The following is a 57,671-nucleotide window of genomic DNA, read 5'->3' as shown; positions in this document are numbered from 1 at the left end:
TAGTTTAGTTAGTTTAAGACCGCTTGAAGTTAATTTTAAGCGGTTTTTTTAATTTTTTTGTAGCTAATTTCCTCATAATCATAAAATTAAACGCTTTTAGTCGAATAAATTATGTTTTTTGTCGAATTAAAAATACATTCGTCAATCAATAACCTACTTAATTTATTTTTTATGAAAAAAATTCCCCTAATCACCTTAGCTTTAATAGCTGTGTTATTTACAACAAGTTGTGAAAATGAAGAGACTTTTGTGGATAACAACACTGTAACAAATGTAGACCCAAATTTTAGAGTAACAACAGCAAATGGAAACACAGCTAACCAACGTATGTCTTATGATGAACCATGTATGACAACTAATCTAATAGCTGGTCAAAATCATATTGCAGGAACTGTTTCTGTAGATTTTGATGGTGTAGATTTAATTATCACTTATACTACAAATGCAGATTGGTCAATTCAAGCTACGCATTTAAGTATTGGTAATTGTGCAGATCAAACAATACCAACAACAGGATCTGGAAATCCAAAAATTGGTCATTTTGAGCATTCTACAAATCATAACCCAGATGTAGATGTAGTAACGTACTACATAGATTCAGCTGCGTTAACTGAAAATTATTGTTTTGCAGCACATGCAGAAGTTAATGGGCCAACAGGCGGAGAAACTGCTTGGGCAGAAGGTACAGACTTTGACGGTAATAATTGGGCAATGTATGTTGAAGCATTATTGTCAGACTGTAATGTAGATAATCCTGAAACAGAAAGATAATTGTATATTTTAAATACTAAAAAAGCCAACCCTAAAAGGTTGGCTTTTTTTATGTGATAAACATTTAATCTTAACTTTCAAAAGTGATATTTAGGCTAATATCTACACTGCTTAAAGCTTTACTTACTGGGCAACCTTTTTTAGCGCCTTCTGCAAGTTCTTTAAATTTAGCTTCGTCCATTCCATCTACTTTACCTGTTAGGTCCAATTGTATATGTGTAAAGGCAAAACCGCCATCTTGCTGCTCTACAGTAATTGTAGCATCTACGTCTAATTTGTTAGCTTCAAAACCAGCGTCTTGTATGGCAAAACTAAGTGCCATAGCAAAACAACCAGCATGTGCAGCTGCAATTAGCTCTTCTGGATTTGTACCAGCTTTACCGTCTTCGTTTTCAAAACGAGCTTTAAAATTATAAGGTGTATTGTCTAAAACGCCACTTGGTCCATTTAAAATACCTTTACCGTCTTTACCTGTACCTTGCCAAATGGCTGTTGCTTTTCTCTTCATAAAATAATTTAATTTTTGGTTTACTCTAAAATTAAAGCTTTTACTAAAAAAATAGGGTTAAGGAAATTGTAAATGTTTTGGGAAGTTTCGTTTAACGGTTTGTGTATGAGTAGTAGCGAAATATTTGCAATCACTTTCGGAAAGTAATTTACAAAATAAAAAAGAATAGCGACTTGAATTAAAAAACTAAGTCGCTATTACTTTTACACGTTGTTGTGAGTAGTTTTTACTTTAACTTTTCTAGTAACAGTTCGGCAACTAGTTCCGAAGATGCAGGATTTTGTCCAGTTATTAACAAACCATCTTCGACCGCATAAGGACTCCAGTCTGCTTTTTTAGTGTAAATTCCACCATTACTCTTTAACATTTCTTCAACCAAAAATGGAACAACAGAAGTTAGTTGAACAGCTTCTTCTTCTCCGTTTGTAAATCCAGTTACTTTTTTTCCATTAACCAACGATGTCCCATCCGTATTTTTTGTGTTTTTAAAAATTGCAGGAGCGTGACATACAGCAGCAACAGGTTTATTGTTGTTATAAAAATCTTCTATTAAAGCAATTGAGTTTTCATCTTCAGCTAAATCCCATACAACACCGTGTCCACCAGGATAAAATACTGCGTCAAAATCTGCTTGATTTACAGTTTCCAATTTTATTGTTTTAGATAAGATCTCTTGAGTTTCTTTATCATCATTAAATCTTATGGTTGCTGGAGTTTGGAAATCTGGTTCATTACTTTTTGGGTCAATTGGAGGTTGTCCACCTTTTGGAGATGCCAAAGTAATTTCAATTCCTTTATCTTTTAATAAGTAATAAGGTGCTGCAAATTCTTCAATCCAAAAACCAGTTTTCATTCCAGTATCTCCTAAATCTTCGTGATTAGTTAATACAAATAATACTTTTTTCATTGTTTTGCTTTTTTTTTGTGTTAATACTTAATTTTTTTTTCATTAGAATTAATTTCTTTTGGGTTTTTACCACAAAAGGAAAATAAAGCTAAAGCGATTATAATTGTTGTTATTCTTTTGATTAGAGACAAAATTACTGTCAAATTAAGTACTGAAAATTGATGTATGGTAATAAAATCAATTATCAGATATTTCTTTTCTAATTCTACTTAAGCTTTCGGTAGTAATTCCTAGATAAGAAGCTATATGGTAATTTTTTACAGTCTGTTCAATTTTTGGGTAAGTGCTAATAAAAGAAACGTATCTTTCTTTAGCTGATTGGGCTAAACTTGCTAATATTCTTTTTTGAAAGCTAGCAAAAGCTCTTTCCATTTTTTTTCTGAAAAAAGTTTCTAATTGTGGAATATCTACAAATAATTCTTCCATACTTTTTTTGGAAATTTCATATAAAGTTGCTTCCTGAATAGTTTCAATATACATAATCGCTTTGGATGTCGTGAAGAAAGCCGTGTAATCGCTTATCCACCAATCATTAATGGCAAATTGCAAAGTATGTTCTTTACCAGATTTGTCAATAAAGTAAGTTCTTAAACATCCATTGTAAACATAATATTGATTGTTCACTTTGTCATCTGCTTTTAATATTGTAGTCCCTTTATTTAACTTGAGTTTTTTAAGTTTACTTTCAATAAGATTCATTTCTTTTTTTGAAAAAGAAATGCCTTTAAAAATTTCTAATATTATTGAATTTTCGATGTTCATTTAAATTACTCGCAACAGTCTCGTTTATATCCATTTGGCGGCGTAAGAGACGCGGATTTGTCGGCTTAGTACTAGTTTGTTGGTAAAGTTAATTATTTTCTTACTAACGGAGCCGTCTACTCGATTATGAGCTTTTTTACATTCTTCATTGTCACTGGAAAATTGTCCATGCTTAAGTCTCTTATCTCCATTCCAAGACCCCTTATTTAGTTTTACATTTGTAGTGTAACAAAAATAAGTCATAATGAAATTTAAAAGTTTAATCAAATTAAGTAGCCTAGTTCTCATTCTAGGGATAACAATTCAAACATTTTCTCAATCTAAAAAAAGTAATATTATGGACAACACAAAAAATGAAAACATCGGATTATTAGTAATCATGAAAGCGAAAGAAGGTAAGGAGCAAGAAGTGAAAGAGTTTCTACTAGGTGGTTTATCATTGGTAAATGCAGAACCAAAAACTGAATCTTGGTTTGCATTTCAAATAGATGAACAAACTTTCGGAATTTATGACACATTTGAAACTGAAGAAGGCAGACAGGCACACTTAAAAGGAGAAGTGGCAAAAGCCTTATTGGCCAATGCTGGAGATCTTTTAGAAGGTTTTGATCCTAGTAGAGACATTAAGACTGTTGATGTTCAAGCAAGTAATCATAAAGTGGGTGATCAGAATAAGGGATTGTTGGTGATTATGAAAGCCAAAGAAGGAAAGACATCTGAAGTGGAGGATTTCTTACAAGCAGGCAAGTCATTGGTAAGTTCTGAGCCTGCAACTTTATCATGGTATGCTTTTAAAATCAATGAAGAAACCTATGCCATTTTCGATACGTTTGCAGATGACGCTGGCAGAGATGCTCATTTGACAGGGAAAGTAGCAGCAGCGTTGATGGAGAATGCACCTGTAATTTTAGAAGACTTTGATGCTTCAGCAATTCAAAAAATTAACATTCTAGCTTCAAAATAAATATTTGATTTAAGAAAGGAGTGCCAAAAGCACTCCTTTTTTTAAATTTGAATGAGCTAAAAAATAAATTTAGTATGGCAAAAATAATTATAGACAAACAAAACGGAGAACTTGCGTTTAGATTAGAAGAGTTGAACGACCTAAGCCAGTTTGATCATTTACAAAGAAGAAATTATTATTCTATCGTTTTGTTATATGGAACTAGCTATGAACTAAGCGTTGATTTTCAAAGTTTTGAATTGCAAGGAGATCAAATGATTTGTTTGGCTCCGTATCAACCTTTCATGATACGTTCTGAAGAAAAGTGTCAGGGTTATTTATTGAATTTTCATCCCGATTTTTTTTGTACATATAGACATCAAAACGAAATAGAGACCGAGGGATTCCTTTTTAATAATTTCCATGGTTTACCCTATTTTACTGTAAACGAGCAAAGCCTATTTCTTAATTTGATTGATCAAATTTCGAAAGAGATGGACAAAGACTCAATCGCTCAGCATGAAGTTCTTGTGGCATTTTTAAAAGTGTTTTTAATAGAAGCGGTCAGACAAAAGAAACAATTTGATCAACAATTTACTCCCAGAACTTCAGATTCAAAAACAGAAATTTTACAAAATTTAGTCGATGCAATAGAGAGTAATTATTGCAAACTCCATTCTCCCCAAGAATACGCAGATGAACTAAGTGTAAGTCCTAAAACTTTAGCCGGTATCGTCAAGAAATATCTCAATCAAACGACTTCATCCTTAATTTCAAATAGGATTATTATTGAGGCGAAACGAGAACTTTATCTAACTTCTAAACCAGTGAAACAAATTGCTGCTTTTTTAGGTTACGACGATGAATTCTATTTCAGTCGTTTTTTTAAAAAGAAGGTAGGAGTATCACCTGATATTTATCGTAAGACAGTTGGTTTTGCTAAACTAGAGTCAAATTAATTACCCACAATGTAAAGATAAAGCGAGTTTCCAATTTTGCATTATCGGTAGTTAAACGAAGTTAGCAGAAAAATTTAATAAAGCCAAGCGATGCTTCATTCTACTTATAAAAATTCATTTCATCTAAATAAGCCCAAACGTTTTCTGGTAGTAAAGGTTTAACGTTTTTGCCTTCTTTTATTGCTTTTCTAACCATAGTAGAAGATATTTCTATAATTGGTGCATCTACACGTGTTATTTTTGGGTGATTATTAAACTGTGTGTCTATTTTACCTTCGCTAATACGTGGGTACACATAAATGGAGTGATACTCTAAAATGGTTTGATAGTTTTTCCACTTATGGAAGCTTTTTAAATTATCCTCGCCCATGATTAAGGCAAAATCGTGTTTAGGATATTTTTCGGTTAAATGGACTAAAGTATTAACAGTGTAATTGGGTTGCGGTAAGTTAAACTCGATATCACTTTCTTTTAACGTATCATAGTCTTTCGTTGCTAGATAAACCATTTCTAAACGCTGGTAATTGTCCAATAGCGTGCTTTTCTTTTTAAATGGATTGTGTGGTGTTACTACAAACCAGATTTGGTCTAAATCGCTGTTTTCTACCAATTGGTTGGCTATAATTAAATGCCCAATGTGTATTGGGTTAAAGGATCCAAAGTATAAACCTATTTTCATAGTTTAGTTAAAAAAGAGACAATTTACTACGCTCAGTTTTATAAATTATTTTTTATGATTTTACAAAAGTACCAACTAAATTTTCTGCTTCTGCTAATGCTTTATCTAGGTTGTCGTTTTCTATTATAATGTCAAAAAGTGGTGCTGTTGCAAGCTCTGCGCTGGCTTTAGCAATACGCATATTTATCTTGTCTTCGCTTTCTGTTTTACGTTTTTTAAGTCGTATTTTAAGCTCGTCTATACTTGGTGGTTTTACAAAAACAGCAAGTGTTTGTTCTGGGAATTTTCTTTTAATACGCAATCCGCCAGATACGTCTATATCAAAAATAACGTTTTTGCCTAATGCCCAAAGTCGCTCGACTTCACTTTTTAAAGTTCCATAAAAATTATCGCGATAAACTTCTTCCCATTCTAAAAAATTGTCGTCTTTTATATGTTGTTTAAAGTCTTTTAAAGATAAAAAGTAGTAGTCTTTACCATGCTCTTCTGTTCCACGTTTTTCTCTTGATGTAGCAGAAATTGAGAAGGCTAAATTTAAATTATCGTCTTTAAGTAAATGTCTTACAATGGTTGTTTTACCTGAGCCAGATGGTGCAGAAAAAACAATTAATTTACCTTGTTTTGTGTTGTCTTTGTCCAATAGATTATGCTTTTATTTTAAAGAACGTTAAGTAATTGTTCTTTAATTTTTTCAAGTTCGTCTTTCATTTGTACGACCAATTGTTGCATTGGTGCGTAGTTGCTTTTAGAACCAATAGTGTTTATTTCTCTACCAATTTCTTGGCTTATAAATCCTAATTTTTTACCGTTGCTATCTGAGCTATTAATACTTTCTGTAAAGTAGTTTAAGTGATTGTTTAAGCGTACTTTTTCTTCAGTAATATCAAACTTTTCTATGTAGTAAACTAATTCTTGTTCAAAACGATTTTCGTCGTACTTTTCTTTAAGTTCTTCAACGCCTTTTTTTAATCGTTCTCTAACACCTTCAATACGTTCTGGATCTATAGCTATTACATGATCTAACAAGTCTGCAATATTTTTTATACGTGCATTAAAATCTGCTTCTAACACTTTTCCTTCGTCTAAACGGTGTTGGTTTAAAGCGTTAATAGCATGGGTTATTTCGGTTTGTATTTGCGTCCATTCGTTTTCGTCAATTTCTTCTCTAACCGTATTTAAGGCATCAGGAAAACGAACCGCCATTTTTAGTAATTCGGTATCATCACCATCAACAACATCTTTTAATTGTTGCATGTATTGTTTAACAACTGGCGTGTTAATTTGCGTAGATGTATCGTCTGCAGTAGTTTCTACATAAATAGAAAAATCTACCTTACCACGCACTAATTGATTAGCAATTTGCTTTCTAATTTCAAGCTCTTTTTCTCTGTAAATAGAAGGCATGCGCGCATTCAAATCTAGGTTTTTGCTGTTAAGAGATTTTAGCTCGATTGTAATTTTTTTTGTTGGCAACTGTAGTACAGATTTACCGTAACCTGTCATTGAATATATCATAAACAAAATGAATTTATTAAGCGCAAAGGTAAGTAAAATGTTAACGCCTAAGAAATACAATTTTAACAGCTTATTTAGATTATTTATTATGCACGCACAGTAAATAATTGTAGTTTTGAAGTTTTAAATTTTTAAAGATGTACAAAAAACAGTTTGAAATTAGGTGGAGTGATATTGATGCTAACAGACATTTAGCTAACTCTGCATATATAAATTTTATGAGTCATACACGTACAGCGTTTTTACATGAACACGGTTTTTCTTTATCAGAATTGGTAAAAGAAGGTCTTGGTCCTGTGGTTTTTCATGAGCATGTACATTATTTTAAAGAAACCTTTTTAGGTTATCCAGTAACAGTAACTCTTGAAGTTTCTGGTCTAAGCGAAGACGGAATGTTCTTTAAATTTGATCATAATTTTTACAATCATAAAGGTGAAAATCTTGCTTTTTGTGAAATTTTTGGAGCTTGGATAGACTTAAACTCTAGAAAATTAACTAATCTACCGGACGATTTATTAGAGTTAACAAAAAGTTTCCCTAAAACTGTAGATTTTAAAATCTTAACAAAAGAAGACTCCAGAAAACATAACAGAACACCAAAAAACCTAAGCTTGTAGTTTAGGTTTTTTGGTAACTAAATACACACCTAAAAAGATTAAAGCAGATGCTAAAATCTTAACGACTGTAACTGCATCGCTTCCCATAATAATTGCAAAAATACCAGCAATTAAAGGTTGCAAGTAAATAAATACGGTTACTGTAGATGCGCGCAAATGTCTTAACGCTAATGGATTTAATAGGTATGTTCCAAATGTAGCACCTACAACTACAAAAATTACCGAAAACCAAATGTAAGGTGTAAACGTAGAGGTATCTACCAAAGTTAAATCTGAATATCCAAACGGTAATACCATAAAAAAACCAAACAAAAACAACCATTTAATAAATGTAAACGGATGGTATTTTTCTGTTAAACGCTTTATTATTATAATATATATACTGTAAGATAACGCATTAATTAGCACCATAATATTTCCTAATAACACATTGTCTCCTGGATTTGGTGATTTACCATAAACTGTTAATATCGCAGCACCAGTAAATCCAAAAATAACACCTAAAACTTTAAGTTTTGTTATCTTTTCATTTAGGTAAAAAGAAGATAGTATTAATACGATAATAGGACTGGTAATCATTATTACCGATGCGTGTATGGGTGTTGTAAGTTCTAGCCCTTTAAAGAAAAATAGCATATTAACAACAACTCCAAATATGGATGCAAGAAAAAAAGTTTTAAAATCTTTAGGTTCTATTTTTTCTTTTGGAGCAAAAAGGCTGACAACCCAAAATAGAATAGCTGCTCCACCAACGCGTAATGCAATAAAACCAAACGGCTTTATGTAACCGTTAGCCATTACGTCTTTTGCAAAAGTAAAGGTTAATCCATACAATAATTGTACTATAAACGCAGCAATTAAAGCAAATATTCTTAGTTTATTCATTTAGTGCTTCTTTGGCTGCTTCTATAGTTTTTTTACTACTACCAACAAAAATTTTGTCGTTAATTACAATAACTGGTCGGCTTAAAAAAGTATAGTGTTCAAGTAAATAATGTTTAAAATCTTTTTCGGTTAGATTTTGGTCCTTTAAACCCATGTCTTTGTATAACTTAGCACGCTTACTAAACAAAGCTTCGTAACTTCCTGCTAATTTTGCTAACTCATCAACTTGTTTTGCTGTTAATGGTTCACTTTTTATTTCCTGAAATTTAAAGTCGTCACTTAAATTCAACTCGTTAATAATTCTTGTGCATGTGTTACAAGTTTTAAGGAAGTAAACGTTTTTCATGATGTTACATTTTTGGCAAATTTCGATTTTTTTTGCAAAAGTTTAATGCTTTTTCTGGCAAAAATTCTGCGAAAGCACAATACACAACATTTTTTTTAAAAATTGAAGTGAAATTAGTTTTAAATAGCATAAATATTTAATTTTATTGAAAATTGAAATACTATGGATTTTGCATTTGATACCACTTTAAAAAGTAGAAAATTTTTAAAAGATTTACTTGAAAATTTAACTTTAGAACAACTTAATAAAGTTCCTGAAGGCTTTAATAATAATATTATTTGGAATGTAGCTCATACTATTGTAACCCAACAATTATTAGTCTACAATTTATCTGCAATACCTATGATTATAAGTGATGAGTTGGTTGAAACGTATCGAAAAGGAACAAAGGTAGAACGTGATGTAACCCAAGCAGAAGTAGATTTAATTAAAGGTTTATTGTTTAGTACTATCGAAAAAACAAAGGAAGATTATGAAAACAGAATTTTTCAAACCTATCATGAATATACAGTAACTACTAAAAGTACTTTAACCAATGTAGATGAGGCTATTGCATTTAACAATTTTCATGAAGGAATCCATTTAGGTTATGTTTTGGCTTTAAAGCGCTGTATTTAAAATTTTAAATAAGAATTTGCTACAACGTATGGTATTGTAAACTCAACAGGCTCTTTACTTAGTGCGCCAAATTCAAAATTGTTGTAAAAGATAATAATACCTTCTTCATTAAACCCGATAGTTTTAGGTAGCTTAAAATCTAAATTTTGAGATTGTAAACCGTTGTGAACGGTCATTAACTCTTTATCATAATATTTTTTAACTAATGCTTTAAACCCATTTAAATCGTTAATTAAATCTTTGGTTTTTAATTCTTTTCCAGTTGCTGGATCAAAATTAAAAAACTTAAAAATCAAGTTGCTGTTAGCTTCTCCGGTTTGTACATTTCCATTCATGGCAATGCAGATAATAAATTCGTTTTGAAAAGAAATTTCTCCATCAATAAACGCTTCCCATTTAGGGAAGTCTTTAGCTACATCTTCAGTAAAAAGTGTTGTAAAGCCTATGTAAGAGGCATTAAAAGCTGTAATGCTTTGGTCTATAGTTAATTTTTTTTCTTTAGCACTATCTACATTTAAAATATCACAAGCAAAATTATTAAGTGATGTATTTATGTTTTTAGCAACATTAGAGTTTCCTTTTGCTTTAGGCATAACAATGTCTACAAAAGTTTCTTTTTCTTTAGAAATATGAATTTCTGAAAACGATAATATCTTTTCTTCTTCACAAGAAAAAAAGCCTATAAAACACAAAAAAAGTAGATAAAAAGTCTTGAAATTATTTATACTGTTAAACATAAACTAAAGCTAATAATGAAGTTTGAATACAACGAATTAAACGTTATTTTTGTTGCAATAATTACAAATTAAGTTGAAAAACATCTGCTTTGCATTCAAAAATAAGAATTATAAATTTTTAGATGATTATTTCAACTTTAAAAACTAAATAAACATGAAATTTAACACAAAAACGATACATGGTGGACAAAAACATGACCCAGCTTATGGTGCTGTAATGCCTCCAATTTATCAGACTTCAACATACGCACAATCTACACCTGGTGGACATAAAGGGTTTGAGTACTCAAGGACACACAACCCAACACGCCAAGCTTTAGAAAACGCTTTTGCTAGTATAGAGAATGGTGAGTACGGATTAGCTTTTGGATCTGGTCTTGCTGCTATAGACGCGGTAATGAAACTTTTAAAGCCAGGTGATGAAGTAATAAGTACAAACGATTTATACGGCGGAACGTATAGATTATTTACCAGTATATTTAAGAATTTTGGAATTAAATTCAATTTTATTGGTATGCAAAACGCAAGTAATATAGAGCATTATATTACAGAAAACACAAAAATTATTTGGGTAGAAACGCCAACTAACCCAATGATGAATATTATAGATATTAAAGCAACTGCAGAGATTGCAAAAAAACACAATATACTTTTAGCAGTAGATAATACATTTGCTACGCCATATTTACAACAACCTTTAGATCTTGGGGCTGATTTGGTAATGCACTCTGCAACAAAATATATAGGTGGACATAGCGATTTAGTTATGGGAGCACTTATTGTAAAAGATAAAGAGTTAGCAGATAAATTATTTTTTATACAAAATGCAAGTGGAGCCGTTTGTGGACCACAAGATTCCTTTTTAGCGCTTCGCGGAATTAAAACGTTACACGTAAGAATGCAACGTCACTGTGAAAACGGAAGAGCTGTTGCAGAATATTTAGCATCTCATCCAAAAATTGAAAAGGTATATTGGCCAGGTTTTGAAAGTCATCCAAACCATGAAATTGCAAAAGCGCAAATGAAAGATTTTGGAGGTATGATAAGTTTTGTTACTAAAGGAAACGACTACAATGAAGCTATTAAAATTGTTGAGAATCTTAAAGTATTTACGTTAGCAGAATCCTTAGGTGGTGTAGAATCTTTATGTGGTCATCCAGCAAGTATGACACATGCAAGTATACCAAAAGAAGAGCGCGAAAAAACAGGAGTAGTAGACTCTTTAATCAGGTTAAGCGTAGGTATTGAAGATGAAGAAGACTTAATAAACGATTTAAAACAAGCTATAGGATAAGAGTAATTATCGTTATAAAAAAAGCCAACTTAATTAGTTGGCTTTTTTTATGATATATTTTGTTTGTTTTTTAATCTAAATAGTAGATATAACCAAAGTTTAACCATACTAACCAATCGTTATACTTGTTAGAGTTTAGGTCGTGATTTAAACCATCAATCCAATCGTTAAAATAGTATTGACCACGAAGGTCTAACATTAAATCAGAAACCATAGTTAGTTTATATCTTACACCAATACTAGATACAACAGACCACGTGCTACCAGAAGAAGGATCTACTGGTTTAGGGAAATCTGCGTCTAAATTAGGGTTAGTAGCGTACCAAGGGGAATAAAAGTTATTCATATTGGTTACACTTTGGTCCCCGTAATTTGTATATACTTTAGGGTTATAAGATACGTAATGAGCGCCAAGACTTACAAAAGGAGCAAACTTATAACCAAAAGCTTGAAAAGAACGAATACTTAAAGGAAAGTATTCTAATTGCATACCAATATCTAAGTTATTTGCCTCACCAGTATGAGCTCTAAGTTTTTGAGCTTCAACACTATTTCTGTAAGGTTGTACCCATTCACCTAAATGATTTAATTTAGTTTTATTCCAAGAAATTTCTGTTCTAAGTTTAAAGTGATCATTAAAAAAATTGTCTGTAGTGTAACAGTTACAATCTGCACGATAAGCAAAGTTTATATAGTGTACTAATCCAATTCCAATACCAGAGTTGCCAGTGTTAGTTTCGGGATCTAAACGTTCTCCAAAATCAGATTTAAAGGCAACAGGACCAGTAATGACACCAATTTCGTGTGAGAAGCCTAACTGAGAAAATGCGGTAGTACTAGTTAAGATAACTAATAAAAACAGTGTTAATTGTTTATGGTTAAGCATAATAAGGCTTTTATTTTAGAGGCTAAATATCCAACAAATATATGAAATCACGATTAACATACAAATAATAAGGATAAAATGAACTAAATATAATTATTTCTTAAAATAAGAAACTTACTAAAACGTTTGCGAAATTTTAAAAATGTGACGTAAATACTTAAAGATAATGTATATTTGCAGTGCAATTTGGCACTTAAAATAAAAGAGTCATAATTTTATTGTAACAATGAAACAAAAAATAGAAGCATTTTTAGATCAAGTAAAAGCAAATAATGGTCATGAACCAGAATTTTTACAAGCTGTACACGAAGTTGCAGAGACTGTAATTCCGTTTATAGAAGACAACCCAAAGTATCAAGATAAGTTATTGTTAGAGCGTATGGTAGAGCCAGAGCGTACAATAATCTTTAGAGTTCCATGGGTTGATGATAAAGGACAGCCACAAGTAAATAGAGGTTACCGTGTAGAGTTTAACTCGGCAATAGGTCCATATAAAGGTGGTTTACGTTTTCACCCTTCTGTAAACTTAAGTATTTTAAAGTTTTTAGGTTTTGAACAAGTTTTTAAAAACTCTTTAACTACTTTACCAATGGGCGGAGGAAAAGGAGGAAGCGACTTTAATCCAAAAGGTAAAAGTGATAACGAAGTAATGCGTTTTTGCCAGTCTTTTATGACTGAATTATATAGACATATTGGACCAAATACAGATGTTCCTGCAGGTGATATTGGTGTTGGAGGAAGAGAAATAGGTTATATGTTTGGTCAATATAAAAGATTAAAAAACGAATTTACAGGAGTATTAACTGGTAAAGGATTATCATACGGAGGATCATTAATTAGACCAGAAGCAACAGGTTATGGTTGTGTATATTTTGCAAAAAATATGCTAGCAACTAAAAACGATTCTTTTGAAGCTAAAACAGTTGTTATTTCTGGATCTGGTAACGTTGCTCAATATGCTTGCGAAAAAGCAACGCAATTAGGAGGTAAAGTAGTAACAATGTCTGATTCTTCTGGATATATCCATGATAAAGATGGTATAAATGAAGAAAAATTAGCATTTATTATGGAGCTTAAAAATGTTAAACGTGGACGTATCCACGAGTATACAGAAAAGTATCCATCTGCTACCTTCCATGAAGGAGAAAGACCATGGTCTGTAAACTGTGATGTGGCTATGCCATGTGCTACACAAAACGAGTTAAATAAAGAAGAAGCTGAAGCTTTAGTAAATAACAATGTAATAGCAGTTGCAGAAGGTGCAAATATGCCTACTACTCCAGAAGCTATAGAGGTATTACAAAAAGCTAAAGTATTATTCTCTCCTGGTAAAGCGTCTAACGCTGGTGGAGTAGCAACTTCAGGTTTAGAAATGAGTCAAAACTCTTTAAGATACAATTGGACTAGAGAAGAGGTAGATGCTAAATTAAACCAAATTATGGATGATATTCATGCATCTTGTGTAGAATATGGTAAAAATGATGATGGTACCGTAGACTACGTTAAAGGAGCTAATATTGCTGGATTTGTTAAGGTAGCAGATGCCATGTTAGCACAAGGATTGGTGTAAATTAAATACTACATAACTAATAAATAAAAACCGCCTATAAGGCGGTTTTTTTATTTTAAGTCAGCTTTACTAAGGTAATTTATATTTCTTTCAACCAATTCTAAAATAACAATATCAGGGTTATTATTTTCAATGTCTTTTTTATTGATTTTAAAGTTTCTTATGTATATAGCATCTTCAAAGGTTTCGTTAAAAAAAGGTATTAGAGCATTAGAAAAAGAATCTCTATAAAGTATTAACTTATAATCTTTACTTTCATTTTTAAAATGAAGAAATTTCTGGTCATCTGATAAAACTTCTATTTTGGAAGGTGTCTTTTTTTCGAAATTTATAACTTCTGTTTTTTCTTTAATGTTTACCATTTGAGTATTGTCTCCTAAAACTTTGAAATCTGTAGAAACTTTATAATCCTTAAGTTCTAGTTTTTGAATGGATATATCTTTTTTGATATAATCTATAATGTGTTGATAAGCTATAAAAGCCCCTAAATCATTCCAATGAGAATCTGTTTTGTAATATAATTGGTTTTCTTTTTTTTCTTTTAGTAAAACAGAATGTAAATCTATTAATTGAGCTGTTGAGTTTTTTTCTAACTCTCTTTTTAAGTGATTATAAAGAGTTTCTTTTTTCTCTAATTGAAATGGTAAATACTCAGAATAAATACTATGTTTATTAGGCGGAAATATAACATAGAATTTTATGTTTTTTGAATTTAGATATTGATTGATTCTGTTTAAGTAATTAATAATTTCTTTTGTTTTATTGTCACCAGTCATCCCAAAGGAATCATAAAAAACATTATTATAATGATTGCCCAAAAAATACCAACCATCTTTTCCTGTTAAATTATAATTTGGTAAAGGTTCTTCTTTTAAAACAGTTTCTTTAAAATTGATGTATTGATTAACAGTTGTTTTTTTAAGACCAAAATTGCCCAAATAATAACTTTTAAAACTTGATAGGCTTTGTGTAGGTTTTTTTATATCAATTTTAGGAAATTTTTTAAATTTTAAATTTTCGTTATCACCAATTTTAGATTCCACTCCAAAAATTAAAACTAAATTAGGTACAATTAATAACAGTAAAAACACTGCTATAAAAAGTTTGTTTTTTATGTTATAGATATTATTCATTTTAAAATCTAAAATAGATAAATGGGTTGTAAGCTTCTGTAGCTATATAATAAAAACAGAGAACAAATAAGAAAATTAACCCTGCATTATAGCATAAAACACTTAGATTGTAAATGCTGTTGTTGTCTTTTAAATTATTAAAATATAATTTTACTTTTTGATAAACAGGTGTAGATAATATTATCCCTATTATTAATGCTGTAATAACTTCTTTGGTTAAGTAAAAGTTTAAAAAGCCAGTATTTAAAGGTGCTTTAAAATCAAATAAGGTATATGTGTAATTAATTGCTTGATTTAGATTTTCACTTCTAAAAATTACCCATCCAACAATAACTATAAGTAGTGTGTAAAAATGAGCAATCCAAGTACTTTGTTTTTTTAAAAAAGATTCAAAACCAATTCTCTCAATAATTAAAAATAAACCATGAAACAATCCCCAAACTATAAATGTCCAATTGGCACCATGCCATAAGCCTGTTAAGAAAAAAACTATGATTAAATTTATATATGTTCTATGGTTTCCTTTTCTATTTCCGCCTAAAGGGATGTATAAATAATCTCTAAACCATTGTGATAAAGTTATGTGCCAACGTCGCCAAAATTCTTTTATAGATTTAGAGATGTATGGATAATTAAAATTTTCAGGAAAATTAAAGCCAAACATTTTACCTAAACCTATAGCCATATCAGAATATCCTGAAAAATCAAAAAATATTTGTAAAGTATAAGCTACAATACCTATCCAAGCAATTAATGCAGAAGATTGATTTTGGGATAGACTAAATGCTGCGTCTGCAAAAAAAGCACAATTATTAGCAATTAGCATTTTTTTTGCTAAACCAATAATAAACCTCTCTATACCAGTAGTAAACTGTTTTATGTTTGTTATTCTGTCTTTTAATTGTTTTTGAACTTGAGAGTATCTAACAATTGGTCCTGCAATTAATTGAGGAAACAAAGTAACATACATCGTAAAGTCAATAAAGTTTTTATTAGCTTTTATGTTACCTCTGTAAACATCTATAGTATAAGACATTGTTTGGAATGTATAAAAACTGATTCCTATAGGTAAAACAACATTTGTAATTAAGTTATTATTAATATTAGAAATAATAAAGTTAGAGTATTTAAAGTAGATTAAAATGCTTAGATTAAATACTATAGATAATATTAAGCCTATCTTTTTTTTCCCTGAATTAATGATTAATCCAGAACTATAATCAACTAATGAAGATAATAGTATCAAAATAACCATCTGTTTTTCTCCCCAAGTATAAAACCCTAAACTTAAAACCAAAAGAATGATGTTTTTCATTTTCTTTGGTGCTAAATAATATAGAGCTAAAGAAAAAGGAAGAAATAGAAATAAAAATATAGGGCTACTAAATAACACAAGACTAAAATTATTGAGGTCTAAAATACAATAAAATATAGTACTTTTGGGTTTTATTCTAGCAACCCAAACTTTGTTTTAATGCGGTACATTAAACCACTGATATTTATTTTTTTATTTTTTTTTATAAAAATAAGTTACTGTCAAAACTTTGAAGATGCTTGGTCAGAACATTATTCTTATCTGGAAATTAAAGATGTGTCACCAGGTTTAGACAAATTATATGTAGCTGCAGAAAACACTATTTTTACATATGATATTAATACCTATCAAATAGAAAAACTTTCTACTATTAATGGTTTGTCAGGAGAGACTATAAGTGCTATCTTATATATAGAAGACCAAGATTTACTGTTATTAGGGTTTGAAAATGGCCTAATGCAAATTTATGATCAAGTAAATAGAACGTTTTTAACGGTAGTTGATATTTTAGATAAACCAACAATTCCGCCAAATAATAAAGGTATAAATCAATTTTTTAGAAATCAAGATTTGGTTTATATCTCAACAGATTATGGTATATCAGTATATAACATTAATGCTTTAGAATTTGGAGATACATATTACATAGGTCCAAATGGTTCACAATTAAAAGTTAGACAGACAACAATGTTTAACAATTATATATATGCAGCAACAGAGCAAAGATTGTATAGAGCAAGTTTAGATAATCCTAATTTAATTGATTATCAAGAATGGGAAAGTTTAAATAACGGAAATTGGTTAGGTGTTCAAAATGTTGAAGATAGACTATACGTAGCTAATTCTAATAGAAGAGTTTATGAAGTTGTTAATGGTAACTTAATCCAAAAAGTTGCTTACCCACAAGATATAGTTGGTTTTAAAAGTAACGACAACCGTTTGTCAGTTACAATAACTAAGCAATCTTATGTATATAGTAGTAATTTTGATCAGTTAGTCAATGCAGCAACAACAACAGATTTTAATCCAAATTTTAGTACAAGTATATCTGTATCAGAAGAATTGTTTGTTGGAACAAATAGAATTGAAAATACAGGACAACCAGCTTTTGGAATTTTAAAAACCAGTTTTTCTGATCCAGAAAATTTTGAAGAAATTCATCCAGAAAGTCCATTACGAAATAGATTTTTTAAATTAAAATATCAAGAAGGACAAATCTGGGGAATACATGGAGGTTATTCAATATCTTATAATTTTAATGGAGGAGTAAGAAGAGAAGGGATTAGTCATTTTATAAATGATGAATGGCGAAATATAACGTATGATTCTTTAGCTCAAAACGTAACAAATCCATGGTACTTATCCTATCTTACAATAGACCCATTTAATAGTAGCAATGTGTATGTAAGTTCATACTATTCAGGGATTATAAATATACAAAATGAAGAAGTAGTTAATGTGTTTAACCAAAGTAATAGTAGTTTGGTGCCTTTATTTGGTTCGGTTTATTTGATTTTAAATTCAGCTTTTGATGATCAAGGTAATTTTTATGTTTATAATGGACGTGTTAACGAAACTCTTAATAAACTATCAGAAAATGGTCAATGGACATCTTATAACTACCAAGCTCTAATAGATCCCGCAACAAGTAATTTAGGATTTTCTTCAATGGTTTTTGATAATAACGGAACAATATTTTCTGGTAGTTCTCACTATGGTGTAATAGCATGTGTACCTAATAGCAGTAATAATCCAACAATAGTTAATATAAGTGAGGAAGAAGAAGGAATGCCTTCTCCAAACATAAGAACATTAGCATTAGACAGAAATGGACAATTATGGATTGGTATGGATAAAGGGATAAGAGTTGTTTACAACACACAAAGCTTTTTAGAAAATCCAGAAGTAGATAATATAGTGGTTTTAGATAATGGAGAAGCTAGTGAGCTGCTTTTTCAGCAATTTGTAACAGATATTGAAGTGGATGGTTCTAACAATAAATGGATAGCAACATTAGACACAGGTTTGTATTATTTTTCATCAGATGGTCAACAAACCATATATCACTTTACAAAAGACAACTCACCACTACCAAGTAATGATGTTTTAGATGTAGCATTGGATGAAGAAAATGGTATTGTTTACATAGCTACAGAAAAAGGTCTATTATCTTTTAAGTCAGAAGCGTCAAAACCAAAAACTACTTTAGAGGATGCTTTTGTGTTTCCAAACCCAGTTAGACCTACATTTGATATGGTTTCAGAAAAAATTAAAATAAGAGACATTTCAGAAAACGTTAATATTAAGATTACAGATATTGAAGGTAATCTTGTAGCAGAAGCAGAGTCTAATACAAACGGCAGGTTTAAAGGTTATAATCTTGAAATTGATGGCGGTACAGCATTATGGAATGGTAAAAATCTAGCTGGAGATGTTGTGGCTTCTGGCGTGTATCTAGTCATGTTAAACGATCTCGATACTTTAGAAACCAAGGTGCTTAAATTAATGGTGGTTAGGTAATGCAAACCAAAACAAAAGCCATAGTTCTTTCTAAAATAAGATTTAAAGACAACGATTTAATAGTAAAATGTTATACCTATAATCATGGTATAGTCAGTTATATTTTAAAAGGTGTTTTAAAGTCTAAAAAGAATAATAAGAAAATAGCCTATTTTCAACCATTATCTTTATTAGAATTAGAAACAGACCATAAAGATAATAGGTCTTTACAGTATATAAAAGATTTAAAAACAAGCTTTCTATATAGTAGTTTGCATACCAATATTGTTAAAAGTGCTATTGCAATGTTTTTAGCCGAAATCTTATCTCAAGCACTTAAAGAAGAAGAGCAAAATATACCATTGTTTAATTATTTAGAGACCTCTTTTATGTGGTTAGATGAAAGTAGTCAAATATCTAACGCTCATTTACTATTTCTTTTAGAATTAACGAAGTATCTAGGTTTTTATCCTGATGATTCTGAAATTGATGCAGATTTTTTTAATCTTTTAGAAGGTCAATTTCAATACATAAACAATTCAAAGCACTGTGTTTCCGGAGAAAATTTAACACTCTTAAAACAGCTTCTAGGCACAGATTTTGATGCATTAAATCAAATAAAAATCAACTCAAAACAAAGACAGCAGTTTTTAAAAATGTTGTTGCAGTATTTTGATTTGCACTTAACCAATTTTAATCAACCTAAATCTTTACAAATCTTAAATGATGTATTTAATTAAAAAGATAACGTACATTTTTATATTCTGTTTTTTTGCAAATGCCTATGCGCAGTCAGTAAAAGTTATAGATAAAACAACCAAAACACCAATACCAGGCGTTGCTGTTTTTAATAAAAATCAAACTACAACAGAAGTTACAGACGAAGATGGCTTAGTTAATCTAGATAAGTTTTTAGATACAGAATTGATCTTTTTTCAACATATTTCTTTCAATTTAAAATCTTTAAAAAAAGAAAATATTAAGACCGATTATATTTATCTAGAGAGTAATCAATTAGGTTTGGATGAGGTTATAATATCTGCATCAAATTTTAAGCAAAATAAACGAGAAATCCCTAAAAGTATAGCTATAGTAAACGCCGATCAAATAAAGTTTAATAATCCACAAACTAGTGCAGACTTATTAGAAAATACAGGTAAAGTTTATATCCAGAAAAGTCAGTTAGGTGGTGGTAGCCCAATGATACGTGGTTTTTCTACAAATAGATTATTAATTAGTATTGATGGAGTAAGGATGAACAACGCAATTTTTAGAGGTGGTAATCTTCAAAATGTAATTTCTATAGATCCACTTTCCATAGAAAAAACTGAAGTTATTCTTGGTGCAGGTTCAACTATTTATGGTAGCGATGCTATTGGTGGCGTAATGAGTTTTTATACTAAAAGACCTAAGCTTTCTTACACAGATAGTTTAATTGTAGATAGTAATGTAATGCTTAGATATGCTACAGCAAATCAAGAAAAAACTGCACATGTAGATGTAAATTTAGGTCTAAAAAAATGGGGATTCTTAACTAATGTTACGTATACAGATTTTAACGATTTGCGTATGGGTAGTCATGGACCAGCAGAGTATTTAAGACCCGAATACGTCGTGACTGAAAATAATCAAGATGTAATTATTGAAAACAATAATCCAAAAATTCAAAAATTTACTGGTTACAACCAAATCAATTTAATGCAAAAAGTAGCATACAAACCAAAAGATAACTTAGATTTTGATTTAGGATTATTTTACACGACAACTTCCGATTATCCAAGATATGACAGATTAATTAGATATAGAGGTGATAATTTGCGTTCAGCAGAATGGAATTATGGGCCACAACGTTGGTTTATGTCTAATTTAAAAGTAACAAAGACAAGTAGTAAGGCTACATTTTATGATAATATAAAAGCAACATTTGCATATCAAAATTTTGAAGAAAGTAGAATAGATAGAGATTTTGAAGATATAATTAGGAATATACATGAAGAGTCTGTTAATGCTTTGTCTTTTAACTTAGATTTAGAAAAAGATCTAAGCAAAAAATCTAGTCTTTTTTATGGTTTTGAATATGTTTTCAATAAAGTTAATTCTATTGGATATACAGAGAATATTGAAGATAACACAACAGGAAACACTGTGTCAAGATATCCAGATGGTGCTACTTGGAAAAGTACAGCTATTTATGCTAATTATAAGTATAAACCAAACCAAAAGTTTGTATTACAATCAGGTTTAAGATATAATAACGTAACACAAAGTGCAAATTTTACTGCTAATAATCAATACTTAAATTTACCATTTGATCAATCTAAGATCAATGCAGATGCTTTAACAGCATCAACAGGAATCACATGGTTACCCAATGATATTTTACAATGGAAACTTAATCTCTCTACAGCATTTAGAGCACCAAATATTGATGATGTTGGTAAGGTTTTTGACTCAGAACCAGGATCTGTAGTTGTACCAAATAATAATTTAAAACCAGAGTATGCATACAATGGAGAACTAGGTTTAAAACTTAATTTTAATAAAAAGGTAGTATTTGATTTAGCAACATACTATACCTATTTAGATAATGCTTTAGTTAGAAGAGATGGAGATCTTAATGGAGAAACCGAAATTATTTATAATAACGAATTAAGTAATGTGCAGTCTATACAAAATGCATCAAAATCTTGGATATATGGTTTTGAATTTGCTGCTCTATGGAATATTAGTGACCAACTTAAGCTAACATCAAGATATAATTTTATAGGTGGTACAGAAGAAACAGACGGTATAGAAGTACCAGTAAGACACGTAGCACCAAACTTTGGCGATACACATCTAATGTGGCAATCTGATAAGTTTAAATTAGATGGCTTTGTAAATTATAATAACAAATTATCTTTTACTCAATTGGCTCCTTCAGAAACAGAGAAAGATTACATTTATGCTTTAGATGAAAATGGTAACCCTTATTCTCCATCTTGGTATACCTTAAATCTTAGGACTCAATATCAATTAGCAGAAGATACAATAGTTACAGCAACTTTAGAAAATATAACAGACCAACGCTATAAAACATACTCGTCCGGTATTGCTGCACCAGGAAGAAATTTAATTGTTTCATTAACATATAGTCTATAAAAAAACCAGCATTAACAAAATTAGTTAATACTGGTTTTAAGGATTAGCATTTACACATTGCCTTTATTTTTTTATAGTTTTTTTAGTAATGGTTTGCCCATTGTTTAATGTAACTTTAGCTATGTAAAGATTTTCATTTAAATTTTTCAAGTTGTAAGTTTCAGAGTAATTATTACCTTTAAAAGAGTATATTAACTTCCCTAAAGTGTCAAATATTTCAATTGTTTTAATCTTAAGATTCTGACCGACTTTAAACATTACATTATCATTTTCTAGCTCAATAATAGAAAGGTTGTTTAAAGTTGTTTCTTTATTATCAATACTCAAACTAGCATTGTTGAAAACAATCTCAAAGCGATTGTTAAACTCGCCAACATTAGAAGTAAAGTTGTAATCACTTACAGTTAAATCGTGAATTGTAGAGGTTAAATTGTCTTTAAGATAAATAGGGTTGCTAGATAAAAAGTTTCCTTGTGTATCAACAATAGAAATAGTATAAAGTGTAGCTACATTTATAGAAGTTTTAAAGGCTACAGGTATAATCTCATCTTCATTTAAATCACTAATGTTTCTTGCTTGTATGGCAAATAGATTTGGATTGTTTTCTATTATAGAACCAAATTTAACTGCAGTATTAGAAGATAAATTTTTGGCAGCATCATAATATGAGCCATCAAAATTGTTTGTAGCTAAAGTATTGTAGACGATTAAAATTTGATTAAATACACCATTGTCTGATGTTAAGTTTAAACGAAGCTTTTCTACATGAAAGTTGTCACTTTCGTTATTAATGTTTGTAGTAGTTGTATTTGAATATCTAAAAAATTGATTGTTATTAGATTTAACACGCATACCATTATTAAATATTACTGTTCCAGGTGTTGTCGCATTATCATCATAGTTTACAAAAAAGCCTTGTCCAGAAGCAATATGTCTGGTAGGAGTAACACCATCTCCTCCTGCAGTTTCACCTACACCATTTATGATTGCATAATCTGACCCAGAAAAATTTAGGATTTGATTACCATTGTTATTATCTGAAGGCGGTGTGTTTTGTGACCATAAATAGATGCTACCATCTAATGTGCCTTCTGTATTAGATGTTGAGTATTTATTTGCAGCCATAAATAAGTCTACATCAATAGCAGAAGGGTAAGGATTGCCTATAAAATTCCAATTATTATCTGGTATTGCACTAGTACTACTATCATCATTTCTAACTACAGCAACGTTTATTAATCCATTATTAAAAGGTCCCGAAAAGATATGTGCAAAGTTATTACCACTGCCTCCACCAATACTAAAAGATGTAGGGGACAGTGTCGCAGCGTAGCCAACACCAGGTGTCATTATTCCAGAAGCATATTGCCAATCGTCACCATTGTCATCAATATCATCTAATGTATCTGTTGCTGTATAAGCTGTTAATGTATTGTTGTTGCCGACTTCATAGAACAAATCAGAAAAATTAGCTGCGTTAAAGTAAAAACGTCTATCTGGATTTGTTGTAAAAAATGTGTTTTCTATTGTTTCACCAGTAACAGGACTACTCCAATAAGTATATTCATACCAATTATTGATTATTGCTGTTCGTTTAGTTACAGTAGATGTTCCTGCTGCATTATTAGTAAAACTTTGAGTATTATCATTCTGTAAAAAGCTACCCGCAGTTTGTAAATTAATTATTCCGTTATTATCTACATTTCTTTGTACTTCAACAAAAGTATTGTCTGCTATAAATAAAGTGTTTCCAGCAGATACTGTTAAGCTACAAGCACTAAAACTTCCATTTATAGAGGTGTCATAATAATCATTGATAATAACACTCTTTGTTAAGTCAGGTAAAATTCCTCCTTGCCATGTACCACTTGTCCAAGTTGCTATTGTTGTGCCACAAGGATTAGCTATATCGCAAGTGTAACCACATCCACCTAAATTACTAAAACGTGTTGAAGATGTTAGCCAGTTACTTGCCGTTCCTGCATCTGCTAAAATATTAGCAGTCGTCGTTGTAGTTGTACAATTATATTTTGCATTAGAAATATTTCCTCCTAAATTTAAAGCAGAAGTACCAAGCGTTAGAGACGCTGGTAAATCTGAAGTTGTGCTATTGTTTACAGGATCATAAGTCCAACCAGTACTATCAAAACTAATACCATATAAAAAAAATGGTGTAGCAGTGGTATCTCTAAAAACTAGAATTTGTTCTCCACCACCATTTAATGAAAAACCACCAGTCGGATTGTTAGTTACCACGCCAATTGAAGGTGTAAAGTTATTTCCTGATGTTTCAGTAATTGTGATCTCTGTACCACATGGTAAGTCTTGATCAGATTGCCATTCAATGATACCTTCTGAAGTAGAGAAAGATGAGGTTGTATTATTCCACGAATTATCTGTGAATTTAACTACTGTACCTGTTGATGTTTCAGTTAATAATACAAATGTAAATTGATCAGCATCATTTGCATTATAACCTGTAATTATAATTTCTCCAGGTTGTAAAAGTGTTTGGCCAAATGATAAAATAGTAAATAAAAAAAATATTAATAGCGTAAATTTTTTCATCTTAATGATATATAATTAATAGCATGCTAAAAATATTTCATAAATTATTTTAAAACAAAAAGCTTCAACTTTATTAGTTGAAGCTTAAGTTTTTAGCGATAAAAAACATTTTTTTTAGTTTTTGATAAACTTTTTAATGATTTTTTGCTTGTTGGAAAGTTCTATCTCAGCTAAGTAAACAGATTGACTTAATGTATTTAAGTGATAGGTTTCTGTTTGTTCACTTCCTTTTAAATTAATTATTTTTCTTCCTAAATTATCATAAATAGTAACCGAGCTAATGCTTAGGTTTTTAGGAGCAATAAACTTAACATCATCATTAGTTAATGAAATGATTGTTGTATTAATTTCATTTAAAGTAAATTGGTCAATACTTAACGTTGGGTTTGTAAATACAATTTCAAAACGGTCGTTAAATTCACCAACTTCTGAAGTAAACGAATAAGCACTAGCGAATAAATCATGATACGTGTTTAATAAATTATCTTTTATGTAAGCAGTATTGTTTGCTAAAAAGTCTCCTTCAAAATTATCAATGCTTATAGTGTAAACTGTTGGCATATCTATCTTGTTTAGAAAACCAATATATATAGTTTCGTTAATATTTAAATCGGAAATGGCTTTACCTTGTACACTTAATTTTTCTGTGTCACCAGGAATTAATGAGTAAAAAGTCATTGTTTTTGTATATGCTCCGTTTGTTTTAGCATCGTAAGCAGCACCATCGTTAACAGTTGTTGCTCCATTAACGTAACCAATCATAATATTATCTTTTAAGCCAAAATCATTAGTTAATTTTAACCATAATCTATTTTCAGAAATATTAGTGCTTGCGTTAACATTACTAGTTCTAAAAAACTGATTGTTATTTCCGTCAACACGCATACTATTATTAAACGTTACCGTTCCGGTTGTTGATGGAGCAGCATCAGAATATGTGACAAAAAAACCTTGTCCAGACGCTATGTAGTTTGTCACTCCGCTTACTGAAGAACCAGTATAGTTAAGTGTAATATAATCGTTAAGGTCAAAATTAATTTGTTGATTACCGTTATTAGTTACCGATGGAGGCGTAGAATGTGACCATAAATATATAGCGCCATCTAAAGTACCTGTTGATGGGTTTGCACTGTAATTATTTTCATTAAAAAATAATGTTGCATCAATAGCAGATGGGTAAGGATTACCAATTAAATTCCAATTTGTATCTCCAAGTTCTGTGTCATTTCTTTCTACAGAAACAGAAATAATACCAGTATTTAACGGACCTCTAAAAGAATAGTTATAATTAGTTGCTGTAGTGTATGCAGCTGGCGAGTGTGTTGCAGCATAACCAACACCAGGTGTCATTAAATCTCCAGCAGATCTTAGTTGCCAATCATTAGCATCGTCATCAATATCATCTACTCCTGCACCAACAACTGTAGCATTGTTATTGTTAGTCTCGTAAGTAGAGTCTACAAAATTACCTGCGTTAAAACTAAATCTTCTATACGGACTTGATGGGAATAATGCACTTCCTATAGTTTCATTAGTCACTGGACTACTCCAGTAGGTGTACTCGTACCATGCGTCTAATACTGCGGTTAATTTTTCTACGGTTGTTGGGATAGTAGCAACACTACCTGAGTCATCATAAATACCAGAATTGTCTATTTGAATTACAGACCCTTCGTTTTGAACTAATAATTCACCATTGTTATAAATACTAGTCTGAACTTTTACGTAACTATTTGCACCAACAGTCAATACATATGATGGATTGATATAAAGGCTACACGCTTCTATATTTCCGTTTAAAGTTGTATTGTATGTGTCGTTGATAATTGCTGTAGTGGTCAGATCAGGAATACCATTATCCCATGTTCCAGCAGACCAAGTGGTAGTAATCATACTAACCTGAGCTGCATTTGTTGCTTGAGAACATGTACCATCTTCAATAACTTCTGCATAAAATTGATAACCATTTAAATCAAAACCGTCAATTGTTAATGTGTTTGAATTTTCTCCAGTTACAGTACCAGGTAAAAAGCTAGTGTTTGTTACGGTAGACCATGTTGGAGAAACGCCATCATTGTAATACCATGCATAAGTTAAAGTTCCAGAATTTCCAGCAGTTGCTGTAAAGCTAAAAGTAACACCAGTACAACCAGAAACGTCACTTATTGGTGACGCTGTAGGTAGGCTAGTAGGTAAAGTAAATACGCCTAAATCTGCACAACTTTCAGTTAAATTTGTTGTCCAATCACCAGCTGTAAAAGTTGTTGATGGACCTGTTGCAACAGAGTTTCTTAAAATAGAATATCCAGTTTCATTAGGACAATGTACCACATCATGTTGTAATCCATTTTTAGTTAATCTAATTTCATCATTAGCATTAATACCTGCATTTAATTCTGTAAAATCATAAGTGATAGCAGAACATGGATTAGGCGTAGCACTTCCTATTCTTAAAGTAAACACAGAATTTGCAGCAACTGTACCTGTTAAATCTATAGTTCTTGATGGTAAAGCATCTCCAATATCTCCATAACGTTCAATTGCAAAATCAGTTCCTACAGCATCTAAGTCTATTGCTGTTGCAGTAGGATTGTATAATTCCATGTACCATCCGTTTCCAGAGTCAGAATCGTATACTTCTGTAATTATTAAATCGGTAAAACTAGTTCCTCCAGAACAAGCTCCAGTAGAGTCAATAACTGTAAAGTTTGACGAAGAATTTACAAGACAACCACTTTCGGTTACAGTAATAACACCAGTTGTAGCACCGCTTGGTACTTCTACAACTAATTCGGTAGCAGTTTGGCTTAAGATTGTTGCGCTAGTACCATTAAAATCTACAGTTGAAGATCCTGTAAAGCCAGTTCCTGTAATAGTTACTATACTTTCTGTTGGTCCAGAAGTAGGCGTAAAGCTAACAATGGTTTGTGTAGGTATACAAGCATTAATCACTTCTATGGTGTAATCTTCTGTAGATCCGTAAGTAAATGTACCGCAAGGTGAAACAGTTCCAGCAGAACCGCCTTCTTCTTGTACAATACGCATTCTATAATTACCTACAGGTTGTAAAGCAGGAACATTAATGGTTATATTTTCTATTACATTTCCGCCACTTACTGCAACATCTAAAGTTGTAATAGTTTCATTTAAATCGTCAAAATCGCCATCGCCATTCCAATCAATCCAAACTCCACCAGCACCATTATATTGTGTACCATTACTACAATCTCCAAATTCTACAATTACAGTATATGATCCACCAACATTTAAATCGGCACTCATCGCAGTATAATCATTAACACCAGTTGTACATACATCTGTAGTGTTATTTGATATTGTATTATTTTCTCCAACTAGCGTTACATTTTCTATTTCAGAATCTAAAGCACTTGTAGCACCTGATGTACAATAGGCAAATACAGGTGTACAAGAGACTTCTACGCCATTAGACCATTCTAAATCGTTTCTTGTAAAAACTTTATAGGTGTAAGTGGTACCATTGGTTAAGCCTATTATAGTTTCAGTAGTTCCTGTTCCTTTGTAAACACAAAATCCACCATCAAAAGCAGTACCAGCTCCAAAAGTTGTACTAGCTGTATAAGTACCGCCATTTCCAGTTGGTGTAGCTGTAGAAAAAGATGTATCTGTTGCAAACACTAAAATATTATCATAACAATCTGTTGGTAAAGTCCAATCTACAGTAGTAGTATTATTTTCACATAAAGAAGTTGTTAATCCTGTAACGTTACTTGGTGTTGCAGTTTGTATAGTATGTGTATCACTATCGTAAGCTGTTCCTGTTACACTTCCAGCAGAAACAAAGGTTAAATCTGTAGTTAATAAAGCGCTTACTTGTATTGTGTTACCATTAGTAGAAGTACATGGTATATCTGTAGTAATAAATAAATAACCAGTACTTCCATTAGAAATTAATTGGCTAAATCCAGTAAATGTATGTGTGCCTGGTCCTAATGTTGCTGTTATATTATCAAGTAAAGTATCTGTACCTGCATTAAAAGTTGCATCTGCAGAGTAGTATAATTTAAAATTTGTAATGTTTGAAGCTGCATATGTACCTGTTGTTGTAAAAGACACATCTGTTAAAGTCGCATTGGCTGTAGATACTGATAAATCAAATGCGTAGATTGGAGTATCGTCTGCAGCTTGAATAATATTTGTAGCAGCAGTTGCAGGATTAGCAGAGTTTAATATTATGTCTGGTGGAGTTCCTCCTCCTGTAGATCCATTAACTATTATATCATTTCCAGCTCCTTCAAAACCACCAGATCCGCCAGTAGATTCAGCCCAACCATAAATTCTATAAGTAACCGCTGAGGCATTACCAAATTGATTTACATTAAATGTTATTATCTGAGTAGAAGTGTTATCTAAAATTGATTTTTCACCATCTATATCTGTTACGTAGCCATCTAAAAAACTTCTTAGAGCTATACCTCTTAGTCCAGTCCCAGATCTTTGAACATTAAAAATTATAGTTGTTACATCAAATGTTCCCGAATTTGGCGTAATTGTAAATTCCATATAATCGTTACCAGAAACTGCATTTGCTATATTAGTTGCAGCCCAATTTGTTGCATTAAATCTATTACCATTGTTTGATGCAGTTAATCCAGATCCTCTTGTTATTGTTGATGCATTTAAAGTTGCAGCATTAAAATTTGAATTTGCTGATACTTCATTTCCAGCAAGTCCATCAAAATCAAAAGTTAATATTTGCCCAAAGGAAAAATTAAGGCATAGCAATGCCATTAAAGAGAGGAGAAATTTATTCATGTTGTATTTTTTGACTATTAATTTGTCTTAAATATAGGAAAATTCTTAAGGGGTTAATTTCTATTTCGATGAATTGCAATGATTTATAGTTATATTTAATCATTACATAATATTGTGTGCTCTTTTTTTAATATTTATTTAATTTAGTGAACTATAAACGATAGATGAATAACTCTTACACTTTAGAAGAAGCCATAAAAAAACTAGAGCATTATTGTGCATATCAAGAACGTTGCCATAAAGAAGTGACTCAAAAATTGATACAAATGCAAATGATACCTGAGGTTAGAGACCATATTGTAGTCCATTTATTAGAACATAATTTTTTAAATGAAGAGCGCTATGCAAAAGCTTTTGTAAGTGGAAAATTCAATATAAAAAAGTGGGGAAAACAACGCTTAAAATTAGAGTTGAAACGAAAAGATATTTCTAGTTATAATATTAGTGCAGCTTTAAAAATAATAGATGAAAGTGATTACTATAAAACCTTTAATCAGTTAGCAGAAAAGAAACTAGAATCTATTAAAGAATCTGATAAATTTAAAAAGAAGAAAAAACTAATAGATTACTTGCTTTATCGTGGTTGGGAAACACATTTAGTGTATGATAAAGTAAACGAGTTAATTCCATAAAAAAAGCCTTTCAACTTAAATAGAGAAAGGCTTTTCTTTTTATAATTTTATTGGTCTATAAATTAAATACAGCTCCAATATTAGCATTAAATTGATTGTTTATTTTTTCTGCAGGTGTTAAGGCATCCGAGTTATATTTGGCAAACGTAGTACCAAATTCTGTGAATAATCCAAAACCGTCTGAGAAGAAATAACGCATACCAAGGTGTCCGCCAAAATTCTTTAAACTTAAGCTAATCCCAGGATATACATCAAAGTTGTCACTAATGTTAATTACATTGCCTAAGTTAGCATTAAAACGTGCTTTTAAGTCTATTCTATCTTCAAAATCTGCTTCTAAACCATTGTTTAGATTAAGCGCATAACCACCAACAATTCCTACAGAGATGTTTTCGCCTAAACCATAATCGTATGTAATTACAATTCCGTTTACATTATCTTGAAAGTTTGCACCTATCTGTAATTTTTGGTCGCCTTTTCCTTCAAAAGTTTGAGCAGTTACTAGACTTGTAATTAAACAAGCAAGTATTAATAATCCTTTTTTCATTTTTAAGATTTAGTTAAATATTTATTTGTGTTTGTAATGGCTTGTTGGTTTTTCCAATCTATCCATTTTTGACCTTTAATTCTGCGCATAACATTATCTATGCTTCGCATAATAAATACGTTATATATAGCCTTTCCTAAGTTTTTTGGGTTTCGTGCAATAGCGCGTAAACTCATAGAAAAACCTGGTGTTAAATAGCGCATGTAGTGCCAATAACCTTCTGGCATGTATAAGACTTCTCCATGATTTAAATTACAAACCCAACCTTTTGCATTTTTTAAGGCTGGCCATTTGTTAAAATCTGGATTAGCAAAATCTATATCTTCTCTTGTAATTAAAGAATGTGGTATTTTGTATAAGTGTTTATTCTGTTTCTGGTCAAACAAAATACATTGTTTTTTTCCTTCAAAATGAAAGTGAAAAATGTTAGCTAAATCTATGTCATAGTGCATAAACGTATAGCTATCGCGACCACCAAAAAATAGCATTGGTAAGCCTTTCATTAAACGTAATCCAAAATCAGGAAACTTAAAATCCTTTTGCAATTGCGGGACTTCTTTTAAAACATTCCACAGAAAAATACGATATTTTGTAGGTTCGCGTTTAAGCAAATCTACATATTCGCTCATTTTCATTTTTGCATGAGGCTCATTAAACCCATCTTTATAATCTACTGGTCTATCATCATAAAGAGGTACAGTTTTATCTCCAGCAATCTCTTTAATGTAATCTAAACTCCATTTAGAATAAGCAGGCCAATCTGTAATAAACTCTTCTATAACCACTGGTTTTTGAGGTTTGAAGTAGTTTTTTATAAAGTCTTCTTTGGTTATCGTTTTAACCCTTGGTATGTCTTGAAGATTTAATTTCAAAAATTAAAAATTTAGAGAGCAAAGTTAATAAAACGTTACCAAATAATAACTAGGCTATAGTTATAGCTTAGTTAAAATTATATCTAAGACCAAATAAAACGTTGCTTGGAGGCATTGGTACAAAGCCAGCTTCTATATATTCTGCATTAAAAATATTACTTGCAGTTGCGGTAAGCGTAAATTGTTTTAATCTAGCTTCTAAAGACGCGTCCCAAACGTTGTAACTGTCTCCTGTAGTACGCTCAGCGTGTTTATAAACAATATTTTGAGTGATGTTTTTAAATAATTGTGTGCTTAAACGCGATGTAAAATGATGTTTTAAGGTGTTTAAAGAATAACGCGATAAATCTTTATTTTGATCTAAAATGTTATCTTCCATAAAGTTGTAACCAACTGTAAAAGTTTGCTTGTAATTATTTAAGCTGAAATGATATTGCGCATCAACCTCAAATCCTTTTGTGTTTACTTCTGCAATGTTCGTAGCCTCAAAAAATGAAATTGAAGTATTTGGTCTTATGTAATCAATTAAGTTTTTTGCATCTCTATTATACACTGCTGCAGATGCTGAAAATTTAGCCGACAAATATTTAAGTCCTATTTCTTGAGAAAAAGCTTCTTCTACTTCTAAATTTTCGTTACCAAGAGTACTAGGGTCACTATAATATAAGTCTGTATATGTTGGTATTCTGTAAGTATAACCAATGTTTCCATAGACTTTTAAGTTATTATTTAAACGATAACCAAGATCTAAACCAGGAAACGCATAAAACTTAAAATCTGAAAAATAAGTTACTGCAACACCAGGTGTAATATCTAGGTTTTCATTTAATAGTTTAAATCTATGTTCTAAAAATAAAGTAGACATAAAACGCTGTCTGTTACCTAAATTATTACTTCTTAAATAGACCTTAGATAAATCTACACCAAAGCCAGTAACACCTAAACTAGACTTGTAAGACGCATTGACTTCAGTTCCTATTTTATCAGAGATATGAAGATTTCTGTAGACTGTTGGATTGTTACGTATGTAAATGTATTCATCTTGATTACGTTTCCAATATACACGTGGTTTTATGGTTAGATTTTCAGTTTTAAATTGTGTTGAAAATGCTAATAAACTATTCTGTGTTTCTTCGTATTGATCAATAGCACTTTCGCGAGCGTAAAACCCATTGGCTCCAAATTTTCGCTCTTGAAACGTAGCAATCATTTCAATCGCTTTTTTCTTCTTATTAAAAACACTTTTTACAAAATAATTGCTGTTATCGTAATCTGTGTTATAACGATAACCTTCAGAAGTCATTTTATCTATGTGTACAATGTGTGACGAGTTTTCTAAATCTGCACCAACCGAAACACCTGCATTTAATTGTCCAAAACTACCTATTTCTAATTTTGCAGATACCGTATTTTTTAAACTATTTTTAGTTACAATATTTATAGCGCCAGTAAAAGCGTTTTGTCCAAAAACACGTGCTGCTGGACCTTTAATAATCTCTATACGTTCTATAACTTCTAACGGTAAAGCGGCATTCATGGTGTGATGTCCTGTTTGCGCATCGTCCATTTTTATACCATCAATAAGTAGTAAAGTTTGGTCAAATCCGCCACCACGAATATGTAAATCTGCTTGGCTACCAGCAGTACCACGACGTCTTATATCTACGCCTGCAAATTGTTGTAATACATCGGCAACATTGGTAGCTGCGCTATTTTTTATATCTGAAGAAGAAACTATAGTAATAGTTCTTGAATTTTCTTTAAACGGTAAATCTATTCTAGTAGAAGAGATAACAACCGAGTCTAATTGTTGTTCTTTTTGTAAATCTTGCGCTTGTAAACTTGTTGATAAAACGCTTAGCCCGATAAAAAAACGAGTCAATTTCATAATAAATTTTTTATGTGATTTTTGAAGCTGCAAAATTCGTAACTTTCCGGATTAGTAAACTAGTCCAGTTTTAAAACAATGAATAGTCCGGTTGAAGACATATTATTAACATTAGTAACTTTAGATAATACATCTGTTTCGCCCAAGTACATTCAAATTGCTCAACAAGTTATTAATGCCATACAACGTGGTTATTTAACCGAAGGAACGAAGTTACCAGGAACTAGAAAATTTAGCGGACTGCTTGATATAAATCGTAATACTGCAGTTGCAGTTTATGACGAATTAGCATCACAAGGTTGGGTAGATATAGTTGCAAATAAAGGTACTTTTGTTTTAATGCCCGAAAAGAAAACAGCAGCAATTAAAGGCGCTGCACAAGGATTAGAAAAACTAAAGACGTATCCAGAAACAGCAGGGTTTTCATTTCAATCTTCATTTAATTTGGCATCTACAGAAGAAAATTCTGATTGTGCATATGTGCTAAACGATGGACAACCGGATTTAAGATTGCATCCAACACATCAATTTTCGCGTTGGTATAGTGCGTCTATGAAACGTCCAACTTTAGTGTCTAAATGGAATCAAACCCAAGATCAATTCTATTCTATATTTAATAAACAACTGTGTAATTATTTAAATGCAACACGCGGTTTTTACATAATGCCGCATAATATTTTAAGTACTCGAAGTACAGAAATGAGTTTGTATATCGTATCTCAATTACTTATTAAAAAAAACGATGTGGTATTGGTTGCGCAATTAAGTTCTTATAAATCAAATATGATTTTTCAGCAAGCTGGTGCAAATTTAATTACAATACCTGTTGATCATAACGGAATAGATGTAGATTTTATAGAACAGCATTTTACCAAAAACAGTATTAGATGTGTTTATGTTTGTGCGCATAGGCAATACCCAACAACCGTGACGTTGTCTGCCGATAGGCGTGTTAAATTATTACAACTAGCTAAAGCTTATAATTTTGCTATAATTGAAGACGATTTTGATTACGATTTTCAATTTAATGGATCGGCAATGTTACCTATGGCAAGTGCAGATAGTGAAGGCGTTGTAATCTATCTAGGTCGTTTAGGACAATCTTTTTTTCCTAGTTTTCAAATAGGGTTTTTAATCGCGCCGCAAAACGTAATTAAAGAAGCTAATAATTACCTTCAGTTATTAGATAAACAAGGCGATTTAATACAAAAACAAATGTTATCTGAGCTTATTGCAGAAGGTGAAATTAACCGATTAATCAAGAAAAATATTACGGTTTACAAACAACGCAGAGATTATTTGTCCAAATGTTTAACTGTTCATTTTAAAGGTGAAGCTACTTGGAAAATCCCTGATGGTGGATTAGCAATATGGTTAGAATTTAATTCTAATATATCTTTATTTCAATTAGCCGAAAAAGCAAAAGCTAACAATTTATTTTTACCAAAAACCATTTTGTATCAAAACAAATCGCTTTGTGCTATACGATTAGGTTTTGGTCACTTAAGTGAAGATGAAATTGAAACCGTAGTTAAAATTTTGAAACAGTCTTTTGATGCTGTTAAAGTTTAATTTATTCATAAACAAATTCACCTCTTTCACGATAGGCATCTTTGTTCATCCATTTAAAATCATTAGTTTCGGTAGCGTCTAATAAGTCTGCGTCAAGTGCATCAGCTAAATGTAAACCAATATCAAAAGCTTCTTTTTCTTTATATACCGTTGTTGCTTCAATTTTATTTTTAGTATCGTAAAATAAATTAATAGCATATTTGTTTTCAGAAATATTTGTAGAAGCAGTAGATACCCAAACTTTGGTATTAAATGTTGCTGCAAAAACAGAAACGTAGTCAATGTCTGGAATTGATTGCCACTTACCAATTTTAAAACCAAGAATTGAAAATACTTTTCTGTAGGTTTTTGATTCTAAATCAATCTCTGTGCCTTCAGTTTTTAATAATAAATAGCTAAAAGCTAAAGGAACGATTGTAGCTATATTTCCTGATGTTATTAAGTTAAAAATGGTAAAAACTATTATTGCAACGCCTAAAATAGTTCGCCATAATGGTACTTTTTGTATATAACTAATGGTGTATTTATTCATCTATTTAATATCAAATTCAGTTTTACAATCATCACATCTATACTTATCCTTAGCATAAAAGGGAAGTGTGCCAAATAAAAAACCAACCATAAAAGAAAAGAAAGATTTAAAATCTTTAATAGTAGAAAACATAGCTACTTTGCTACTGTTACAATTAGGACAATGTATAGCGTTGCCATTATCATCTACCGAGTATTTATTAATAGTTTCTAAAATATGTTGCGCTCTTAAAGCATCTTTAGCTAATACTTTTAGTTTAACGCCACCAATAGCGTTGCTTACCAAAGGATCTGTGTCTATAGTTAAGTGATCGCTTAAAAACACTTCAATACCTTCAGATTCTAAACGACCTTTTATAATCTGCGCTTCTGCAGAATACTGAAATTTTGCTATGGTTTTAAAGGTTGGAGACATATTTTATTATCTATATTAATTAGTAGATAAAAGGATTAAAGTGTTACAAGTTACTATTATTCATTTAAATTTTAACATTCTTCAAGGTAAAAAACGTAACATAAATTCAAACATATTATGTAATTTTACACATATGTTTGCATTAGTAGATTGTAATAATTTTTATGCCTCTTGCGAGCGCGTATTTAACCCAAACCTTAACGGTAAACCAGTTGCTATACTTAGCAATAATGATGGTTGTATCATTGCGCGTAGTGATGAGGCTAAAAATTTGGGCTTACCCATGGGCGCGCCAATTTTTAAATGGGAAAACTTCTGCAAGACAAATAACATCTACGTACTTTCATCTAATTATCCTCTATACGGAGATATGAGTAGTCGTGTCATGTCTATATTAAAACAGTTCACACCAGATGTTGAGGTATATAGTATAGACGAATCCTTTTTGCAATTTAAAGGATTTGAAAATTATAATTTAAACGATTATGGACAACAAATAAGACAACGCGTTTTAAAATGGACAGGTATACCAACCTGCGTAGGTATAGCAACTACAAAAGGATTAAGTAAAGTAGCTAATAAAATAGCAAGAAAATTTCCTAAACAAACTAAAGGGACTTATGTTATAGATACAGAAGACAAGCGTATAAAAGCATTAAAATGGCTAAAAATTGAAGACGTTTGGGGCATAGGAAGACAATTATCAAAACGATTAAAAGCCAAAGGATGCAAAACAGCTTTAGACTTTGCTAATTTGCCAGAAGATTGGATAAAATCCAATTTTTCTGTAATAGAAGCACGGTTACATCGCGATTTAAATGGCATACCAACATTAACTTTAGAAGAATACGATCAAGCTAAAAAAGTAATAGCCACAACACGTAGTTTTGATTACACGTATTCTGATTTAAGTTATATAAAAGAGCGTGTAGCAACCTTTGCAGTAACTTGTGCAGAAAAGTTACGTAAACAACACTCTAGCTGTCATACCATAATTGTATTTTTAAAAAGTAATAAGCATAAAAAAGAACAAGCACAACATTCACAAAGCAGAGCAGTGCACTTACCTTATGCAACCAATTCATCTTTAATAATTAGTAATACAGCGGTTAATGCAGTAACAAAAATTTTTAAAAAAGGAATAGAATATAAAAAAGCAGGCGTAATGATAACAGGTTTTGTGCCCACAAACAATTATCAACTCAATATTTTCGAAAAAGAAAACCCAAAGCATTTACCGCTAATGCAAACAATAGATCAAATAAATTTAAAATATCACACAAATAAAATTAAATTAGCAAGTCAAGACCTAGAACGTACCTGGAAGATGCGTCAAGAACGATTATCGCCTAGGTATACAACCAATATAAACGATATTATAAAAGTTAAATAACCATTATAATTAAAAAACATAACATATAATTTGGGCGTTACCCTATTGGGTCGGGCTTTTCGCAGTCGCGCTTTGCAAGGCGCTCCAACAATGCTACAATCCCTAACGCAACTATTTGCTAACAAAAAGACTTAACTATGATCAAGCACAAATCAGGAAGTTTAACCTTTTACATACCAGATGCAACAGCACAATCCAGAGCTCATTTTTTTGATGCAGGTATTTCGGCAGGATTTCCATCACCAGCAGAAGATTTTAAAGAAGAACGTCTATCATTAGACGAGACGTTAGTAAAAAACAAAGAAGCTACTTTTTATGCACGTGTAAGCGGTCAGTCTATGATAGGTGCCGGATTAGACGATAATGATTTGTTAGTTATAGACCGTAGTTTAGAGCCAGCAAACAATAAAATAGCAGTTTGTTTTTTAGATGGCGAGTTTACAGTAAAACGTCTACGGGTAGAAAAAGAAGAAGTTTGGTTACAACCAGAAAACCCAAATTATCCTATCATTAAGATCACAGAAGACAATAATTTTTTAATTTGGGGTATTGTTACCAATGTTATTAAAAAAGTATAAAACTAAAAACGCGAAGCATTTGCTTCGCGTTTTTTAATTGTAAAAGTATTATTTGTTTTATTAATCTGCTAAAACAATTACTTTGTTATCTTTCATTTCGATTGTACCAGAACTTATTTTTAGTAAAGTAGTGTTTTTATCGCCTTTAGTAAAACGATCTTGAACAGCTTCATCTAACTCTATATTACCAGTAATTTTAACGTTACCTTCTTTTAATATAGAGACAACAGGAGCGTGATTGTTTAACATTTCAAAATCTCCATTTACACCAGGTACAACAACGCTGGTTACTTCTCCGCTAAATAAAGTAGCTTCTGGTGATACAATTTCTAAATACATATTTTTCTAGTTTGCAGTTTGCAGTCTGCAGTTTGCAGTCGCACTGAGGACTGAATACTGAATACTGCCAACTGATTTTACGCTTCAGCTAACATTTTTTCTCCAGCTTCTATAGCTTCTTCAATTGTTCCTTTAAGGTTAAACGCTGCTTCTGGTAAGTGGTCTAATTCACCATCCATAATCATGTTAAATCCTTTAATAGTATCTTTAATGTCTACTAATACTCCAGGAATACCAGTAAATTGCTCTGCTACATGGAAAGGTTGAGATAAGAAACGTTGTACACGACGTGCTCTACCTACTGCCATTTTATCTTCTTCAGATAATTCTTCCATACCAAGGATAGCAATAATGTCTTGTAATTCTTTATAACGTTGTAATAACTCTTTAACTCTTTGTGCACAAGCGTAGTGATCGTTTCCTAAGATGTCTGCAGTTAAAATTCTTGAAGTAGAATCTAATGGATCTACCGCAGGATAAATACCTAACTCGGCAATTTTACGAGATAATACTGTAGTTGCATCTAAGTGAGCAAACGTAGTTGCTGGTGCTGGATCCGTTAAATCATCCGCAGGTACGTAAACCGCTTGTACAGATGTAATAGATCCTTTTTTAGTAGATGTAATACGCTCTTGCATTGCACCCATTTCTGTAGCTAATGTTGGTTGGTAACCTACCGCAGAAGGCATACGTCCTAAAAGTGCAGATACCTCAGATCCTGCTTGTGTAAAACGGAAGATGTTATCTACGAAGAAAAGTACATCTTTTCCTTGTCCATCTCCTGCGCCATCACGGAAGTATTCTGCTATTGTTAAACCAGATAAGGCAACACGCGCACGTGCTCCTGGTGGCTCATTCATTTGTCCAAAAACGAAAGTTGCTTTAGAGTCTTTCATAGCAGCTTTATCAACTTTTTGAAGATCCCATCCACCTTCTTCCATAGAGTGCATAAAGTCGTCACCATACTTAATAATTCCTGACTCTAACATCTCTCTTAAAAGGTCATTTCCTTCACGAGTTCTTTCTCCAACTCCAGCAAATACTGAAAGTCCACCGTGACCCTTAGCAATGTTATTAATTAACTCCTGGATTAATACTGTTTTACCTACTCCGGCACCACCAAATAATCCAATCTTACCTCCTTTTGCGTAAGGCTCAATTAAGTCAATAACTTTAATACCTGTAAATAATACTTCAGTAGAAGTAGATAAGTCTTCAAATTTTGGTGCTTGACGGTGAATTGGTAAACCAGCTTCTCCTGCTTTAGGTAAGTCTCCTAAACCATCAATAGCATCTCCAATAACGTTAAATAAACGTCCGTAAACATCACCACCAATTGGCATTTGGATAGGAGCGCCAGTTGCAACAACTTCTGTTCCTCTACTTAAACCATCTGATGAGTCCATAGCGATAGTACGTACAGTATCTTCACCAATGTGAGATTGTACTTCTAGTACTAACTTAGAGCCGTCAGCCTTATTAATTTCTAATGAATCGTAAATTTTTGGTAGTTCAGTACCGGCTCCGAATTCTACATCGATAACTGGACCAACTATTTGTGCAACTTTACCTGTAACTTTTGACATTACTTATCTGTTTAATATTATGGTATTTAATTGAATGAAAACTATTTCTGTTTTCGCGTGCAAAGATAGGTGTTTTTATTTAAAATAAAAGGTCTTTTTTCTTATTTTGAATATAAAAAAACACCTTCATGCAGAAGGTGTTTTATAAATTTAAATTTTGCTGCTAATTTAGTTTAATCCAGCAGAATATGTTGTATTGTAGTTACCTATATTTACTAGGTTTCCTGAAGCTTCAAAGTTAGAGCCATATGTAGCATCTATAGCTTTTAAGAATTCGTTAGCAATTAACGCATAACCTCTAGAGTTTGGATGAACACCATCTAAAGAAAATGCACCACCAGTAACTAAACTTGCTGTTAATAAATAATCTCCTGAAGAAATACCGCCATTAGCTAATTGATTTAATAACGTATTAGCGTCAACAAATGCTAAACCTGCGTTATTAGCAGCGTTTTCTATTGTCGAATTAAATGCAGCAGTAGCAGATGCTATTTCTGATTGTTCTGAAGGAATTAAAACCCATTTGTCATCTAAAGGTTTAGTAATACCTTCTGCAGAGAATTGTCCAGCTAGTGCTGGCGGTAATCCTTGCGCTACTAATGTAGCAGCGTAATCCGTGTTAACAGTTCCTATTACATTACTACTTGGTAAAACAAATAAATCTGCAGCTGTTGCTTGTCTTGTTTGACCATAAGTGTTTCCTAAAAGGTTTGCTACTAACGGAGCTGCTTGAGCAGGAAGCCCAAATTGTGCGATAAAAGCAGGAAATGTTGGACTAGCCATAAGCGCTCCACTTATTTGAGCAGAAATATCTGTTAAGCTTTCGTCTTTAATAACTACAGGGCTATTCTCTGATTGAGAAAAAACTATAGCTCTTTCTGGTTGTCCTAAAGCATCATATATTTGATTAATTGCTCCAAAAATCGTGTTTAAAGTTGGTATTTGTGGACCAAAATCAGGATTATCAGGACTTAAAGGGTTGTAAGGTACTGTTGTGAAATGAGGTATTGATGTAACATCTGGAATGTTTGCTACTACACCTTGAGAGCCTCCAGAAGTAAGCGTTGTTACTAAAGTGTTATATGCAACATCAAATGTTGCTTGATCAGTAATAGGATCATAATTTTCTGCCATAGTATCACTTTCTCCTCCAGATAAAGCATAACCTAAAACATCATTGTTTCCTATCCATAAAGAAAAGAACGTTGGTGTTTGTGCCATAGCATCTGCTATAACAGATGTTGTAGGTGAACTTGCCATTCTTACAAAATAAGGATTTGCAGTCGCAGGTGTTGCAAATAAACCGTTTAAATCACCGTAACCTGGAGCTAATAAATGAAAACTTTTAGCTCCTGGAACACCCATATTGTTAAATGGTCCAGTTGGATTATTCAAAACAATATCTGTTGTAGTTTGAGCCATAGGGTTTAAGTTTGTAATAGAAGTTGGACCACTACCATCAAAAACCAATCTTGGACCAAAACCAGGAAGTTGACTACCGTTAATTAATAACCCACCAGTATTATCATTTGTTAGTGGTTGGTTAAAGTTACCGCCACCAACTAAAGAGAATTGACCGGATAATATATTAGGCATGGAGTTTTCTTGAGATATTCTGTATAAAGCTCCATCTGCAAAACCAGCAGTAAGTGAGTTACCTAAAGAAACGTATGTTGAAAAATTTGCATCTCCAGCTGTTAATTCTGGAAGCGGTTCAGATACATCATCTGAGCTACTATCGTCATCACTACAAGCTGTAAAGCCTAAAGCTGCAGCAAGTATCCATATATATTTTAATTTGTTCATTTTCATAAATTTTATAGGTTATTAATAGTCCAAGATACGTAGTATTGAGATCCAATAAATCCAGTACCAAAAGCTGTAAAGTACTCATCACCTAACAGGTTTGTTGCTCCAGCCTTAAATGTAGATTTTAAACTTGGAACTCTGTAGTTGATTTGTGCATCAATTGTGTGGTATGCAGGTACTTCTCCATCACCAAACGACGCTTCCCAGAAGTAAGCATCACTCCATCTCCAAGCAAGGTTAAATCCAAAGTTTTTAAATAACTCTGTGTTACCAAATGTTGCTTTTACTTTATGTTCTGGAGTATTGAAGTTTGTTCTAAAATCTGGATTATTTTCTTGATCAAAATCTAATTTTGCGTATGTATAGTTAAATCCTAAGTCAAAATCATTTAAGACTTTAGTTGTTACACCTAATGCAGTTCCGTAAGAATTTACGTTAGCATCAGAGTTAGTGTATGTTTGATAAGCTTGGTAATCTCCATTTTGAATAGCTAATAAAGATAAAGAGTTATCTCCAACTGTTCCGTAGAAAGGAGCGATTACAGTTTCATTAGCTAAGAAATCTTTGTAAGAGTTATAGTATGCACTTACGTCTACTATAAACTTATCTAATTTACCTCTGTACCCAACTTCAAAAGAAGTTACTTGTTCTGGTTGAGCAAAGTTAGAATTTGCGACTTTTAAATCTGCAGGATTTGTTGATTCTGCAAAATCTTGTACAGAGTTAGCTAAGTATGAGTTTGTATAAGCACTTTGTCCAGAGAAGTCTATAGTTGCAGAGTTTGTAAAAGCTTGACCTGCAGGACTTACATTGTAAGTGTCTACATATCTTTCTGGGTTATCTAAAGCACCACCAACTAATACAGCTCTTCCTACATCTAGACCAATGTACAAGTCTTGAGTAGTAGGGTTTCTAAATCCTGTTTGAACAGAAGCACGGAAGTTATGATCTTTATTAACTGTAAATCCTAAAGATAATCTAGGAGAAAAGAATCCGTCAAATAATTCTGATTTGTCATAACGAACAGAACCTGTTGCTTTTAATTCTACATTTTCACTTAAGTCGAAGTTTTTTTGAATTTGAGTATAAAAACCAACTTCAGAATAATCTATAGGACCATCATTATCTGTATAAATAGTTCCAAAAGAGTTTAATTTATACTTTCTATAAGATCCACCTATTTGAATTTCAGCAAAATCAATCATGTCACTAAAGTTATAATTAGCATCTGCATGATAGATTTTTGAATTATCTTGAAATTTAGAACCAGTGCTTAAATCAGGATCTCTTGTAACTTTGTTAAACGCATTTTGAAATTCTGGTGTTCCTGGTAAATATCTTCCTGTATCTGCAGCAGCTCTTGCAGCGTCATGCTTTTGCTGTTCTGATAGGCCTAAAGGGTTACCACTTAACTCTATACCTGCAAAGGTTGCAATGTAATCTCCAAACCAATCTTCGTCACTCTTCCATGATCTATTAATATTGATTCCTGTAAAAACCATATCGTAAGAATCTCCAGCTTTATCTTCTGTTACATAACCTCTTACAAAGAAGTTTTTATCTCTAATTTCTAATTTATGTTGTTGTAAAAAGAAATTATTGATATTGTATCTATTTGCACCTTGGTAAATAGTGTTACCAGAACCAACTTTTCCTACATAAGCAATTTCAAAATCACTATCTGTAAATGGTCTAAAATATAATCCCCAATCTGCTTTTATACTTTCAGCATTATAGTTAGTTAGATCTCTTTCGTTATAACCAGTTCTACTTACTGTTACATCGGGAATAATACCTAAACCTGAAGCAGATCTAATGTTTGTAGATACTTCATCTCCATAAACGTTAATGCCATCATAGTCATAGTCTGATCTTGTTAAGCCTCTATTTAATTTATCTTTTTCGTTAGTTGCAGCCCAATCAGTTCCTTTTAAGTAACCAAAATTAACTTTTACAGCAAATTTATCTGAAAATTTATGAGCCATTCTAATACCTAAATCTGTTAAAGGATTGTCTCCAGCCGCTTCTTGAGATGTTATACCTCTTTTAATATAACCACTAATTCCTTCATGATCAAAAGGGTTTTTACTTCTCATGAATAAGATTCCGTTAAAGGCATTTGCACCGTAAAGAGCAGAAGATGCACCAGGTAAAAGCTCTACACTTAGTACATCAGTTTCTGTCATACCTAATAAGTTACCTAACGGGAAGTTTAACGCAGGAGCAGAGTTATCCATACCATCTACTAACTGCATAAATCTAGTGTTAGCAAATGTTGCAAAACCACGTGTGTTAATAGATTTGAATGTTAAACTATTTGTATTAATGTCTACACCCTTAAGGTTTTCTAACCCATCATAAAAATCTACAGAAGCAGTGTTTTTAATTTCTTTTAAACCGAATCTCTCTACCGTTACAGGAGATTCAAAAATACGTTCTGGTGTACGAGACGCAGAAATAACAACTTCATCTAAAGATGTTCCTTCTGTTAAAACGATGTCTACTTTTTGATTGTTAGAGGTAATTTCGGTTGTTTGACTTGTAAAACCAACACTACTTACTTGTATACTAAAAGGTGGTGTTTGGTTTGTGTTTAAAGTAAAATTTCCGTCAAAGTCTGTTACTGTTCCTTCTGAAGTTCCGAGGATAATAACATTAGCACTAGGTATAGGTTGTTTACTTACATCATCTACAACTGTACCTGTTATTGTTGTTTGCGCAAAAGTAATGGCGCAAAAGAACAACATTGCAATTTTAAGGGTTGTCTTCATTTTTTAGATTTAGTTTAATTATTGTAGCAATATACGTTTTTTAACTAAATCTTAAAAAAAAGTGAAAGAAAATTATGCGTGCATAATAAGTTTTTGCGAAAAAAAATAGCTTCAAAATCTATTATTCGTAAAAATCACCAGGGATTATTGAATATTTTAAGATTTTGAAGCTAGTGTTAACTATTTAGTTTTTATTCTACTGTAACTGATTTTGCTAAGTTTCTTGGTTGATCAACATTTTTACCTAACATAACAGCAATATGATATGATAAAAGTTGTAATGGTATTGTTGTTAATAAAGGAGTTAAAGATTCGATAGTTTCTGGAACTTCAATGACATGATCTGCCAATTCTTTTACGTCTTGGTCACCTTTAGTTACAATTCCTATTATTTTACCTGACCTTGATTTTATTTCTTGGATATTGCTTACTACTTTTTCATAATGTCCTTTTTTTGTTGCAATTACAAATACTGGCATTTGATCATCAATCAATGCAATTGGTCCGTGTTTCATTTCTGCAGCAGGATAACCTTCTGCATGGATATAAGAAATTTCTTTTAGTTTTAGAGCACCTTCTAAAGCTACCGGGAAATTAAAACCTCTACCTAAGTATAAACAGTTTTTTGCGTCTTTATAGGTTTCTGCTACCATTTTTATATGGTCGTCAGATTTTAAAGCTTCAGCTACTTTATTAGGTATTAATTCTAATTCTACTAAATGTTTTTGAAATTCAGAATTAGATAAGTTTCCATTAGATTTAGCTAATTTTAAAGCTATAAGCGTTAGTACTGTAATTTGAGTTGTAAATGCTTTTGTTGAAGCTACACCAATTTCTGGTCCTGCATGAGTGTAAGCACCTGCGTGTGTTTCTCTAGCTATAGAAGAACCAACAACATTACAGACACCAAAAACAAAAGCTCCTTTTTGTTTAGCTAATTTAATGGCTGCAAGTGTATCTGCAGTTTCACCAGATTGAGAGATTGCTATTACAACATCTTTTTCTGAAATTACTGGATTACGGTATCTAAACTCAGAAGCGTATTCTACTTCAACAGGTATTCTTGCTAGGTCTTCAAATATATATTCTGCAACTAATCCAGCATGCCAAGAGGTACCACATGCGACGATAATAATTCTATTAGCGTTTAAGAATTTTTCTAGATTATCATCAATACCAGCCATTTTTATAATGCTATCATTGACTCTTAATCTTCCTCTGTAGGTGTCTTTTATAGCGTTAGGTTGTTCATGAATTTCTTTAAGCATGAAATGTTCATAACCACCTTTTTCTATTTGTTCTAAATTTATTTTTAATTCTTGAATGTAAGGGTCTACTAAAGAATCGTTTTTGATTTTTCTTATTTTAACTCCTTTTTTAAGTCTTACAATAGCCATTTCTTCATCTTCTAAATAAATAGCTTTTTTAGTGTATTCTAAAAAAGGTGATGCATCACTTGCTATAAAAAACTCTTCTTCTCCAACACCTATAGCTAATGGACTTCCTAATTTAGCTACGACTATTTCGTCTGGTTTATTTTTGTCAAAAACAGCAATAGCATATGCTCCTACAACTTGGTTTAGTGCAATTTGTACTGCTTTTCCTAATTTAACTTTTTCGTTTTTCTTAACGTCTTCAATTAGGTTTATTAAAACTTCGGTATCTGTATCTGATTTGAAAGTGTAACCACGTTTGATTAACTCTTTTTTTATAGATTCATAGTTTTCAATAATTCCATTATGAATTATTACTAAATCACCAGAGTTAGAATAATGTGGATGAGAATTTACATCGTTTGGTACACCATGAGTAGCCCAACGTGTATGACCTATTCCTACAGAACCATCTTTTGAGATTTCTGTTTTAACTTTTTCTTCTAAATCAGCAACTTTACCTTTTGTTTTTGATAACTTTAGTTCTGATCCATCGTATAGAGCTATACCGGCACTATCGTAACCTCTATATTCTAGTCTTTTTAAGCCTTCCATTACTATAGGATAAGCTTCTTTTTTTCCTATGTAGCCTACAATTCCACACATAATTTTTAGTTTTCGGTTTCTGTGTAATAAATTTCAAAAGTTGCTCTGTTTTCTTCAGGAACAGATTCTTTACTACCATAAAGTACAGTACCTTTAGGAGAGATAGTTGAACTTGAAGGAACAAAATTTATCATATCTTCTTCAGTTGTGTTTATTATTCTTGAAGTGGATATGTTGTTTACGTTAGTTGAAACAAATATTCCTAAATCTAAATTTGTCGAGTCGCTTATAAGGATATTTTTAACATGCTCTGTTAATCTAAATTTGTATCTAATACCGTTTTCATCTTCGTCTCTTTCTAAACGTGGCGCATAAATAATTTTTGAGTTTATTGGGTTTAAAAAGTTGCTAGAAGCATCAAAATAATAATCTATAATAGGTACATTGTTTTTTAAATCGTAAAGCATTATTCTTTCTGATTCAACATCATTAGAACTACTTTGGTTATTAACAAGATCTTGATTTACGTAAAAAATTAAGTCTGCCTCATTAATTAACCATTTTTCATTTTTTTCTTTAAAATATTCTAGAGCAGGAACATCACTTCCAGATTCATCTTGAACTGTACCTTCAAATAATTTAATGACAGAAAAGTTTCCATTCATTCCTTTTAAATACAAATTGTCATCACCTAAAGTAGCGTCACCATCTGTAGGCGTGGTATATAAATTATTAAAGTTGTTAGCTTTAATTCCTGTAAAGTCTAAAGTGTATTGGCCTGTTAATAATTCTTCTTGATCAACATCATCTTCATCGTAATAGTTATATTCTAAAGTTATATTAGCATTGGCATCACTTAAATTAAGCATAGCCATACTACCGTCTCCTGTATTGTCTTCTACTTTAAAAATTAATCCTCTAAAGTAATTATAAAAACTACTGTTGTTTGAAAGTTCTTCGCTGTCTTGATAAGGAAAAAATAAATTTCCCCAATCGCTTAAGTTAATGATGTTTGCGTTGCTATCATTAAAAAGATCTACATAAATTCCAGGAGCTAAAACCTCTGTTTCATCATCTTCGTTAGTAATACTGTGAGTAGAATTACTAATTGAAAAATCGTTGTTTTCATAAAGTAACTCTAGTGTTTGTGAATTTACATCTATAGTTTCAAATATGTTTGAGTAATAAAGCTGTTGGTCTTCAAAATCTGAAGCAGGGTCTAAGTCTCTTAATAGGTAATTGCTTCTATAAATAGAAAGTTTAAATGTTGCAGATTGATTACCAAAAACAGAATCTAATGTATATGTAGAAACTCCATCATCATCTGTACTTTCTATTTCAGAATAATATGGTATGTAAAGTTTTACAGATTGAAGTGTTGGGTTTACACCAAAATCTGGGGATAAGTTTGTTGGTAAAACTTGAGTTATAATACTTGCTTCTGTAGCTCCGTAAGGTTGCATATCGTCATGATATACACCTAAAAGATTGTTTGGTAACCCGTTTGTTTGAATTGGATTACTTTTTTTAGTATAAGAAACAAAAGGGAAAACTTTACGATTGGTTTCAAAGTTTTGTACACCTCTTATATCGCTATCAACATTTAAGTAATCTCTGTCGCAACCTACAGTGACTAAAGCGATTAAACCTAATATAGCTAGTGGTTGAAAGGCTTTACTTATATATTTTTTCATTAATTTTTATGCTTTTATTAGCTTAAAACGTCATTATTGTAAAAATTAGTGTAAGCTTCACTAAATTCATCTTTCGGTTGGTAATCTAAGACAGGTTTTTTAGAATCTTTTAAATGTTTTGTTAAATCTTCAGGAATATCTTCAGAACCAACTATTAAAGCGTCAGATTGGTCTATTGCAACCTTCATTAGGCTTGAGTATGTAGGATTTTCTAAAACCTTAATCTGGTCTTCTTCTATACCATCAAATTTTATTTTATTAATTAGATCTTTATTTAACGTCTCGTCAAAGCTTTGGCTGTAAACAGATGTTACAATTTTACTTTGATTAAACAAAGGTTCATCTTTATAAAACTGTTTTAAGTATAATGGCAATAAAGATGCTAGCCAACCATGTACATGAATGATATCTGGTGACCAATTTAATTTTTTTACAGTTTCAATTACTCCTTTTGCAAAAAAAATAGCGCGTTCGTCATTATCTTCAAAAAGATTGCCGTTTTCATCTGTAAATGTTGCTTTTCTTTTAAAGTATTCGTCATTATCGATAAAATATACCTGAATTCTTTCTTTAGGTATAGATGCAACTTTAATAATTAAAGGCATATCTAAATCGTTAATAACAAGGTTTATTCCAGATAAGCGTATTACTTCATGTAATTGGTGTCTTCTTTCATTTATATTGCCATATCTAGGCATAAAAATTCTTATTTGCCCTCCTTGTTGATTCACCATTCTAGGTGTTTCAAACGACATTGACGAAATTTCAGTTTCTGGTAAATAAGGCACCACTTCAGATGATACATATAATATCCTCTTATCTTTCATAAATTACTAGCTTTTTAGAATTAAAATTAAAAAACACGCAAAAGTACAAAATTTTATGCAGATTGCCACTAAAAGATTAAGTTTGCATGCGTTAATTAAATAATAAACAATGATTGTTTTTAGAAAAAAAGACGAACTTAATGCTAGGATTTCTTCTTTAAAGGAAGAAAATACGACCGTTGGATTTGTACCAACTATGGGTGCATTACATCAAGGCCATTTAAGTTTAGTTGAAGAGGCTTTAGCTAATAATAATCTGGTTGTAGTCAGTATTTTTGTAAATCCAACACAGTTTGATAACTCTGAAGATTTAAAAAAATATCCACGAAATTTACAGCAAGACGTTGACTTGTTAAATACTTTATCTGATAAAATTATTGTTTATGCACCAACGGTAGAGGATATTTATGAAGGTGAAACTAAATCTAGAAAATTTAATTTTGATGGATTAGAACATCAAATGGAAGGTAAATTTAGAGACGGTCATTTTGATGGCGTAGGAACAATTGTAAAACTTTTGTTTGATATAGTGAAGCCTAATAATGCTTATTTTGGAGAAAAAGACTTTCAGCAATTAGCAATTATAAAAAAGCTAGTTTCAAAATATAATATACCTGTTAATATTGTAGGTTGTAAAATTAAACGAGACGCTAATGGTTTAGCTTTAAGTTCTCGTAACACAAGATTAAAACCAGAGCATAAGGTAGTAGCGCCTTTTATTTATAAGACATTAAAAGCTGCCAAAGAAAAGTTTGGCACAAAAAGTGCTAATAAAGTTGTAGAATGGGTTGAAAATCAGTTTGCTAATCACGAATTGTTAGAGTTGGAATATTTTACCATAGCAGACGAAGCAACCCTAAAAACAGTAAAACGTAAATCTAAAAACAAGCAATACAGAGCTTTTATTGCAGTATATGCAGGAAAAATTCGGCTAATTGACAATATAGCTTTAAATTAATTATCTTTGTCCCATGCAAATTCAAGTAGTAAAATCAAAAATTCATCGTGTAAAAGTAACAGGTGCAGACCTAAATTATATTGGAAGTATAACCATTGATGAAGATTTAATGGATGCAGCCAATATTATTCAAGGCGAAAAAGTGCAGATTGTAAATAATAATAATGGCGCACGATTAGAGACCTATGCAATACCAGGTCCACGTAATTCTGGTGAAATAACCTTAAACGGAGCTGCAGCAAGATTAGTATCTCCAGGAGATGTGTTAATTTTAATCACTTATGCTTTTATGGATATTGAAGAAGCTAAGGTATTTAAACCATCATTAGTATTTCCTGATGAAGCAACAAACCTTCTAAAATAGATGTCTAAAAGACCGATAATACAAGTTTTAAAAATAGTGCTCCCAATTTTATTGGGAGTTTTTTTAATCTGGTATTCTTTATCTAAAATATCAATCTCTGGCTTATTAGAATATTTTAAAAATGCCAATTATCTTTATATCTTTTTAGGTGTTATTTTTGGTTTATTAAGTCATTTATCAAGAGCTTACCGTTGGTTGTTTATGTTAGAGCCAATGGGTTATAAAGTAAAAATGGGTAATAGTATAATGGCAGTTTTTGCTGCTTATTTAATAAATTACACTATACCACGAGCAGGCGAAGTGGCAAGAGCAACCGTCTTAACAAATTACGAAGGTGTGCCTTTTCAAAAAGGTTTTGGGACTATTGTTGCAGAGCGTGTTGCAGACTTTATAGTCATGCTATTAATAATAGGAGTTACGCTAGTACTTCAATTTGAATTCATCTTTAATTTTTTTGCAGAAAAATTCGACCTAAACAAACTTATAGTTGCCTTTTCAATTTTATTGATTTTAGGATTACTTTCAATAATTTATATCAAAAAGAGTAGTTCAAAAATAACAATCAAAATTAAAAATTTTGCAAATGGTTTAATAGAAGGTGCGTTAAGTGTCTTTAAAATGAAAAAGAAATGGGCTTTTATCTTCCATACACTTTTTATCTGGGCAATGTATATTTCAATGTTTTATATAACCACATTTGCTATAAAGGATCTGGGTAATGTATCTATTGGAGCTGTTTTAATAGGGTTTATTTTAGCTACATTTAGTATAGCAGCAACAAACGGTGGTATTGGATCATACCCAGAAGCAATTGTAATAGCTTTTACTTTATTTGGTTTACCTGAAGATCCAAGTCGTGCATTTGGATGGATTATGTGGACATCCCAAACCCTATTAATATTTGTTTTAGGAGGACTATCTTTATTGTATCTTCCTTTTTTTAACCGAAACAAATAATTTGTACATTGCACTAAACTTAATCTATTAACCTTATGAAACGTTTTTTATTACTCCTAATAACGTTAGTTTTAAGCAATACGCTAACATCCCAAACCATTTATAAAGAAATAAACTCTGAAAAGTTAGGCGAATCTCGTCAATTAAAAATTCAAGTACCACGTAACTACGATACTTCAGATAAAAAATATCCTGTAGTTGTCGTTTTTGACGGAGATTATTTATTTGAAATCGTAGCAGGAAACGTAGATTATGCAGCCTATTGGGAAGATATGCCAGAAGCAATCGTAGTAGGAATAAATCAATATCAAAAACGTGAGGCAGATTGCTATTATAGCGAGCAAAACTCGTTACCAATAGAGACTGGTGCTGCTTTTTTTGAGTTTGTAAGTATGGAGCTTATTCCGTTTATAGATAAAAATTTCCGTACAGAAAATTTTAAAGTAGCAGTTGGACATGGGCAAACAGCAAACTTTATCAATTACTATTTATTAAAAGGTGTTCCTTTATTTCAAGCCTATATTAGTTTAAGTCCAAGTTTGGCACCAGATATGAAAACATATCTAACAGAGAAAATGCCAAAATTAGAACAAAAAATATTCTATTATTTAGCAGCAGCAAACAATGATAAAGGTGATATTAAAGAAGAAACCGAAGCGTTAGCAAAAAGTATTTCTTCAATAGAAAATGATAACCTTTTAGATCATTCTGAAGTTTTTACAGACGCGACACATTATTCTTTACCTGCGCAGGCTATCCCAAAAGCTTTACAAAAAATATTCTTAGTATTTCAACCAATAAGTTTAAAAGAATACAAAGAAACTGTTCTAAATCTTGAAGGAAATCCGGTTGATTATTTAAAAGAAAAATATGAAACTATAGAAACGCTTTTCGGTATAAAAAAGCCAATTTTAATTAACGATTTTAAAGCAATCGAAGCTGCGATTAAGAAAAAAGAAAAGTACGAATACTTTGAAGATTTAGGTAATTTAGCTCGTAAAGAATACCCAGATACCTTACTTGGACATTATTATCTTGGTCGTTTTTACGAAGAAACTGGTAAGTCTAAAAGAGCAATGAAAACATATCAATCTGCATATGTTTTACAAGAAATAGGAGGTATTACAAAAGATTTAGTTTTAGAGTTGGCAGAACAAATTAAATCAGACTTTGGGTATTAATGGCAAAAGTAAAAACAACGTTTTTTTGTCAAAATTGTGGCACACAATTTTCTAAGTGGCAAGGTCAATGTACATCTTGTAAAGAGTGGAATACCATTGTAGAAGAAGTTGTTCAAAAACCAGAAAAAAATGATTGGAAAACGTCAACTTCCAACACTTCAAAAAGAGTTTCAAAGCCTTTAAAACTAAAAGAAATTGATTCGTCTCAAGATGTAAGATTAGATACTAATGATGCCGAATTTAACCGTGTTTTAGGTGGTGGTATTGTACCAGGATCTTTAACGCTTTTAGGTGGAGAACCAGGTATTGGTAAGAGTACGTTGTTGCTTCAAGTGTCCTTAAAATTACCTTACAAAACGTTGTATATTTCAGGTGAAGAAAGCCAGAAACAAATAAAAATGAGAGCAGAACGTATTAATCCAAAAAACGAAACCTGCTACATTTTAACCGAAACCAAAACTCAAAATATCTTTAAGCAAATCGAAGCAATTGAACCTGATATAGTTATTGTAGATTCCATTCAAACATTGCATAGTGATTATATTGAAAGTTCAAGTGGAAGCATTTCGCAAATTAAAGAATGTACTACAGAGCTAATCAAGTTTGCTAAAGAAACCAATACACCAGTAATCTTAATTGGACATATTACAAAAGATGGACACATTGCAGGACCAAAAATACTAGAACATATGGTAGATACTGTACTTCAGTTTGAAGGCGATCGTAATCATGTGTTTAGAATTTTACGTGCTAACAAAAACCGTTTTGGGTCAACAAACGAGCTTGGTATTTATGAGATGCAAGGATCTGGTTTAAGAGAAGTCTCTAACCCAAGCGAAATTTTAATTTCTCAAAAAGACGAAGCTTTATCAGGTAATGCAGTTGCTGCAACTTTAGAAGGTATGCGTCCTTTAATGATAGAAGTACAAGCGCTAGTTAGTACAGCTGTGTATGGTACACCACAACGAAGTGCTACAGGTTTTAATGCCAAACGTTTAAATATGTTATTGGCAGTTTTAGAAAAGCGTGCAGGATTTAGATTAGGCGCTAAAGATGTTTTTTTAAATATAACTGGAGGTATTAATGTTGATGATCCAGCAATAGATTTAGCAGTAGTAGCTGCTATTTTATCTTCAAATGAAGACGAGCCACTTCAAACCGATTTTTGTTTTGCTGCAGAAGTTGGTCTGTCTGGAGAAATTAGACCAGTACAGCGTGTAGAGCAACGTATTCTCGAAGCTGAAAAGCTAGGTTTTTCAACCATTTTTGTGTCTAAATACAATAAGATTACTATTAAACCTAAAGGAATAAAAATTCAATTGGTTTCAAAAATTGAAGATATTGTAGATTTTTTAAGTTAGAATTATTAAAATTCTTCTTTAAGAGCTTCAATTTGAAGCTTTTTTTATGCTCAAAAATCAGACTTTTAAACAGAATTCATTAATTTCGCGACTCTTATAAGAAAAACGAAAACATGAATACTGGATTTCCTGAATATAAAGGACTTAACTTACCAAAAGTAGCAGAAGAAATTCTTAACTATTGGGAAGACAATAATATCTTCGAAAAAAGTGTAACCTCTCGCGAAAACGCAGAACCTTTTGTGTTTTTTGAAGGTCCGCCATCTGCAAACGGTTTACCTGGTGTACACCATGTATTAGCACGTGCAATAAAAGATATTTTTCCAAGGTATAAAACCATGAAAGGTTACCAAGTAAAGCGTAAAGCTGGTTGGGATACACATGGTTTACCAGTAGAATTAGGTGTAGAAAAAGAGTTAGGAATTACCAAAGAAGATATTGGTAAAAAAATTACAGTAGAAGAGTATAACGCAGCGTGCCGTAAAGCTGTAATGCGTTACACAGATATCTGGAATAACCTAACTCAACAAATGGGATATTGGGTAGATATGGACGATCCATACATTACCTATAAACCAAAATATATGGAAAGTGTTTGGTGGTTGTTAAAGCAAATCTACAATAAAGAATTGCTGTATAAAGGCTACACCATTCAGCCATATTCTCCAAAAGCAGGAACAGGATTAAGTTCTCACGAGCTTAATCAACCAGGAACATACCAAGATGTAACAGATACAACTGTAGTAGCGCAGTTTAAAGCTGTAGCAGATACGTTACCAGACTTTTTACAAAACGAAGGCGATATTCATTTTATAGCTTGGACTACAACACCTTGGACATTACCAAGTAATACAGCATTAACCGTTGGTCCAAAAATAGATTACGTTTTAGTCGAAACGTATAACCAATATACCTTCAAACCTATGAATGTGATATTGGCTAAAAATCTTGTTGGTAAACAATTTGACGGTAAGTATAAGCAAGTTGAAACAAAGCCAGAATTAATTGAATATAAAGAAGGAGACAAGAAAATTCCTTTCTACATCGTAAAAGAATTTAAAGGAAAAGATCTAGTTGGTATCAAGTACGAACAATTGTTAGATTACGTATTACCAAATGACAATCCTGAAAATGCATTTAGAGTAATATCTGGAGATTTCGTAACGACTGAAGACGGTACAGGTATCGTACATACAGCGCCAACCTTTGGAGCAGATGATGCTTTAGTGGCAAAACAAGCTACACCAGAAATACCACCAATGTTGGTAGAAGACGAGAATGATAACTTGGTACCATTAGTAGATTTACAAGGTAAATTTAGACCAGAAGTGACCGAGTTTGCTGGTAAATACGTAAAGAATGAATATTACGCAGAAGGCGAAGCACCAGAAAAGTCAGTTGATGTAGAAATTGCCATCAAACTTAAAATAGAAAATAAAGCCTTTAAGGTAGAAAAATACAAGCACAGCTATCCAAACTGTTGGCGTACAGATAAACCAATTTTATACTATCCATTAGATTCTTGGTTTATCAAAGTAACCGACGTAAAAGATAGAATGCATGAGTTAAATACAACCATTAACTGGAAACCAAAATCTACTGGAGAAGGACGTTTTGGTAACTGGTTAGCCAATGCAAACGATTGGAATTTATCACGATCACGTTATTGGGGAATTCCGTTACCAATTTGGCGCACAGAAGATGGTAAAGAAGAAATCTGTATCGGTTCTGTAGAAGAATTAAAAGCCGAAATGGCTAAAGCTGTTTCAGCTGGCGTACTTCAAAAAGATATTTTTGAAGATTTTGAAGTTGGCAACATGTCTGAAGACAACTATGATAAAATAGATTTACACAAAAACATTGTAGATCAAATTACGTTAGTATCGCCTTCAGGTCAACCAATGAAGCGCGAAAGCGACTTGATAGATGTTTGGTTTGATTCAGGATCAATGCCTTACGCGCAGTGGCATTACCCGTTTGAAAACAAAAACTTAATTGATAATAACGAAGCTTTTCCAGCAGATTTTATTGCAGAAGGTGTAGATCAAACACGTGGTTGGTTTTATACGCTTCATGCAATTGGAACAATGGTTTTCGATTCTGTAGCGTATAAAAATGTAGTCTCAAACGGATTAGTTTTAGATAAAAACGGACAAAAAATGTCTAAGCGTTTAGGTAACGCGGTAGATCCTTTTGAAACCTTAGATAATTATGGTGCAGATGCTACACGTTGGTACATGATTGGTAATGCCAATCCATGGGACAACTTAAAATTTGATATTGAAGGTGTAGAAGAAGTAAAACGTAAGTTTTTCGGTACGTTGTACAATACGTATTCGTTCTTCAGCTTATATACCAATTTAGATAAATTTAGTTATGCTGAAGCAGAAATTCCTTTAGCAGAACGACCAGAATTAGACCGTTGGATTCTTTCAGAATTACACACCTTAATTCAAAAAGTAGACGAATATTATGCCGAATATGAGCCTACAAAAGCAGCACGTGCAATTTCAGATTTTACGCAAGATTACTTAAGTAACTGGTACGTACGTTTAAGCAGAAGACGTTTCTGGAAAGGCGATTACCAAACCGATAAAATTTCGGCTTACCAAACGCTGTATACGTGTATGGTAACCATTGCAAAGTTAGGCGCGCCAATTGCACCATTCTTTATGGATAAGCTGTATTTAGACTTAAATAGCGTAACTAAAAAAGAGACGTTTGAAAGTGTTCACCTTTCAGATTTCCCTAAATACGATGCAAGCTTTGTAGATAAATCTTTAGAGCGAAAAATGGAGAATGCGCAAACAATTTCTTCATTAGTATTATCGTTAAGAGCTAAAGAGAAAATTAAAGTACGTCAGCCACTACAGAAAATTATGATTCCTGTAGATTCTGCACAGCAAAGAGAAGAAATAAAAGCGGTAGAAAGTTTAATAAAACACGAAGTTAATATTAAAGAAATCGAGCTTTTAGAAGACGCTTCAGATATCTTAGTTAAGCAAATAAAACCTAATTTTAAAGTGCTAGGACCACGTTTTGGTAAAGATATGAAGTTGATTGCTAGTGAGATACAAAAACTTGGCGCAGACGATATTAAAAATATTGAACAAAATAACACTTTAGACATCGATTGTAATGGAAAAATTATTACATTACAACGTGAAGATGTTGAAATAACATCGCAAGATATTGAAGGTTGGTTAGTTGCTAATGAAGGTAAAATAACAGTAGCTTTAGATGTAACTATTACAGAGCCATTACGTGAAGAAGGTATTGCAAGAGAATTAGTAAACCGAATTCAAAACCTACGTAAAGACTCTGGATTTGAAGTCACAGATAGAATTACTGTACAAATCCAAAACGATCAAAATATCGAGCAGGCTATTAACAACAATCTAGATTATATTAAGACCGAAACCTTAACTGATAATCTTGAAATTATTAACCAAATAGACAATGGTATAGAAATTGCTTTTGATGACGTAAATACCAAATTGTCTATTCAAAAAAATTAAAAATTATGGCAACAGATACAAACGTAAGATACTCTGATAAAGATTTAGCAGAGTTCAAGGCTTTAATTCAAGAAAAAATCGATAAAGCGCAGCACGATTTAGATTTAATAAAAAGTGCTTATATGAACGATCATAATAATGGTACAGACGATACCTCGCCTACTTTTAAAGCGTTTGACGAAGGTAGTGAAGTAATGAGCAAAGAGTCTAACTCGCAATTAGCTATTAGACAAGAGAAATTTATTCGTGATTTAAAAAATGCGCTAATTCGTATAGAGAATAAAACCTATGGTATCTGTCGTGTAACAGGTAAATTAATAAACAAAAAACGTTTAGAGCTTGTGCCACACGCAACATTAAGTATTGAAGCAAAAAACATGCAAAAATAAGCTGTTGCTTAATATATAATTTAAAAAATTAACGCTTCAATTAGTTGAATTGAAGCGTTTTTT

Annotated in this window: 47 protein-coding genes; 21 read left to right on the top strand and 26 right to left on the bottom strand. The window is 31.7% G+C overall.

The genetic code is table 11. The annotated features are described in order from the left end of the window. Positions 1-171 precede the first annotated feature (171 nt). Complete coding sequence (locus FHS04_RS09465) at positions 172-771, top strand: hypothetical protein (RefSeq protein ID WP_106677134.1); 600 nt, start codon at positions 172-174, stop codon at positions 769-771. A gap of 70 nt (positions 772-841) precedes the next feature. Here FHS04_RS09465 and FHS04_RS09460 read toward each other — a convergent pair whose 3' ends face one another. The 3 genes from FHS04_RS09460 to FHS04_RS09450 all read right to left on the bottom strand — a co-directional run bounded on the left by FHS04_RS09460 (position 842) and on the right by FHS04_RS09450 (position 2,948). Beyond that, positions 842-1,279: an OsmC family protein gene (locus tag FHS04_RS09460; protein WP_106677136.1), complete on the bottom strand. Its 438-nt coding sequence runs from the start codon at positions 1,277-1,279 to the stop codon at positions 842-844. 226 nt (positions 1,280-1,505) lie between these two features. After that, complete coding sequence (locus FHS04_RS09455) at positions 1,506-2,186, bottom strand: type 1 glutamine amidotransferase domain-containing protein (RefSeq protein ID WP_106677138.1); 681 nt, start codon at positions 2,184-2,186, stop codon at positions 1,506-1,508. Positions 2,187-2,363: 177 nt separating this feature from the next. Beyond that, positions 2,364-2,948, bottom strand: a complete 585-nt coding sequence (locus FHS04_RS09450) for a Crp/Fnr family transcriptional regulator (protein WP_106677140.1) — start codon at positions 2,946-2,948, stop codon at positions 2,364-2,366. 244 nt (positions 2,949-3,192) lie between these two features. On the opposite strand from FHS04_RS09450, the gene FHS04_RS14375 reads away from it, so the two are divergent. Both FHS04_RS14375 and FHS04_RS09440 read left to right on the top strand, forming a co-directional pair. After that, the gene (locus tag FHS04_RS14375; protein WP_106677147.1) at positions 3,193-3,912 is read left to right on the top strand and encodes a putative quinol monooxygenase; all 720 of its coding nucleotides are present in this window, start codon (positions 3,193-3,195) and stop codon (positions 3,910-3,912) included. A 74-nt stretch (positions 3,913-3,986) separates the two neighbouring features. Further along, positions 3,987-4,850, top strand: coding sequence for a helix-turn-helix domain-containing protein (locus tag FHS04_RS09440; protein WP_106677149.1), 864 nt, complete (start codon positions 3,987-3,989; stop codon positions 4,848-4,850). A 100-nt stretch (positions 4,851-4,950) separates the two neighbouring features. On the opposite strand, the gene nadD is transcribed toward FHS04_RS09440, so the two are convergent. The 3 genes from nadD to FHS04_RS09425 are packed head-to-tail and all read right to left on the bottom strand — an operon-like array spanning position 4,951 to position 7,044. Further along, positions 4,951-5,529: a nicotinate (nicotinamide) nucleotide adenylyltransferase gene (nadD, locus tag FHS04_RS09435; RefSeq protein WP_106677151.1), complete on the bottom strand. Its 579-nt coding sequence runs from the start codon at positions 5,527-5,529 to the stop codon at positions 4,951-4,953. A 52-nt stretch (positions 5,530-5,581) separates the two neighbouring features. Continuing rightward, the gene (gene gmk / locus FHS04_RS09430) at positions 5,582-6,169 is read right to left on the bottom strand and encodes a guanylate kinase (protein ID WP_106677152.1); all 588 of its coding nucleotides are present in this window, start codon (positions 6,167-6,169) and stop codon (positions 5,582-5,584) included. A gap of 17 nt (positions 6,170-6,186) precedes the next feature. After that, entirely contained in the window at positions 6,187-7,044 is an 858-nt protein-coding gene (locus FHS04_RS09425) for a YicC/YloC family endoribonuclease (protein ID WP_106677154.1), read from the bottom strand. A 137-nt stretch (positions 7,045-7,181) separates the two neighbouring features. On the opposite strand from FHS04_RS09425, the gene FHS04_RS09420 reads away from it, so the two are divergent. Continuing rightward, entirely contained in the window at positions 7,182-7,661 is a 480-nt protein-coding gene (locus FHS04_RS09420; RefSeq protein ID WP_106677157.1) for an acyl-CoA thioesterase, read from the top strand. On the opposite strand, the gene FHS04_RS09415 is transcribed toward FHS04_RS09420, so the two are convergent. Then, complete coding sequence (locus tag FHS04_RS09415) at positions 7,650-8,546, bottom strand: DMT family transporter (RefSeq protein WP_027879643.1); 897 nt, start codon at positions 8,544-8,546, stop codon at positions 7,650-7,652. The two genes, FHS04_RS09420 and FHS04_RS09415, sit on opposite strands and share 12 nt — an antisense overlap. After that, on the bottom strand, positions 8,539-8,892 hold the full coding sequence (locus FHS04_RS09410; RefSeq protein WP_106677159.1) for an arsenate reductase family protein: 354 nt from the start codon (positions 8,890-8,892) through the stop codon (positions 8,539-8,541). The genes FHS04_RS09415 and FHS04_RS09410 overlap by 8 nt, the downstream gene beginning before the upstream one ends. A gap of 162 nt (positions 8,893-9,054) precedes the next feature. Here FHS04_RS09410 and FHS04_RS09405 point away from each other — a divergent pair, with 162 nt between their 5' ends. Beyond that, positions 9,055-9,510 carry a DinB family protein gene (locus FHS04_RS09405; protein ID WP_106677161.1) on the top strand — a complete coding sequence of 152 codons (456 nt, stop codon included), beginning with the start codon at positions 9,055-9,057 and terminating at the stop codon, positions 9,508-9,510. Here the strand turns inward: FHS04_RS09405 and FHS04_RS09400 are convergent. After that, entirely contained in the window at positions 9,507-10,247 is a 741-nt protein-coding gene (locus FHS04_RS09400; protein WP_106677163.1) for a DUF3298 domain-containing protein, read from the bottom strand. The two genes, FHS04_RS09405 and FHS04_RS09400, sit on opposite strands and share 4 nt — an antisense overlap. 154 nt (positions 10,248-10,401) lie before the next feature. Between FHS04_RS09400 and FHS04_RS09395 the strand changes: the two genes are divergently transcribed. Continuing rightward, positions 10,402-11,541 carry a cystathionine gamma-synthase gene (locus tag FHS04_RS09395; protein WP_106677165.1) on the top strand — a complete coding sequence of 380 codons (1,140 nt, stop codon included), beginning with the start codon at positions 10,402-10,404 and terminating at the stop codon, positions 11,539-11,541. A gap of 70 nt (positions 11,542-11,611) precedes the next feature. On the opposite strand, the gene FHS04_RS09390 is transcribed toward FHS04_RS09395, so the two are convergent. Next, the gene (locus tag FHS04_RS09390) at positions 11,612-12,427 is read right to left on the bottom strand and encodes a THC0290_0291 family protein (protein WP_027879638.1); all 816 of its coding nucleotides are present in this window, start codon (positions 12,425-12,427) and stop codon (positions 11,612-11,614) included. A 226-nt stretch (positions 12,428-12,653) separates the two neighbouring features. Here FHS04_RS09390 and gdhA point away from each other — a divergent pair, with 226 nt between their 5' ends. After that, positions 12,654-13,997 (top strand): NADP-specific glutamate dehydrogenase, encoded by a 1,344-nt coding sequence (gene gdhA / locus FHS04_RS09385; protein WP_106677167.1) that lies wholly within the window; start codon positions 12,654-12,656, stop codon positions 13,995-13,997. A gap of 50 nt (positions 13,998-14,047) precedes the next feature. Here gdhA and FHS04_RS09380 read toward each other — a convergent pair whose 3' ends face one another. Further along, positions 14,048-15,130, bottom strand: coding sequence for an alginate O-acetyltransferase AlgX-related protein (locus FHS04_RS09380; protein ID WP_106677169.1), 1,083 nt, complete (start codon positions 15,128-15,130; stop codon positions 14,048-14,050). 1 nt (position 15,131) lies between these two features. After that, the gene (locus FHS04_RS09375) at positions 15,132-16,445 is read right to left on the bottom strand and encodes an MBOAT family O-acyltransferase (RefSeq protein WP_221184975.1); all 1,314 of its coding nucleotides are present in this window, start codon (positions 16,443-16,445) and stop codon (positions 15,132-15,134) included. A 159-nt stretch (positions 16,446-16,604) separates the two neighbouring features. On the opposite strand from FHS04_RS09375, the gene porZ reads away from it, so the two are divergent. Genes porZ through FHS04_RS09360 form a run of 3 tightly spaced genes read left to right on the top strand, consistent with a single transcriptional unit; the run spans position 16,605 to position 22,085 of the window. Continuing rightward, a complete protein-coding gene (gene porZ, locus FHS04_RS09370) occupies positions 16,605-18,965 on the top strand; it encodes a type IX secretion system anionic LPS delivery protein PorZ (RefSeq protein ID WP_106677173.1) in 2,361 nt (786 codons plus the stop codon). Next, a complete protein-coding gene (recO, locus tag FHS04_RS09365; RefSeq protein ID WP_106677175.1) occupies positions 18,965-19,684 on the top strand; it encodes a DNA repair protein RecO in 720 nt (239 codons plus the stop codon). The genes porZ and recO overlap by 1 nt, the downstream gene beginning before the upstream one ends. After that, complete coding sequence (locus FHS04_RS09360) at positions 19,668-22,085, top strand: TonB-dependent receptor (RefSeq protein ID WP_317044609.1); 2,418 nt, start codon at positions 19,668-19,670, stop codon at positions 22,083-22,085. The genes recO and FHS04_RS09360 overlap by 17 nt, the downstream gene beginning before the upstream one ends. A gap of 63 nt (positions 22,086-22,148) precedes the next feature. On the opposite strand, the gene FHS04_RS09355 is transcribed toward FHS04_RS09360, so the two are convergent. Together FHS04_RS09355 and FHS04_RS09350 are read right to left on the bottom strand one after the other, a co-directional pair. Further along, entirely contained in the window at positions 22,149-24,653 is a 2,505-nt protein-coding gene (locus FHS04_RS09355) for a T9SS type A sorting domain-containing protein (RefSeq protein WP_106677179.1), read from the bottom strand. A gap of 114 nt (positions 24,654-24,767) precedes the next feature. Further along, positions 24,768-29,447, bottom strand: a complete 4,680-nt coding sequence (locus FHS04_RS09350) for a beta strand repeat-containing protein (protein WP_146131289.1) — start codon at positions 29,445-29,447, stop codon at positions 24,768-24,770. Between the two features lie 164 nt (positions 29,448-29,611). Between FHS04_RS09350 and FHS04_RS09345 the strand changes: the two genes are divergently transcribed. Continuing rightward, positions 29,612-30,079 (top strand): regulatory protein RecX, encoded by a 468-nt coding sequence (locus FHS04_RS09345; RefSeq protein ID WP_106677183.1) that lies wholly within the window; start codon positions 29,612-29,614, stop codon positions 30,077-30,079. Between the two features lie 55 nt (positions 30,080-30,134). Here the strand turns inward: FHS04_RS09345 and FHS04_RS09340 are convergent, their stop codons facing one another. The 3 genes from FHS04_RS09340 to FHS04_RS09330 form a co-directional block, all read right to left on the bottom strand. Then, positions 30,135-30,626 (bottom strand): DUF6646 family protein, encoded by a 492-nt coding sequence (locus FHS04_RS09340; RefSeq protein ID WP_106677184.1) that lies wholly within the window; start codon positions 30,624-30,626, stop codon positions 30,135-30,137. 2 nt (positions 30,627-30,628) lie between these two features. Beyond that, complete coding sequence (locus FHS04_RS09335) at positions 30,629-31,498, bottom strand: cupin-like domain-containing protein (protein ID WP_027879627.1); 870 nt, start codon at positions 31,496-31,498, stop codon at positions 30,629-30,631. 67 nt (positions 31,499-31,565) lie between these two features. After that, positions 31,566-33,386 carry a TonB-dependent receptor plug domain-containing protein gene (locus FHS04_RS09330; protein WP_106677186.1) on the bottom strand — a complete coding sequence of 607 codons (1,821 nt, stop codon included), beginning with the start codon at positions 33,384-33,386 and terminating at the stop codon, positions 31,566-31,568. 78 nt (positions 33,387-33,464) lie between these two features. Here FHS04_RS09330 and FHS04_RS09325 point away from each other — a divergent pair, with 78 nt between their 5' ends. Further along, on the top strand, positions 33,465-34,958 hold the full coding sequence (locus tag FHS04_RS09325; RefSeq protein WP_106677188.1) for an aminotransferase-like domain-containing protein: 1,494 nt from the start codon (positions 33,465-33,467) through the stop codon (positions 34,956-34,958). Position 34,959: 1 nt separating this feature from the next. On the opposite strand, the gene FHS04_RS09320 is transcribed toward FHS04_RS09325, so the two are convergent. Together FHS04_RS09320 and FHS04_RS09315 are read right to left on the bottom strand one after the other, a co-directional pair. Continuing rightward, on the bottom strand, positions 34,960-35,490 hold the full coding sequence (locus tag FHS04_RS09320) for a hypothetical protein (RefSeq protein ID WP_106677190.1): 531 nt from the start codon (positions 35,488-35,490) through the stop codon (positions 34,960-34,962). After that, the gene (locus FHS04_RS09315) at positions 35,491-35,904 is read right to left on the bottom strand and encodes a putative signal transducing protein (RefSeq protein ID WP_106677192.1); all 414 of its coding nucleotides are present in this window, start codon (positions 35,902-35,904) and stop codon (positions 35,491-35,493) included. It abuts the gene before it with no gap. Between the two features lie 133 nt (positions 35,905-36,037). Here FHS04_RS09315 and FHS04_RS09310 point away from each other — a divergent pair, with 133 nt between their 5' ends. Both FHS04_RS09310 and FHS04_RS09305 read left to right on the top strand, forming a co-directional pair. Further along, on the top strand, positions 36,038-37,297 hold the full coding sequence (locus tag FHS04_RS09310; RefSeq protein WP_106677197.1) for a Y-family DNA polymerase: 1,260 nt from the start codon (positions 36,038-36,040) through the stop codon (positions 37,295-37,297). Positions 37,298-37,434: 137 nt separating this feature from the next. Beyond that, positions 37,435-37,875, top strand: coding sequence for a LexA family protein (locus FHS04_RS09305; RefSeq protein WP_106677199.1), 441 nt, complete (start codon positions 37,435-37,437; stop codon positions 37,873-37,875). 60 nt (positions 37,876-37,935) lie between these two features. On the opposite strand, the gene FHS04_RS09300 is transcribed toward FHS04_RS09305, so the two are convergent. The 7 genes from FHS04_RS09300 to FHS04_RS09270 all read right to left on the bottom strand — a co-directional run bounded on the left by FHS04_RS09300 (position 37,936) and on the right by FHS04_RS09270 (position 48,880). Continuing rightward, on the bottom strand, positions 37,936-38,214 hold the full coding sequence (locus FHS04_RS09300) for a F0F1 ATP synthase subunit epsilon (protein WP_106677201.1): 279 nt from the start codon (positions 38,212-38,214) through the stop codon (positions 37,936-37,938). A gap of 77 nt (positions 38,215-38,291) precedes the next feature. Next, positions 38,292-39,800 (bottom strand): F0F1 ATP synthase subunit beta, encoded by a 1,509-nt coding sequence (gene atpD / locus FHS04_RS09295; protein ID WP_106677203.1) that lies wholly within the window; start codon positions 39,798-39,800, stop codon positions 38,292-38,294. A 168-nt stretch (positions 39,801-39,968) separates the two neighbouring features. Further along, positions 39,969-41,606, bottom strand: coding sequence for an SGNH/GDSL hydrolase family protein (locus FHS04_RS09290; protein ID WP_106677204.1), 1,638 nt, complete (start codon positions 41,604-41,606; stop codon positions 39,969-39,971). An 11-nt stretch (positions 41,607-41,617) separates the two neighbouring features. After that, a complete protein-coding gene (locus FHS04_RS09285; protein ID WP_106677207.1) occupies positions 41,618-44,380 on the bottom strand; it encodes a TonB-dependent receptor in 2,763 nt (920 codons plus the stop codon). Between the two features lie 191 nt (positions 44,381-44,571). Then, positions 44,572-46,419: a glutamine--fructose-6-phosphate transaminase (isomerizing) gene (gene glmS / locus FHS04_RS09280; protein WP_027879616.1), complete on the bottom strand. Its 1,848-nt coding sequence runs from the start codon at positions 46,417-46,419 to the stop codon at positions 44,572-44,574. 5 nt (positions 46,420-46,424) lie between these two features. Further along, a complete protein-coding gene (locus FHS04_RS09275) occupies positions 46,425-48,053 on the bottom strand; it encodes a DUF4270 domain-containing protein (protein ID WP_106677209.1) in 1,629 nt (542 codons plus the stop codon). A 17-nt stretch (positions 48,054-48,070) separates the two neighbouring features. Then, positions 48,071-48,880, bottom strand: coding sequence for a glycogen/starch synthase (locus FHS04_RS09270; protein WP_106677211.1), 810 nt, complete (start codon positions 48,878-48,880; stop codon positions 48,071-48,073). 109 nt (positions 48,881-48,989) lie between these two features. Between FHS04_RS09270 and panC the strand changes: the two genes are divergently transcribed. The 7 genes from panC (at position 48,990) to FHS04_RS09235 (ending at position 57,608) form a co-directional block, all read left to right on the top strand. After that, positions 48,990-49,838 (top strand): pantoate--beta-alanine ligase, encoded by an 849-nt coding sequence (gene panC, locus FHS04_RS09265; RefSeq protein ID WP_106677213.1) that lies wholly within the window; start codon positions 48,990-48,992, stop codon positions 49,836-49,838. A gap of 13 nt (positions 49,839-49,851) precedes the next feature. Then, complete coding sequence (gene panD / locus FHS04_RS09260; protein ID WP_027879612.1) at positions 49,852-50,202, top strand: aspartate 1-decarboxylase; 351 nt, start codon at positions 49,852-49,854, stop codon at positions 50,200-50,202. Beyond that, entirely contained in the window at positions 50,203-51,159 is a 957-nt protein-coding gene (locus tag FHS04_RS09255) for a lysylphosphatidylglycerol synthase transmembrane domain-containing protein (protein WP_106677215.1), read from the top strand. It abuts the gene before it with no gap. Positions 51,160-51,194: 35 nt separating this feature from the next. Further along, entirely contained in the window at positions 51,195-52,340 is a 1,146-nt protein-coding gene (locus FHS04_RS09250) for an alpha/beta hydrolase (RefSeq protein WP_106677218.1), read from the top strand. Then, the gene (radA, locus tag FHS04_RS09245; RefSeq protein WP_106677220.1) at positions 52,340-53,701 is read left to right on the top strand and encodes a DNA repair protein RadA; all 1,362 of its coding nucleotides are present in this window, start codon (positions 52,340-52,342) and stop codon (positions 53,699-53,701) included. The genes FHS04_RS09250 and radA overlap by 1 nt, the downstream gene beginning before the upstream one ends. 113 nt (positions 53,702-53,814) lie before the next feature. Beyond that, complete coding sequence (ileS, locus tag FHS04_RS09240; protein ID WP_106677222.1) at positions 53,815-57,219, top strand: isoleucine--tRNA ligase; 3,405 nt, start codon at positions 53,815-53,817, stop codon at positions 57,217-57,219. A 5-nt stretch (positions 57,220-57,224) separates the two neighbouring features. Then, positions 57,225-57,608 (top strand): TraR/DksA family transcriptional regulator, encoded by a 384-nt coding sequence (locus tag FHS04_RS09235; RefSeq protein ID WP_027879607.1) that lies wholly within the window; start codon positions 57,225-57,227, stop codon positions 57,606-57,608. Positions 57,609-57,671: the final 63 nt, after the last annotated feature.

The organism is Mesoflavibacter zeaxanthinifaciens subsp. sabulilitoris (assembly GCF_014191595.1).
GTDB classification, from domain to species: Bacteria; Bacteroidota; Bacteroidia; order Flavobacteriales; family Flavobacteriaceae; genus Mesoflavibacter; species Mesoflavibacter zeaxanthinifaciens.
The sequence above is the reverse complement of the archived record's forward strand: the minus strand, read 5'-3'. Positions and strand labels throughout refer to the sequence as shown.

Excerpts from the sequence above, each read along its gene's own strand:
- FHS04_RS09340 (WP_106677184.1), bottom strand. The coding sequence starts at position 30,626 with ATGAAAAAAGGATTATTAATACTTGCTTGTTTAATTACAAGTCTAGTA.
- atpD (WP_106677203.1), bottom strand. The coding sequence starts at position 39,800 with ATGTCAAAAGTTACAGGTAAAGTTGCACAAATAGTTGGTCCAGTTATC.
- FHS04_RS09390 (WP_027879638.1), bottom strand. The coding sequence starts at position 12,427 with ATGCTTAACCATAAACAATTAACACTGTTTTTATTAGTTATCTTAACT.
- FHS04_RS09255 (WP_106677215.1), top strand. The coding sequence starts at position 50,203 with ATGTCTAAAAGACCGATAATACAAGTTTTAAAAATAGTGCTCCCAATT.
- FHS04_RS09275 (WP_106677209.1), bottom strand. The coding sequence starts at position 48,053 with ATGAAAAAATATATAAGTAAAGCCTTTCAACCACTAGCTATATTAGGT.
- radA (WP_106677220.1), top strand. The coding sequence starts at position 52,340 with ATGGCAAAAGTAAAAACAACGTTTTTTTGTCAAAATTGTGGCACACAA.
- FHS04_RS09350 (WP_146131289.1), bottom strand. The coding sequence starts at position 29,447 with ATGAATAAATTTCTCCTCTCTTTAATGGCATTGCTATGCCTTAATTTT.
- FHS04_RS09465 (WP_106677134.1), top strand. The coding sequence starts at position 172 with ATGAAAAAAATTCCCCTAATCACCTTAGCTTTAATAGCTGTGTTATTT.
- FHS04_RS09440 (WP_106677149.1), top strand. The coding sequence starts at position 3,987 with ATGGCAAAAATAATTATAGACAAACAAAACGGAGAACTTGCGTTTAGA.
- FHS04_RS09405 (WP_106677161.1), top strand. The coding sequence starts at position 9,055 with ATGGATTTTGCATTTGATACCACTTTAAAAAGTAGAAAATTTTTAAAA.
- FHS04_RS09330 (WP_106677186.1), bottom strand. The coding sequence starts at position 33,386 with ATGAAATTGACTCGTTTTTTTATCGGGCTAAGCGTTTTATCAACAAGT.
- porZ (WP_106677173.1), top strand. The coding sequence starts at position 16,605 with ATGCGGTACATTAAACCACTGATATTTATTTTTTTATTTTTTTTTATA.
- FHS04_RS09400 (WP_106677163.1), bottom strand. The coding sequence starts at position 10,247 with ATGTTTAACAGTATAAATAATTTCAAGACTTTTTATCTACTTTTTTTG.
- FHS04_RS09345 (WP_106677183.1), top strand. The coding sequence starts at position 29,612 with ATGAATAACTCTTACACTTTAGAAGAAGCCATAAAAAAACTAGAGCAT.
- FHS04_RS09380 (WP_106677169.1), bottom strand. The coding sequence starts at position 15,130 with ATGAATAATATCTATAACATAAAAAACAAACTTTTTATAGCAGTGTTT.
- FHS04_RS09355 (WP_106677179.1), bottom strand. The coding sequence starts at position 24,653 with ATGAAAAAATTTACGCTATTAATATTTTTTTTATTTACTATTTTATCA.
- glmS (WP_027879616.1), bottom strand. The coding sequence starts at position 46,419 with ATGTGTGGAATTGTAGGCTACATAGGAAAAAAAGAAGCTTATCCTATA.
- FHS04_RS09290 (WP_106677204.1), bottom strand. The coding sequence starts at position 41,606 with ATGAACAAATTAAAATATATATGGATACTTGCTGCAGCTTTAGGCTTT.
- gdhA (WP_106677167.1), top strand. The coding sequence starts at position 12,654 with ATGAAACAAAAAATAGAAGCATTTTTAGATCAAGTAAAAGCAAATAAT.
- FHS04_RS09420 (WP_106677157.1), top strand. The coding sequence starts at position 7,182 with ATGTACAAAAAACAGTTTGAAATTAGGTGGAGTGATATTGATGCTAAC.
- FHS04_RS09285 (WP_106677207.1), bottom strand. The coding sequence starts at position 44,380 with ATGAAGACAACCCTTAAAATTGCAATGTTGTTCTTTTGCGCCATTACT.
- FHS04_RS09375 (WP_221184975.1), bottom strand. The coding sequence starts at position 16,445 with ATGAAAAACATCATTCTTTTGGTTTTAAGTTTAGGGTTTTATACTTGG.
- FHS04_RS09310 (WP_106677197.1), top strand. The coding sequence starts at position 36,038 with ATGTTTGCATTAGTAGATTGTAATAATTTTTATGCCTCTTGCGAGCGC.
- FHS04_RS09455 (WP_106677138.1), bottom strand. The coding sequence starts at position 2,186 with ATGAAAAAAGTATTATTTGTATTAACTAATCACGAAGATTTAGGAGAT.
- FHS04_RS14375 (WP_106677147.1), top strand. The coding sequence starts at position 3,193 with ATGAAATTTAAAAGTTTAATCAAATTAAGTAGCCTAGTTCTCATTCTA.
- recO (WP_106677175.1), top strand. The coding sequence starts at position 18,965 with ATGCAAACCAAAACAAAAGCCATAGTTCTTTCTAAAATAAGATTTAAA.
- FHS04_RS09425 (WP_106677154.1), bottom strand. The coding sequence starts at position 7,044 with ATGATATATTCAATGACAGGTTACGGTAAATCTGTACTACAGTTGCCA.
- FHS04_RS09270 (WP_106677211.1), bottom strand. The coding sequence starts at position 48,880 with ATGAAAGATAAGAGGATATTATATGTATCATCTGAAGTGGTGCCTTAT.
- FHS04_RS09325 (WP_106677188.1), top strand. The coding sequence starts at position 33,465 with ATGAATAGTCCGGTTGAAGACATATTATTAACATTAGTAACTTTAGAT.
- FHS04_RS09415 (WP_027879643.1), bottom strand. The coding sequence starts at position 8,546 with ATGAATAAACTAAGAATATTTGCTTTAATTGCTGCGTTTATAGTACAA.
- FHS04_RS09315 (WP_106677192.1), bottom strand. The coding sequence starts at position 35,904 with ATGTCTCCAACCTTTAAAACCATAGCAAAATTTCAGTATTCTGCAGAA.
- FHS04_RS09320 (WP_106677190.1), bottom strand. The coding sequence starts at position 35,490 with ATGAATAAATACACCATTAGTTATATACAAAAAGTACCATTATGGCGA.
- FHS04_RS09300 (WP_106677201.1), bottom strand. The coding sequence starts at position 38,214 with ATGTATTTAGAAATTGTATCACCAGAAGCTACTTTATTTAGCGGAGAA.
- panC (WP_106677213.1), top strand. The coding sequence starts at position 48,990 with ATGATTGTTTTTAGAAAAAAAGACGAACTTAATGCTAGGATTTCTTCT.
- FHS04_RS09250 (WP_106677218.1), top strand. The coding sequence starts at position 51,195 with ATGAAACGTTTTTTATTACTCCTAATAACGTTAGTTTTAAGCAATACG.
- FHS04_RS09360 (WP_317044609.1), top strand. The coding sequence starts at position 19,668 with ATGATGTATTTAATTAAAAAGATAACGTACATTTTTATATTCTGTTTT.
- FHS04_RS09450 (WP_106677140.1), bottom strand. The coding sequence starts at position 2,948 with ATGAACATCGAAAATTCAATAATATTAGAAATTTTTAAAGGCATTTCT.
- FHS04_RS09395 (WP_106677165.1), top strand. The coding sequence starts at position 10,402 with ATGAAATTTAACACAAAAACGATACATGGTGGACAAAAACATGACCCA.
- nadD (WP_106677151.1), bottom strand. The coding sequence starts at position 5,529 with ATGAAAATAGGTTTATACTTTGGATCCTTTAACCCAATACACATTGGG.
- FHS04_RS09410 (WP_106677159.1), bottom strand. The coding sequence starts at position 8,892 with ATGAAAAACGTTTACTTCCTTAAAACTTGTAACACATGCACAAGAATT.
- FHS04_RS09235 (WP_027879607.1), top strand. The coding sequence starts at position 57,225 with ATGGCAACAGATACAAACGTAAGATACTCTGATAAAGATTTAGCAGAG.
- FHS04_RS09305 (WP_106677199.1), top strand. The coding sequence starts at position 37,435 with ATGATCAAGCACAAATCAGGAAGTTTAACCTTTTACATACCAGATGCA.
- FHS04_RS09460 (WP_106677136.1), bottom strand. The coding sequence starts at position 1,279 with ATGAAGAGAAAAGCAACAGCCATTTGGCAAGGTACAGGTAAAGACGGT.
- ileS (WP_106677222.1), top strand. The coding sequence starts at position 53,815 with ATGAATACTGGATTTCCTGAATATAAAGGACTTAACTTACCAAAAGTA.
- panD (WP_027879612.1), top strand. The coding sequence starts at position 49,852 with ATGCAAATTCAAGTAGTAAAATCAAAAATTCATCGTGTAAAAGTAACA.